At 75.3% G+C, this 57140-nt stretch carries 48 protein-coding genes, 8 pseudogenes and 1 riboswitch (2 of these 57 cut by a window edge); of the genes and pseudogenes, 37 read left to right on the forward strand and 19 right to left on the reverse strand.

Annotation, left to right across the window (positions count from 1 at the left end; all coding sequences use genetic code 11):
- Window positions 1–700, reverse strand: a pseudogene (locus tag ACQPYN_RS08630) (glycosyltransferase) (its annotated part extends 191 nt beyond the left edge of the window); the annotation flags it as partial.
- A gap of 351 nt (window positions 701–1051) precedes the next feature.
- Here ACQPYN_RS08630 and ACQPYN_RS08635 point away from each other — a divergent pair.
- Both ACQPYN_RS08635 and ACQPYN_RS08640 read left to right on the forward strand, forming a co-directional pair.
- On the forward strand, window positions 1052–2209 hold the full coding sequence (locus ACQPYN_RS08635) for an acyl-CoA dehydrogenase (protein ID WP_433035896.1): 1158 nt from the start codon (window positions 1052–1054) through the stop codon (window positions 2207–2209).
- 107 nt (window positions 2210–2316) lie between these two features.
- The gene (locus ACQPYN_RS08640) at window positions 2317–2796 is read left to right on the forward strand and encodes a DUF805 domain-containing protein (RefSeq protein WP_433035899.1); all 480 of its coding nucleotides are present in this window, start codon (window positions 2317–2319) and stop codon (window positions 2794–2796) included.
- 87 nt (window positions 2797–2883) lie between these two features.
- Here ACQPYN_RS08640 and ACQPYN_RS08645 read toward each other — a convergent pair.
- From ACQPYN_RS08645 to ACQPYN_RS08660, 4 genes and pseudogenes are all read right to left on the reverse strand, one after another.
- Window positions 2884–3995, reverse strand: a pseudogene (locus ACQPYN_RS08645) (GDSL-type esterase/lipase family protein).
- Between the two features lie 25 nt (window positions 3996–4020).
- Entirely contained in the window at window positions 4021–4161 is a 141-nt protein-coding gene (locus ACQPYN_RS08650; protein ID WP_433039187.1) for a hypothetical protein, read from the reverse strand.
- Window positions 4162–4322: 161 nt separating this feature from the next.
- A pseudogene (locus ACQPYN_RS08655) lies at window positions 4323–4739 on the reverse strand (TIGR03089 family protein); the annotation flags it as partial.
- A 39-nt stretch (window positions 4740–4778) separates the two neighbouring features.
- Complete coding sequence (locus ACQPYN_RS08660) at window positions 4779–6221, reverse strand: LCP family protein (protein ID WP_433035902.1); 1443 nt, start codon at window positions 6219–6221, stop codon at window positions 4779–4781.
- Window positions 6222–7122: 901 nt separating this feature from the next.
- On the opposite strand from ACQPYN_RS08660, the gene rfbD reads away from it, so the two are divergent.
- From rfbD to ACQPYN_RS08680, 4 genes are all read left to right on the forward strand, one after another.
- Window positions 7123–8025 (forward strand): dTDP-4-dehydrorhamnose reductase, encoded by a 903-nt coding sequence (gene rfbD, locus ACQPYN_RS08665; RefSeq protein ID WP_433035905.1) that lies wholly within the window; start codon window positions 7123–7125, stop codon window positions 8023–8025.
- 70 nt (window positions 8026–8095) lie between these two features.
- Window positions 8096–8356 carry a hypothetical protein gene (locus ACQPYN_RS08670; RefSeq protein WP_274189633.1) on the forward strand — a complete coding sequence of 87 codons (261 nt, stop codon included), beginning with the start codon at window positions 8096–8098 and terminating at the stop codon, window positions 8354–8356.
- Window positions 8357–8396: 40 nt separating this feature from the next.
- Window positions 8397–9308 (forward strand): tetratricopeptide repeat protein, encoded by a 912-nt coding sequence (locus ACQPYN_RS08675; protein ID WP_433035909.1) that lies wholly within the window; start codon window positions 8397–8399, stop codon window positions 9306–9308.
- A gap of 19 nt (window positions 9309–9327) precedes the next feature.
- Window positions 9328–10221: a glycosyltransferase family 2 protein gene (locus ACQPYN_RS08680; RefSeq protein WP_433035912.1), complete on the forward strand. Its 894-nt coding sequence runs from the start codon at window positions 9328–9330 to the stop codon at window positions 10219–10221.
- Here ACQPYN_RS08680 and ACQPYN_RS08685 read toward each other — a convergent pair whose 3' ends face one another.
- Window positions 10222–10791: a TetR/AcrR family transcriptional regulator gene (locus ACQPYN_RS08685; protein WP_433035915.1), complete on the reverse strand. Its 570-nt coding sequence runs from the start codon at window positions 10789–10791 to the stop codon at window positions 10222–10224. It abuts the gene before it with no gap.
- Between the two features lie 66 nt (window positions 10792–10857).
- Here ACQPYN_RS08685 and ACQPYN_RS08690 point away from each other — a divergent pair, with 66 nt between their 5' ends.
- Window positions 10858–11712, forward strand: a complete 855-nt coding sequence (locus tag ACQPYN_RS08690) for an alpha/beta fold hydrolase (RefSeq protein WP_433035918.1) — start codon at window positions 10858–10860, stop codon at window positions 11710–11712.
- 13 nt (window positions 11713–11725) lie between these two features.
- Here ACQPYN_RS08690 and ACQPYN_RS08695 read toward each other — a convergent pair whose 3' ends face one another.
- Window positions 11726–12163 carry a hypothetical protein gene (locus tag ACQPYN_RS08695; protein WP_433035921.1) on the reverse strand — a complete coding sequence of 146 codons (438 nt, stop codon included), beginning with the start codon at window positions 12161–12163 and terminating at the stop codon, window positions 11726–11728.
- 174 nt (window positions 12164–12337) lie between these two features.
- Between ACQPYN_RS08695 and ACQPYN_RS08700 the strand changes: the two genes are divergently transcribed.
- Window positions 12338–13429: a sugar phosphate nucleotidyltransferase gene (locus ACQPYN_RS08700; RefSeq protein WP_433038792.1), complete on the forward strand. Its 1092-nt coding sequence runs from the start codon at window positions 12338–12340 to the stop codon at window positions 13427–13429.
- On the forward strand, window positions 13422–14366 hold the full coding sequence (locus ACQPYN_RS08705) for a DNA-3-methyladenine glycosylase family protein (protein ID WP_433035924.1): 945 nt from the start codon (window positions 13422–13424) through the stop codon (window positions 14364–14366). The genes ACQPYN_RS08700 and ACQPYN_RS08705 overlap by 8 nt, the downstream gene beginning before the upstream one ends.
- A gap of 134 nt (window positions 14367–14500) precedes the next feature.
- Here ACQPYN_RS08705 and ACQPYN_RS08710 read toward each other — a convergent pair whose 3' ends face one another.
- From ACQPYN_RS08710 to ACQPYN_RS08725, 4 genes are read right to left on the reverse strand one after another with little or no spacing between them, the layout of a single operon-like run.
- The gene (locus tag ACQPYN_RS08710) at window positions 14501–15097 is read right to left on the reverse strand and encodes an NUDIX hydrolase (RefSeq protein ID WP_433035927.1); all 597 of its coding nucleotides are present in this window, start codon (window positions 15095–15097) and stop codon (window positions 14501–14503) included.
- Entirely contained in the window at window positions 15094–16443 is a 1350-nt protein-coding gene (locus tag ACQPYN_RS08715; RefSeq protein WP_433035930.1) for a coenzyme F420-0:L-glutamate ligase, read from the reverse strand. Before ACQPYN_RS08715 ends, ACQPYN_RS08710 begins: the two co-directional genes overlap by 4 nt.
- Entirely contained in the window at window positions 16433–17422 is a 990-nt protein-coding gene (cofD, locus tag ACQPYN_RS08720) for a 2-phospho-L-lactate transferase (RefSeq protein ID WP_433035933.1), read from the reverse strand. Before cofD ends, ACQPYN_RS08715 begins: the two co-directional genes overlap by 11 nt.
- 26 nt (window positions 17423–17448) lie before the next feature.
- The gene (locus ACQPYN_RS08725) at window positions 17449–18213 is read right to left on the reverse strand and encodes a site-2 protease family protein (RefSeq protein WP_433035936.1); all 765 of its coding nucleotides are present in this window, start codon (window positions 18211–18213) and stop codon (window positions 17449–17451) included.
- Window positions 18214–18564: 351 nt separating this feature from the next.
- Here ACQPYN_RS08725 and ACQPYN_RS08730 point away from each other — a divergent pair, with 351 nt between their 5' ends.
- The 4 genes from ACQPYN_RS08730 (at window position 18565) to ACQPYN_RS08745 (ending at window position 22963) form a co-directional block, all read left to right on the forward strand.
- Window positions 18565–18825 (forward strand): WhiB family transcriptional regulator, encoded by a 261-nt coding sequence (locus ACQPYN_RS08730; protein WP_433035939.1) that lies wholly within the window; start codon window positions 18565–18567, stop codon window positions 18823–18825.
- A gap of 133 nt (window positions 18826–18958) precedes the next feature.
- Entirely contained in the window at window positions 18959–20653 is a 1695-nt protein-coding gene (locus ACQPYN_RS08735) for a glycosyltransferase (RefSeq protein ID WP_433035942.1), read from the forward strand.
- Window positions 20654–20759: 106 nt separating this feature from the next.
- Window positions 20760–22529, forward strand: a complete 1770-nt coding sequence (locus tag ACQPYN_RS08740) for a hypothetical protein (RefSeq protein ID WP_433035945.1) — start codon at window positions 20760–20762, stop codon at window positions 22527–22529.
- Window positions 22530–22576: 47 nt separating this feature from the next.
- Entirely contained in the window at window positions 22577–22963 is a 387-nt protein-coding gene (locus tag ACQPYN_RS08745) for a VOC family protein (protein WP_433035948.1), read from the forward strand.
- Between the two features lie 4 nt (window positions 22964–22967).
- Here the strand turns inward: ACQPYN_RS08745 and ACQPYN_RS08750 are convergent, their stop codons facing one another.
- Window positions 22968–23375: a metallopeptidase family protein gene (locus tag ACQPYN_RS08750; protein ID WP_274193662.1), complete on the reverse strand. Its 408-nt coding sequence runs from the start codon at window positions 23373–23375 to the stop codon at window positions 22968–22970.
- Window positions 23376–23555: 180 nt separating this feature from the next.
- Here ACQPYN_RS08750 and ACQPYN_RS08755 point away from each other — a divergent pair.
- From ACQPYN_RS08755 to ACQPYN_RS08790, 8 genes and pseudogenes are all read left to right on the forward strand, one after another.
- Window positions 23556–23879: pseudogene (locus tag ACQPYN_RS08755) on the forward strand (DUF3499 domain-containing protein); the annotation flags it as partial.
- A gap of 250 nt (window positions 23880–24129) precedes the next feature.
- Entirely contained in the window at window positions 24130–25563 is a 1434-nt protein-coding gene (locus ACQPYN_RS08760) for a phosphomannomutase/phosphoglucomutase (RefSeq protein ID WP_433035951.1), read from the forward strand.
- A 23-nt stretch (window positions 25564–25586) separates the two neighbouring features.
- The gene (locus ACQPYN_RS08765) at window positions 25587–25796 is read left to right on the forward strand and encodes a Trm112 family protein (RefSeq protein WP_433035954.1); all 210 of its coding nucleotides are present in this window, start codon (window positions 25587–25589) and stop codon (window positions 25794–25796) included.
- A 516-nt stretch (window positions 25797–26312) separates the two neighbouring features.
- Complete coding sequence (locus tag ACQPYN_RS08770; protein WP_433035957.1) at window positions 26313–26924, forward strand: SIS domain-containing protein; 612 nt, start codon at window positions 26313–26315, stop codon at window positions 26922–26924.
- A gap of 40 nt (window positions 26925–26964) precedes the next feature.
- Window positions 26965–28190, forward strand: a pseudogene (manA, locus tag ACQPYN_RS08775) (mannose-6-phosphate isomerase, class I).
- Window positions 28191–28239: 49 nt separating this feature from the next.
- Window positions 28240–29202, forward strand: coding sequence for a cation diffusion facilitator family transporter (locus ACQPYN_RS08780; RefSeq protein WP_433035960.1), 963 nt, complete (start codon window positions 28240–28242; stop codon window positions 29200–29202).
- A gap of 142 nt (window positions 29203–29344) precedes the next feature.
- Complete coding sequence (locus ACQPYN_RS08785) at window positions 29345–30907, forward strand: amino acid permease (RefSeq protein WP_433035963.1); 1563 nt, start codon at window positions 29345–29347, stop codon at window positions 30905–30907.
- Between the two features lie 194 nt (window positions 30908–31101).
- Window positions 31102–32106: an ANTAR domain-containing response regulator gene (locus ACQPYN_RS08790; RefSeq protein ID WP_433035966.1), complete on the forward strand. Its 1005-nt coding sequence runs from the start codon at window positions 31102–31104 to the stop codon at window positions 32104–32106.
- Window positions 32107–32109: 3 nt separating this feature from the next.
- On the opposite strand, the gene ACQPYN_RS08795 is transcribed toward ACQPYN_RS08790, so the two are convergent.
- Entirely contained in the window at window positions 32110–32469 is a 360-nt protein-coding gene (locus ACQPYN_RS08795) for a hypothetical protein (RefSeq protein ID WP_433035969.1), read from the reverse strand.
- Window positions 32470–32613: 144 nt separating this feature from the next.
- Between ACQPYN_RS08795 and ACQPYN_RS08800 the strand changes: the two genes are divergently transcribed.
- Entirely contained in the window at window positions 32614–33291 is a 678-nt protein-coding gene (locus tag ACQPYN_RS08800; protein ID WP_433035972.1) for a chemotaxis protein CheB, read from the forward strand.
- On the forward strand, window positions 33288–35189 hold the full coding sequence (locus ACQPYN_RS08805) for a CheR family methyltransferase (protein WP_433035975.1): 1902 nt from the start codon (window positions 33288–33290) through the stop codon (window positions 35187–35189). The genes ACQPYN_RS08800 and ACQPYN_RS08805 overlap by 4 nt, the downstream gene beginning before the upstream one ends.
- A gap of 452 nt (window positions 35190–35641) precedes the next feature.
- Here the strand turns inward: ACQPYN_RS08805 and ACQPYN_RS08810 are convergent, their stop codons facing one another.
- Window positions 35642–37276, reverse strand: a complete 1635-nt coding sequence (locus ACQPYN_RS08810) for a long-chain fatty acid--CoA ligase (RefSeq protein WP_433035978.1) — start codon at window positions 37274–37276, stop codon at window positions 35642–35644.
- A 289-nt stretch (window positions 37277–37565) separates the two neighbouring features.
- Window positions 37566–37651: riboswitch (S-adenosyl-L-homocysteine riboswitch) on the forward strand.
- A gap of 140 nt (window positions 37652–37791) precedes the next feature.
- Here ACQPYN_RS08810 and ahcY point away from each other — a divergent pair.
- The 10 genes and pseudogenes from ahcY to ACQPYN_RS08860 form a co-directional block, all read left to right on the forward strand.
- Window positions 37792–39276, forward strand: coding sequence for an adenosylhomocysteinase (gene ahcY / locus ACQPYN_RS08815; protein WP_433035981.1), 1485 nt, complete (start codon window positions 37792–37794; stop codon window positions 39274–39276).
- A gap of 477 nt (window positions 39277–39753) precedes the next feature.
- Window positions 39754–40338, forward strand: coding sequence for a dTMP kinase (locus tag ACQPYN_RS08820; protein ID WP_433035984.1), 585 nt, complete (start codon window positions 39754–39756; stop codon window positions 40336–40338).
- Window positions 40335–41012 (forward strand): MtrAB system response regulator MtrA, encoded by a 678-nt coding sequence (gene mtrA, locus ACQPYN_RS08825; RefSeq protein ID WP_433035987.1) that lies wholly within the window; start codon window positions 40335–40337, stop codon window positions 41010–41012. Before ACQPYN_RS08820 ends, mtrA begins: the two co-directional genes overlap by 4 nt.
- Before the next feature lie 22 nt (window positions 41013–41034).
- Complete coding sequence (gene mtrB / locus ACQPYN_RS08830) at window positions 41035–42888, forward strand: MtrAB system histidine kinase MtrB (RefSeq protein WP_433035990.1); 1854 nt, start codon at window positions 41035–41037, stop codon at window positions 42886–42888.
- Between the two features lie 515 nt (window positions 42889–43403).
- Window positions 43404–43730: pseudogene (locus ACQPYN_RS08835) on the forward strand (GerMN domain-containing protein); the annotation flags it as partial.
- Between the two features lie 299 nt (window positions 43731–44029).
- The gene (locus ACQPYN_RS08840) at window positions 44030–44704 is read left to right on the forward strand and encodes an LpqB family beta-propeller domain-containing protein (protein ID WP_433035993.1); all 675 of its coding nucleotides are present in this window, start codon (window positions 44030–44032) and stop codon (window positions 44702–44704) included.
- A 93-nt stretch (window positions 44705–44797) separates the two neighbouring features.
- Window positions 44798–45535 (forward strand): ComF family protein, encoded by a 738-nt coding sequence (locus tag ACQPYN_RS08845; protein ID WP_433035996.1) that lies wholly within the window; start codon window positions 44798–44800, stop codon window positions 45533–45535.
- 231 nt (window positions 45536–45766) lie between these two features.
- Window positions 45767–46480, forward strand: a complete 714-nt coding sequence (gene hpf / locus ACQPYN_RS08850) for a ribosome hibernation-promoting factor, HPF/YfiA family (protein ID WP_433035999.1) — start codon at window positions 45767–45769, stop codon at window positions 46478–46480.
- 119 nt (window positions 46481–46599) lie between these two features.
- Window positions 46600–49470, forward strand: a pseudogene (gene secA / locus ACQPYN_RS08855) (preprotein translocase subunit SecA); the annotation flags it as partial.
- Between the two features lie 227 nt (window positions 49471–49697).
- A pseudogene (locus ACQPYN_RS08860) lies at window positions 49698–49751 on the forward strand (SEC-C metal-binding domain-containing protein); the annotation flags it as partial.
- Between the two features lie 9 nt (window positions 49752–49760).
- On the opposite strand, the gene ACQPYN_RS08865 reads toward ACQPYN_RS08860, so the two are convergent.
- Both ACQPYN_RS08865 and ACQPYN_RS08870 read right to left on the reverse strand, forming a co-directional pair.
- On the reverse strand, window positions 49761–50381 hold the full coding sequence (locus ACQPYN_RS08865; RefSeq protein WP_433038794.1) for an Rv3235 family protein: 621 nt from the start codon (window positions 50379–50381) through the stop codon (window positions 49761–49763).
- Window positions 50382–50408: 27 nt separating this feature from the next.
- Window positions 50409–51194, reverse strand: a complete 786-nt coding sequence (locus ACQPYN_RS08870; RefSeq protein ID WP_433038796.1) for a TrmH family RNA methyltransferase — start codon at window positions 51192–51194, stop codon at window positions 50409–50411.
- A 66-nt stretch (window positions 51195–51260) separates the two neighbouring features.
- Here ACQPYN_RS08870 and ACQPYN_RS08875 point away from each other — a divergent pair, with 66 nt between their 5' ends.
- The 3 genes from ACQPYN_RS08875 to ACQPYN_RS08885 are packed head-to-tail and all read left to right on the forward strand — an operon-like array spanning window position 51261 to window position 54149.
- Window positions 51261–52676 (forward strand): WS/DGAT/MGAT family O-acyltransferase, encoded by a 1416-nt coding sequence (locus tag ACQPYN_RS08875; RefSeq protein ID WP_274193072.1) that lies wholly within the window; start codon window positions 51261–51263, stop codon window positions 52674–52676.
- Window positions 52677–52683: 7 nt separating this feature from the next.
- Entirely contained in the window at window positions 52684–53649 is a 966-nt protein-coding gene (locus ACQPYN_RS08880) for a patatin-like phospholipase family protein (protein WP_433036003.1), read from the forward strand.
- Window positions 53646–54149, forward strand: a complete 504-nt coding sequence (locus ACQPYN_RS08885) for a DUF6912 family protein (RefSeq protein ID WP_433036006.1) — start codon at window positions 53646–53648, stop codon at window positions 54147–54149. Before ACQPYN_RS08880 ends, ACQPYN_RS08885 begins: the two co-directional genes overlap by 4 nt.
- A gap of 28 nt (window positions 54150–54177) precedes the next feature.
- Here the strand turns inward: ACQPYN_RS08885 and ACQPYN_RS08890 are convergent, their stop codons facing one another.
- Together ACQPYN_RS08890 and ACQPYN_RS08895 are read right to left on the reverse strand one after the other, a co-directional pair.
- Entirely contained in the window at window positions 54178–54972 is a 795-nt protein-coding gene (locus ACQPYN_RS08890; RefSeq protein ID WP_433036009.1) for a DUF5710 domain-containing protein, read from the reverse strand.
- A 54-nt stretch (window positions 54973–55026) separates the two neighbouring features.
- Window positions 55027–56289: an FAD-binding domain-containing protein gene (locus ACQPYN_RS08895; RefSeq protein WP_433036012.1), complete on the reverse strand. Its 1263-nt coding sequence runs from the start codon at window positions 56287–56289 to the stop codon at window positions 55027–55029.
- An 8-nt stretch (window positions 56290–56297) separates the two neighbouring features.
- On the opposite strand from ACQPYN_RS08895, the gene ACQPYN_RS08900 reads away from it, so the two are divergent.
- A complete protein-coding gene (locus ACQPYN_RS08900) occupies window positions 56298–56903 on the forward strand; it encodes a nucleoside/nucleotide kinase family protein (RefSeq protein ID WP_433036015.1) in 606 nt (201 codons plus the stop codon).
- 3 nt (window positions 56904–56906) lie between these two features.
- Here the strand turns inward: ACQPYN_RS08900 and rsgA are convergent, their stop codons facing one another.
- Window positions 56907–57140 carry the final stretch of a ribosome small subunit-dependent GTPase A gene (rsgA, locus tag ACQPYN_RS08905; RefSeq protein ID WP_433036018.1) on the reverse strand. It continues 810 nt past the right edge of the window, so 234 of the gene's 1044 nt are visible here — the last part of the coding sequence; its start codon lies off the right edge, out of view; its stop codon occupies window positions 56907–56909.

Raw genomic sequence — 57140 nt, forward strand, 5'->3', positions numbered from 1 at the left:
GCAGCACGGAGGCGTGGTCGACGGACCCGCGCACGAGCACGTCCGGGCCGGCGAGGTCGTCGGGCACCTCGAGCCCGCCCCACCCCGTGACCAGCAGGACCCGCGCACCGCGGGCGCGCAGGACGTCGACGATGGTGCGCGCCCGGGCACGGGGTCGCCGCGCGCCATCGAGCCGAAGCCCGCGTAGTGGACGTCGCCGGCGGCGAGGAAGGCGTCGAGCTCGGGGTCGGGCGGGGCGGCGGCGCCGTCGGGCGGGTCCACCCACCGGCCGGTGACGACGGTCGTGGCGGGCCAGTCGTCCGGCCGGGGGACCAGGACGGGGCTGACGGGCACGACGGTGCGGGTCGGGGCGGCGCCGGGCGGCAGCGGTCCGATGTCGCGCTCGACGCGCCGCCGGGCCGCGCGCTCGCCGAGCCGGGCCCCGGCGGCGAGCGCGCGGAAGGTCAGGGGGTTCAGGGCCGGGACGTCGGGGACCGGGAGGCCCGCGGCGGGGAAGGCGCGGGTGGGCGTCAGCGTCGGCACGATCTCCGCGCGCACCCACGGCCGTCCCCGGCGGGCCGCGATCGCGCCGGCCGTGAGGATCTTGGGGTGGGTGAGCAGCACGTCGGGCGCGGCCGCGAGTGCCGCGGCGACCGCGGAGCGCTCGATGGCCGCGAGCATCGGCCCCATCGTCGTCCGGTAGGTCCGCAGCGCCGTCCACGGCGAGGTGCCCTGGGACGCGATGAGCGCGGCGAAGTCACCGTCGAGCCCGTGCACGACGGCGCCCGTGCGGTCGGCGTCGTCGCGGGCCTCGCGGGTGACCGCGAGGTGCACCTCGTCGCCCCGGGCGACCCCGTGGCGCGCCAGCGCGAGGAACGGCGCCACGTCTCCCCGCGACCCCGCGGTGACCAGCAGTGCCCGCATCGCAGGACTCCCTCGCCTCGGGGTTGTGGACGTGGCGACGGGGGCGGAGCGTAGCCGGGACCACACCCCTTCGGGATCGTGCGAGGGCCACGATGGTCGGACGTCCGAGTATCGTGTGGCGGAACGCAGCCGTGTATGGAGGATCGCCGTGGACCCCGATTTCGACCTGTACAGCCTCGGCGAGGAGCGCGACGCGCTGCGTGAGTCGGTCCGGGCGCTCGCCGAGAAGGAGATCGCGCCCCACGCCTTCGAGGTGGACCAGACGCCCCGGTTCCCCGAGGAGGCCCGCAAGGCCCTCGTGCAGGCGGGGTTCCACGCGATCCACATCCCCGAGGCCTACGGGGGTGAGGGCGGCGACTCGATCGTGGCCTGCATGGTCATCGAGGAGATCGCGCGCGTCGACGCGTCGGCGTCCCTGATCCCGGCGGTGAACAAGCTGGGCTCGATGCCGATCATCCTGAGCGGCTCCGAGGAGCTCAAGCAGCAGGTGCTGCCGACGATCGCCTCGGGCGAGTCGATGATCAGCTATGCGCTCTCCGAGCGCGAGGCCGGCTCGGACACCGTCTCCATGCGCACCCGCGCGCAGCAGGACGGGGACGACTGGGTGCTCAACGGCACCAAGTGCTGGATCACCAACGGCGGCATCTCCGACTGGTACACGGTCATGGCCAAGACCGACCCGGACAAGGGCGCCAACGGCATCTCGGCGTTCGTGGTGCACAAGGACGACCCCGGCTTCTCCGTGGGCCCGAAGGAGCACAAGCTCGGCATCAAGGGCTCGCCCACCACCGAGATCTACTTCGAGAACTGCCGCATCCCGGGCGACCGCATCATCGGCGAGCCCGGCACCGGGCTCAAGACGGCCTTCGCCACCCTCGACCACACCCGGCCCACCATCGGCGCGCAGGCGGTCGGCATCGCGCAGGGCGCGCTCGACGCCTCGGTCGACTACGTGCGCGAGCGCCGGCAGTTCGGCAAGGCCGTCGCCGAGTTCCAGGGCGTCCAGTTCATGCTCGCCGACATGGCGATGAACACCGAGGCCGCGCGGCACCTCGTGTACGCCGCCGCCGCCCGCGCCGAGCGCGGTGTGAAGAACATGGGCCTGATCGCGTCGGCGTCGAAGTGCTTCGCCTCGGACACCGCCATGTCGGTGACCACCGACGCGGTGCAGCTCTTCGGCGGCGCCGGCTACACGGTCGACTTCCCGGTCGAGCGGATGATGCGCGACGCCAAGATCACGCAGATCTACGAGGGCACCAACCAGATCCAGCGCATGGTCATGGCCAGGAGCCTCCTCAAGAAGTAACCCGTTCGGGGTACTCCTCACGGAGCGTAAGAGTAGCTAGTCTGGCCGGGCGAAAGGGACCGCCAGAACGGAGCGGCCCCGCCCACGCTCCGTGAGAGGTCTCCCCAATGCAGTGGTACCTGAAGGTGCTCAAGCAGTACGCCGACTTCAGCGGGCGTGCGCGTCGCACCGAATTCTGGATGTTCACGCTGTTCAGCGCGATCGCCTCGATCGTCCTGGGCCTGATCGACACGCTGATCGGGACGTCGACGATGATCGCGACCGGGTCCAGCTACTTCTACTCGCCCGGCCTGCTCCAGGGCATCTACGCCCTCGGGGTCCTGATCCCGACGCTGGCCGTCACCGTCCGTCGCCTCCACGACACCGACCGCACCGGCTGGTGGCTCCTGATCGCGCTGATCCCGTTCGTGGGCGGCATCGTTCTGCTGGTGTTCATGTGCCTCGAGGGCACCCGCGGCCCCAACCAGTACGGCATGGACCCGAAGCAGCAGGACGCCATGGGCGGCGGCTACCCGCAGCAGCAGGCGCCGGGCTACCCCCAGCAGGGTGGCTACCCGCAGCAGCAGGGCTACCAGGGCCAGCCCTGATCTGACCCCGCACCACCCGCACGACACCGCACGACCCCGACACCGGATCCGGCGCCCGCCGGGTCCGGTGTCGTCGTGTCGGGAGGGTCAGGCGAACGGCCCGCCGGGCGCGAAGACGCGGGCGGCGAAGCGGTCGGCGATCCGGACGTGGGTGGCCGCGTCGGGGTGCAGACGGTCGGGCAGCGGCAGCTCGGCGGCGTCGGCCTCGCCGTAGAGCTCGGGACCGTCGAGACGGTGCAGGTGCGGGTCGTCGGGGATCCGCTGGGAGAGGACGCGCTCGATCTCCTCGCGGATCACCCGCAGCGTGAGGCGTCCGGCGGGGACCTCGGCCGGGTCGCCCGTCGCGCGGAACGACATCGCCCCGTGCTCGTCGACGTCGACGGCGCCCGGTCCGGGGGTGTCCTCGTGGATCGGGCACAGGATGGGGGACACGACGAGCAGCGGCGTCGTCGGGCGGCCCTCGCGGATCGTGTCGAGGAACCCGTGCAGCGCGGGCCCGAGGGCGCGCCGGCGCATCACGTCCGCGTTCACGAGGTTGATGCCCATCTTGATGCTGATCAGGTCGGCGGGGGTGTCGCGCAGTGCGCGGGCGGCGAACGGGTCGAGCATCGCGCTGCCGCCGAAGCCCAGGTTGACGAGCTCGACGCCGCCCGCCGCGGCCGCGAGGGCGGGCCAGGTCGTCGACGGGCTCGCGGCGTTCGAGCCGTGGCTGATCGAGCTGCCGTGGTGCAGCCACACCGGGCGCTCCAGGGGCGGCACGGTGATCGCCGCGTCGGTGCGCAGGGCGACGAGGTCGGTGATCTCGGTGTGGGGGAGCCAGACCACCACCTCCTTGTCGTGCTCGGGCAGTCCGTGGAAGCGGACCGTGCCCGCCGGCCCGGGCTCGGTCTCGGCGACCCCGGTGGCCGGGTCGAGACGCAGGACCCGCCCGCCCGAGGTCCCCGCGCGGGCGACGAGCCGGCCGTCGACCTGCAGGTCGTAGACGCCGTCGGGGCGCAGCGGCAGGCCGCGGTAGCCGACGCGGGTGCGCAGCGTGTCCAGCTCGACGACCGACGCCCGCGTGCGCAGGACCAGCCGCACCCCGACGGCTGCGCCTCCGCCATGAGCAGCTGGCCGTCGGCCTGCGCGCGCGCCCGGGCGGGCAGGCGGTGCGGCCGCAGGCCGTCGCCGGTGGGCTCGAGCTCGAGCGCCCCGCGCACGAGCTCGGGGTGATCTCGGTGGTGATCACGCGTCGAGGACCCGGGTGACCTTCTCGGTCCCCGCGCGCCGCTCCTGGTCGCCGGCGGGGTGGCGGACGTGCACCAGCGAGGCGCCCGCCGCGAGCACGGCCAGGAAGCCGTCGACGAGGCCGCCGGTGCTCGCCACCGGCCACGCGGCGGTACTGAGGACGCGGTCGTCCGCGCCGAGCCCGAGCTCGGCGGCGCGCGCCCGGGCGCCGGCGACGACGCCCGCGACGTGGGCACCGGGAAGCGCGGGGCGTCGTCGGGCACCGGGGTCAGCGGGTCGAAGTGGTCGCCCTGCAGGCGGACCTCGGTCGCGTAGTCGACGGCTCCGGACGGCAGCGTGTCCCCGAGGCCCCGCCCGAACGCGTCGAGGGAGAACCCGACGACCAGGCCGGCGCCCGCCGCGGCGCCGAGCGTGTCCTCGGCGGCGAGCGCGACGTCGGCGCCCGCGGGGTCGGCGACGGCCTCCGCGCCGCACCACCAGATCGCGCACAGGGCGGCGGCGGTCTGCCAGTGCGCCGGCAGCAGGACGGCGACGGTCATGCCGGGCTCGACGTCGCACTCGTCGCGCAGCAGGTTGGCGGTCTTGGCGACCCAGTTGCCGAACGTCGCCCCCGAGAGCTCGATCCGCTCGCCGGTGGCGTCGTCGTAGAAGGTGATCAGAGGGCGCGCGGCGTCGGCCGCGAGCACGGGGTTCAGCAGGGCGTCGGTCACGGTCATCGGGGCGCGACGCTATCGGTGGTCCCTGGTCGACGCAGGCTAGTCCACGCAGGCCACGCCCTCGGCGGTGATCGCCGGCTGGGGCGGGGGCACCGGCGCGGGGGTCTCCGCGGAGCCCGAGAGCCCGTTCGAGGACTCGCCGCCGGAGCCGGTCAGGCCCGTGGCCTGCGGCGGCGCCGCGCCGGGGCCGTCGTAGTCGTTGCCGAGCACGACGCGCACCGAGTTCGGCGGCACCGCGGGGTCGAAGCGCGCCGGCAGGTCGCCGAGGCTGCGCGCCACGCGGGCGCCCGCCGCGTCGCCGGCGGGACCGAACAGCACCTCGGAGCGCGGGGCCGGCGCCTCGGCGTTGCCGGCGACCGTGCGCGCGTAGCCCTGCGCCGAGAGCACCGCGACGACGCGGGCCGCGGCGCCCTCCGCGCCCGAGGCGTTGCGCACGTCCACGGGGATGGTGCTCGGCGCGGGGCCGTCGTCCTCGGCGGCCGAGTTCTCGGGGCCGATGGCGTCGGCGACGAACCGCTGGACGGCGGTGGGGTCGACGGCCACCACATCTCCGCGGCCGTCGATGTTCTGCGTGCCCTGGGTGGGGATGGTGAGGAACGCGACGGCGCCGCCGCTGACGTCCTGCATCTGCTGGCCGAACCGCAGGAGGTCCCAGTCGCCGTCGAGGACCACGGACCCGCGGACGGCGTCGAGCAGCCGGGCCAGCGTGAGCGGGTCGCCGAGCGTGCCGCTGGAGAGGATCTTGCGGGACATCGACGCGAGGAACGCCTGCTGGCGCCGGATGCGGTCGAGGTCGCCGTTGGGCAGGCCGTGGCGCTGGCGGACGAAGGCGAGCGCGTCGTGCCCGGCGACCGTCCGCGGGCCCGCGGGGAAGCGGGCGCCGGAGAGCTCGTCGTCGACCGGGTTCTTGAGGCACACGTCCACGCCGCCGATGGCGTTGGTCAGCGTGTAGAAGCCCATGAGGTTGACCTCGGCGTAGTGGTCGACGGTCAGCCCCGTGAGGTCGCCGACCGCGCGCACCAGCTCCTGACGACCCGCCTCGGAGGACCGGACGTCGACCTCGCGCGGGTCGGTGACGCCGGACGCCACCAGCCGGTTGGCCTCCTCGGCCTTCGCGCCCGGGTAGGCCGAATTGATCTTGTCGCGGCGGAAGGCCCCGGGGATCGAGACGTAGCTGTCGCGCGGGATCGAGAAGGCCACCGCGCGGCTGCCGTCGTTGGGCACCCGGACCAGGATCATCGTGTCGGTGTTGACGACGCCGTCCGCGGCGCCGGCGCCGATCGCGCGCAGCGCGTCGTCGGGCAGCGCCTGGCCCTGCGCGTCGGTGCGGCTGTCGACCCCGACCAGCAGGATGTCGGTCGCGCCGTCCGCCGCGTCGCCCACGGGCCCGTCGCCGAGCGCCCCGGAGGAGCCCATCGAGCCCGAGAGCGCCGCCCACGCCGTGCCGGACAGAGCGAACACGAGCACCGAGAGCACGATCATCGCGACGCGCAGCGTGCGCCCGATCGACCGGCGGCCGCGCTCGGGTGGGACGTCGCCGCGGCTCGGGGCGGGCGGGCGCGGAGCCCGCGGCGGCGGGGATCCCGGACGGCGGTCGCGCTCCCGCTCGCGCAGCGCGCGCGTGTCGCGGGGGTCGCGGTCCCTGACGTCACGGTCCCGGGGGTCGCGGTCCCGGGGTCGCGGGGCGGGGGAGCCGGGCGGCGGGGGCGGTCGTCGTCGGGGCGCGACGGCCGGGCCTTGGTCGTCCCCCTGGTGGACGTCGACGACCCCCGGACCTCGACCGACGGGGTCGAGAGCTCGGCGAGGTCGCGGCGGCGCAGGCGGGCGCCGCCGCGCTCGGGCTCCCGGGGACCGGCTCGCGCTCGGGGACGGTGGGGTCGACGTCCACGTCGGGCGGCCCGCCCGCCCGACCGGGGCTGCGGCGGGCGGCCGTGGGGCCGTAGCGGCGGGCCGGATCGCGGCGGGACTGTTCGCGACGGGTCTGGCCGGGCTCGTCGTCGTCCATCGGCCCGGCCTCCCTCCACGTGCGGGCCCACGGGCCGCTCTCGATCTCGTCCGCCGTCGCCCTGGTGTCCGCAGCACCCCGGCAGCCGGATCGGTCCGGGGCACGCGATCCCTGGTCACCGGCGTCGCGCGGCCCGGGAGGACGTCTGGATCGCAGATTAGACGGCGCCCGAGCGGTTCGGGGCTTCTCACCCGTACGACGGCCCGTCGGCGCGTCGTGGACACGGCGGGTCAGATGTCGATCAGGAATCCGCTCCCGAGCAGGGCCTCTCGCGGCGGACGGGACGCCCGGGCGGTGACCCGCCGCGTCCGGTGCCCTCCGTGACCGGTGGGAGACTCCCTGTGAGTGATCGACGGGTGGGGGGTTCTCGTGCGGTGGATGGTGACGGGGGCGGGCGGAGCCCTGGGCAGGGAGCTCGTCGCACGGCTGACCCCGCCCGACGCCCCGCCGGCCGAGGACGTCGTCGCCGTGACGCACGCGGAGCTGGACGTCACCGACCCGGCGGCCGTGCGCGACGCGGTGCACGCCGGCCTGGGCGCGGGCGACGGACCGGCGGTGCTGCTCAACGCGTCCGCGTTCACCGCCGTGGACCGCGCCGAGACCGACCCCGAGGCCGCCGCCGACGCCTGGGCCGTGAACGCCGAGGCGCCCGGCCTGCTCGCGGCGGCGTGCGGCGAGGTCGGCGCGGCCCTGGTCCACGCCTCCACCGACTACGTCCTGGGGCCGTTGCCGGGCGGCGCGCGCCGGCCCCTGGAGCCGGGGGACCCCGTCGGCCCGGAGGGCGTCTACGCCCGCAGCAAGCTCGCGGGGGAGGAGCGGGTCCGCGCGACCCTGCCCGGCGCCCACCAGATCGTCCGGACCGCGTGGGTCTACGGCCCGACGGGGGCGAACTTCGTCCGCACGATCGCCCGGCTCGCCCGCGAGCGCGACACCCTGACCGTCGTCGACGACCAGCACGGCTCCCCGACCTGGGCCGGTGACCTCGCCGACGGCCTGCTCGCCCTCGCCCGCTCGGCCGCGCCCCCGGGGACGCGGCACGCGGCCGGCGGCGGGTCGACGACCTGGTGCGGCCTGGCCCGGGCCGTGCTCGAGGAGATGGGCGCCGACCCGTCACGGGTGCAGCCGTGCGACACGGCGTCGTTCCCGCGCCCCGCGCCGCGTCCGGCCTGGTCGGTCCTCTCGGACGCGTCGTGGCGGGCGGCCGGTCTCGCACCGCTACCACCCTGGCGGGACGCCCTGCACACCGCCGTCGTCCGCCATCCGGACCTTTTGCTGGGCTGAACGGCCCTGCTCGTTAATCCCATCGGTGTCATTTGCGTGTCCTCGGCGCACCGTCGCGCGTTGAGCGGTCATGGCTGTGGAGACGGTGCTCCTCGCGCTGCTCGGTCTCGTCGCCGTGTGGTTGGTGATCGACGCCGGGCGTGAGCGTCATCGGTTGCGTGCCCGCGTGGCCCGGGACGAGCGGTGGCAGGCCGAGCGGCGGCGCAGTGACCGCCGCGCGGCGCGCCTCGCGGGCCCGACGGCCTCGTCGGTCCCGACGCCGAACTCCTGGCGGTACTGGCCGATGACCCTGCCGTCCGCCGACGACACCTCGAGCGGTCCGCGGCTCTGAGTTCCTGGGTATGGACGCCCTCGCGTGACACCCTGAGGCGATGACGGAGCAGGCCGCGCCGGGGACGACCACCTCGTCGGGATCGGACTCCACGGACGAACCCCTCTGCGCCCAGGCGCGCGCGCTCGCCGCCTCGCCGGGCGACGACCCGGACGAGCACCACGAGGACCTCGTGACCCTGCTCCGGCGGGCCCACGCCAGCGGCGAGCACTCCGCGCCCGGCCTGCTCGCCGACGCCCACCTCGACCACGGCGAGCGGCGCGAGGCCGTCGAGGTCCTCACCCGGGCCGTGCACGGGCGGCAGCGCAGCGACCTCGCCGGCCTGCTGGGGGAGACGCTCGAGGCGCTCGGCGACCACGAGGGCGCGGAGGCGGCGTTCCTCGTCGGGATCGACGGCGGCCACCCCGACGCGATGAACGACTACGGCGTCTTCCTGCGCGCCCGCGGCCGCACCCAGGAGGCCGCCTACGTCCTGGACCGCGCCGCCCGGCTCGGCGACGACCTCGCCCCGCTGAACCTCGTGGCCCTGCACCTCGAGGAGCTCGACGACCCGTTCACGGCCACCGAGCTCGCCGAGGCGTACCGGGACGACGCCAAGCCCTCGACGCTCGTCGCGCTCGCCGACTGCCGGCTCGCGGAGGACCGCGTCGACGAGGCCGAGGAGCTCTACCGGAAGGCCGCGGAGGGCGGCGGGGCGTGCGCGCACATCTACTACGGCTGGTTCCTGCGCGACCGGCGCGCCGACCCCGAGGGTGCCGAGGAGCAGCTGCGCCGGGCCCACGAGGTGAAGGAGCCCGGCGCCGCCTTCCACCTCGCGCGCTTCCTCTACGACCAGGGGCGCACCGACGACGCCCACCCGTTCTTCGAGGAGGCGGCCTGGCGCGGCGACCCGGACGCCCTGGCGGTGCTCGAGGCCGAGTACCGCGGGCTGGTCGACGAGTGGGACGACTGAGTCGGCCACAATGCGGGGCGTGTCCGACCCTGACCTGCCCGAACCCGTGTCCGCCCCCTACGGCTCCGGGCTGGCCGTCGTCTCCGTGACCTACTCGCCGGGCGACTCCCTCGCGGAGTTCCTGACGTCCCTGGAGAAGGCCACGACGCGCCCGTACCGGGTGGTGCTCGCCGACAACGGGTCGGTCGACGGCGCCCCCGAGGCCGCGGCGGCCGCCGACGAGCGGGTCGAGCTGCTGCGCATCGGCGAGAACGTGGGCTACGGCGCGGCCGCCAACCGCGGCGTCGCGGGGCTGCCGGCCGAGGTGGGCTGGGTGCTCGTCGCCAACCCCGACATCGTCGTCGACCCCGGCGCGCTCGACACGCTGATCGAGGCCGGCGACCGCTGGCCGCGCGCCGGCGCGCTCGGGCCGCTCATCCGCACCGGGGGCGAGGTCTACCCGTCGGCGCGCCTGCAGCCGTCGCTGGGTCGCGGCGTCGGCCACGCGCTGTTCGCGGCGGTGTGGCCGGCGAACCCCTGGACGCGCTCCTACCGCCAGGAGGGCTCGGTCGCCGAGCGCACCGCGGGCTGGCTGTCGGGCTCGTGCGTCCTGCTGCGGCGCGAGGCCTGGGACTCCGTCGACGGCTTCGACCCGCGCTACTTCATGTACTTCGAGGACGTCGACCTCGGGGACCGGCTGGGCCGCGCGGGATGGCTGAACGTCTACGTCCCGGACGCCGAGGTCGTGCACACCGGCGGACACGCCACCGAGCGCGACGCCCCCACGTCGTCCCGGATGCTCGCCGAGCACCACCGCAGCGCCTACCGCTTCCTCGCCGACCGCTACCGCGGCGCGCGCTGGGCCCCGGTGCGGTTCGGCCTGCGCGTGGGGCTGGGGCTGCGCGCCCGCACCGGGGTGCGCGCGGCGCCCTGATCAGCCCAGCGCCGCCAGGTGGCGGTCGAGCACCGCGAGCGCCGAGTCGGGCGTGTGCCGCTCGACGAGCAGGGAATCGGCGAGGCCGCCGACGAGGGCGTGCAGGACCTCGGCCTCGGCGCGCGGGTCCCGCACGCCCGGCAGGGCCGCGAGGCCGTCGGCGAGCGCGGCGAGGATCTCCTCCTCGCCGGTGCGCAGCTGCGCACGCGCCGCCGGGTCCGCGATCGCGCGCACGAGGAACGCCGAGCCGACGAGCGCGTCGGCGCGGCCCTCCTCGTCGAGGGGGAGCAGGCCGGCGAGCAGCGCCCGCACGACGGCCCTCGGGTCCGTGCCGGCCGCCGCGACCCGCGCGCTCACCCGGGCCCCCAACCGCTCGCGCAGGGCGGACGCCGCGAACGCGAGGAGCTCGTCGCGGCTCGCGAAGTAGTGCTGGACACGGCCCTTGGAGACGCCGGCCTCCGCCGCCACCGACGCGAGGCTCGCGGCCTCGAGGCCCTCGCGGGCGGCGAGGCGCCAGAGCGCGCCGGTGATCTCGCGGCGGCGGGCGTCGTGGTCGACGACCTTGGGCATCGTTGGCGGTCCGATCGGCCTGCAAAGTTGTTACGATCCGATCGTATCGTGAACGGGGAGGGCGTCATGGCGGTCGGTGGGTTCGTCGACGACGGGGCCCGTGCGCTGTACGTCGCAGCCCTCGACGCCGCGATGGCGGCACTCCCGCCGCACGAGAGCCACGACGTCGTGACGGGCTGGGGGACGGTCCGGGTCCACCGGTTCGGGAGCGGCGCCGGCACCCCGGTGCTCCTGCTGCCCGGACGGACCGGGACGACGGCGATGTGGGCGCCGAACCTGCCGGTGCTCGCGGCCCGGCGCACGGTCTGGGCGCTCGACCTGCTCGGCGAGCCGGGCGCGAGCACCCAGACCGCGCCGATCACCGGCGACGCCGACCAGGCGTCCTGGCTCGCCGAGGTGGTGGACGCCCTCGGTGGGCCGCTGCACGTCGTCGGCGCGTCGCTGGGCGGGCGCTGGGGCACCGAGCTCGCCGTGCGGCACCCGCACCTCGTGCGCTCGCTGGCCCTGCTCGAGCCGGCGCACACGCTCTCCCGGCTGCGCCCGGGGTTCGTGCTCGCCTCGTTGGCGTCGGTCGTCGGGGCCCGGCGGTGCTTCCTGCGCTACGCCGGCGGGGAGCGCCCGCCCGCCGACGACCCGCTCGGCCCCGTGCTCGAGCTCGGGTCGGCGACCTACCGGATGGCGCTCGGCCCGCCCGGCTACCCGACGGACGCGGCGCTGCGCTCGCTCGCGATGCCCGTCCTGGCCCTGCTCGGTGGGCGCAGCACGGTCGGGGACGCGCAGCGGGGGGCGGCACGGGCCCGGCGGTGCCTCCCCGACGTCGAGATCGAGGTGTGGCCGGAGGCGACCCACGCGCTGCCGAGCGCCTGCGCGGACGCGGTCGACGCCCGACTGGAGGCGTTCCACGCGCGGGTGGACGGGTGAGCAGCCGGCGCGGTCAGCCGCCGAACAGACGGCGCCACCACGGGCGCCGGGGCTTCTCCTGCGGGCTCTCGGTGCGCGCGCCGTCGTCACCTGCGGGGAAAGGGCCGGAGGTGAAGGGGCTCGCGGGGAACGGCGAGGTGCCCGGGTGCGTCGGACCGGTGCCGAAGCGCACGGTGCGGGCGTCGCTGTCGTCGTCGACGTCCTCGTCGGGCCGCCGGTGGTGGCCGTTGGTGCGGCGGCCGCCGTTGTTCTGCGGCAGCCGCTGGGTGAGCTCCGGGTCGACCGGGGCGCCGCGACGGGCGGCCAGCCCGCCCGGGAGGACGGTGGTGGCGGAGGCGTCGAACGGCGACTCGGCGTTGTCCGGCGTGATCACATCTTCGTCACGCTCCGTGGCCCGCTGGGAGGCGTGCGCGATGGCGTCCTGGGCACGCTCCCATGCATTCGAGGCCACCACGACCCTCCTGCTCGTTCCCCCGACGGGCGGGTCCCTTCCGGGTCACTGCCGTCGGCGGCCCCGGGAGGGTCCACACTATCGCCCTCGGTCACGATTCGTCATCGACGAGGGGGGTCTCGAGTGGAGCACTCGGGGGACACGGCAGGGCGCACGGCGGGAGGCACCGCCGAGATCGACCCGGCGCGGACGGCCGCGGTCGTCCTCGTCGGCGGTCAGGGCAGCCGGCTGCGGCCGCTGACCCTGACCACGCCGAAACCGATGCTGCCGACGGCCGGGGTGCCCTTCCTGGCCCACCTGCTCTCGCGGATCGCGGCGGCCGGGATCCGTCGCGTCGTCCTCGGCACCGCCTACCGGGCGGAGGTCTTCGAGGCGTTCCTCGGCGAGCAGACCACCGGTGGGCTGGAGGGCCTCGAGCTCGAGTGCTGCCCCGAGCCGGAGCCGCTGGGCACCGGCGGCGGCATCCGGTTCGCCGCGGACGCGCTGGAGCCCGGATACGACGAGGTCGTCGTGTTCAACGGCGACATCCTCTCGGGCGTCGACGTGCGCGCGGTCGTCGGCGAGCACCGGGCCGCGGGCGCCGACGCGACCCTGCACCTCGTGCGGGTCCCCGACCCCACCGCCTTCGGCTGCGTGCCCACCGACGACGACGGGCGGGTCCTGGCGTTCCTGGAGAAGACGCTCACGCCGCCGACCGACCAGGTCAACGCCGGGTGCTACGTCTTCCGCCGCGACGTGCTCGACGCGATCCCCGCCGGGCGCCCGGTGTCGGTCGAGCGGGAGACGTTCCCCGGGCTGCTCGAGAGCGGCCGCCGACTGCAGGCCCACGTCGAGTCGTCGTACTGGCTCGACCTCGGCACCCCCGCGTCCTTCGTCCGCGGCAGCGCCGACCTCGTGCAGGGGGCGGCGCCCACCTCCGCCCTGCCCGGCCCCGTGGGCACCGCGCTGCTGCTGGCCGGGGCGAAGGTGGCGCCGTCGGCGTCGCTCACGGACGGCACGACCGTGGGTGCCGACGTGCAGATCGGCGACGGCAGCCGCGTCTCGGGGTCGGTGCTCATGGACGGCGCCCGGATCGGCGACGGCGCCCTCATCGAGCGCTCGGTGATCGGTCCCGGCGCGTCGATCGGCGACGACACCGTGGTGCGCGACGCGGTCGTCGGCGACGGCGCCTCGATCGGGGCGTCCTGCGAGCTGCTGGCCGGGCTGCGCGTCTGGCCCGGACTCGTGGTCCCGGACGGCGGTCTGCGATTCTCGGGTGGTGCCTGAGGTCGTCGCTGCCGCCGCAGAACGGGTGTGGCGGCCGGAGTTCGTCCTCGACGTGCGGGCGCTGCTCGCGCCGCTGCGCCGCGGTCGGGGCGACCCGACCTTCCACATGGAGCTGGAGGGGGCCGGCAACGGAACCGCGGGCGAGATCTGGCGCTCGACGCCGACCCCCGACGGCCCCGCCACGCTCGCGATCTCGCGACGCGACGGGGAGGTCCGGGCCCGCGCCTGGGGTCCGGGCGCGCAGTGGGCCGTCGACGGGGTGCCGATGCTGCTGGGCGCCGAGGACGACGACTCCGGGTTCGTCGGCCACCACCCGCTCGTCGCCGAGACCCGCCGCCGCATGCCGGGCCTGCGCCTCGGCGGCACCCGCACCGTGTGGGACCTGCTGGTGCCCTCGATCCTCGAGCAGAAGGTCACCGGCACCGAGGCCCGGCGGTCGTGGCGCGAGCTGTGCTGGCGCTTCGGCGAGGACGCCCCAGGCCCCTGCCCGCGCCGGATGAAGCTCCCGCCGACGCCCCGGCGGCTGCGCGAGATCCCCGACTGGGAGTGGCACCGCGCCGGCGTCGACCAGTCGCGGCGCCGGGCGATCCTCGCGGCGGCGACGGTCGCCCACCGCCTGGAGAAGGCCGCCGAGCTGCGCGGCGAGGCCGGGCGCGCGCTGCTGATGAAGATCCCGGGCATCGGCGTGTGGACCGCCGCCGAGGTCGCCCAGCGCTCCTGGGGTGACCCGGACGCCGTGAGCGTCGGCGACTTCCACATCCCCTCGACCGTCGGCTGGGCCCTGGTGGGCCGCAAGCTCGACGACGCCGGGATGCTCGAGGTCCTGGCCTGCTACGCCCCCCAGCGCCAGCGGGCGGTGCGCTACATCGAGGCCTCCGGGTTCCGCCGCCCCCGCTTCGGGCCGCGCTTCTCGCCGAAGGACTACCGGACCTACTGACCCCGGGTCGTCGTCGGTGGTGGCGACGCTTCGGAAACCGAAGCGTTGTCAGCGGGGGTTCCCGACCCGAGGGCCCGCGGCTCCGCGAAGCGGCCGTGACCGGTGGTGGCGACGCTTCGGAAACCGAAGCGTCGTCAGCGGGAGTTCCGACGCGACGCGGCCCGGGCCAGCGACCGGCCGAACGCGACCTCGTCGGGGAGCTCCGTCAACGGCCACCAGCGCAGGTCCAGCGACTCGTCGCTGATCGCCTCGACGGCGCCGGGCGGCGCGTGGGCGACGAAGCGGACGTCGAGGTGGCGGGTGGGGACACCGAGCGAGCAGGTCAGAGCGTGGATCTCGACGTGGAAGGGCTCGGGGTCGAGGGTCAGGCCCTCGATCCCCGACTCCTCCTCCGCCTCGCGCAGCGCGGCGCCGGCGAGGGTCGAGTCCTGCGGCTCGATGTGCCCGCCGAGCTGGATCCACGCGCCCACCCGGGGGTGCAGGGTCAGCAGCGCCCGCTCGCCCGCGGCGTCGAGGACGAGCGCCGAGGCCGTGAGGTGGCCGGGCGCGCAGGAGCGCGAGCACGCGTCGGGGCGGGCGTCCAGGTAGGACACCAGCCCCAGGCGCACGGACTCCAGCTCGCGCGTCCCGGCCCGCCACCGACCCAGGACCTCGCGGGCGTCGGCGTGCACGGCGGCCGTCGAGACGGCCGCGCGCGTGGTGGACGCCAGCGTCCGTTCCGTGTCCGTCATCTCTCCACCCACCGGTCGTCGACGGCGAGCCCGCCCCGCGGCGGCGGCTCGGAGGCCGGGTGCCCGATCGCGACGGCGCCCAGGGGCTCCCAGTCGGCGGGCAGGTCGAGCACCTCGCGCACGATCTCCGGCGCGAAGATCGTCGACGACACCCAGCACGACCCGAGCCCCTCGGCGGCCAGGGCGACGAGCAGGCTCCCGACGGCCGCGCCCCCGGCGACCGTGAACATCGTGTGCTCGGCCGCGGCCCGGCGGGCGTCGGGGTAGGCGTGCGCACCCTCGAGGACGAGGAACGGCAGCACGACCTCGGGGGCGGCGCGCAGCAGGTCGCCGCGGGCGACACGGCGCTCGATCGCGTCGGCGGAGAACCCGTCGCCGTGCAGGTCGGCGCGCCACGCCTCGGCCATGGCGTCGAGCAGCTCGGTGCGCAGGTCCGGCGACGCCAGGCGCACGAAGCGCACCGGGCGGGTGTGGTGCGGGGCGGGCGCGGTGAGGCCCGCGGCGCCGGCCCGGCGCAGCGCCTCGGGGTCGACGGGGGTGTCGGCGAACGCCCGCACCGAGCGCCGCGCCGGCACCGCCTCGCGCCGCCCCCGCGCGAGCGCCTCGTCCGTGCCCAGCCAGAACAGGTCCTCGTCGACCGACCGCACGAGGTCGTGACCCCGCGCCGTCTCCGACCGCAGCGAGGCGGGCAGGCCGCGCACCACGGCGACGGGCACGCCGCCGAGCTTGCCCTTGACGAGGTCGGCGGCCGCGGCGACCTCGTCGGCGACGGCGACCTCGGTGACCACGAGCTCGTTGCCCTGGCTGTCGACGGCGCCGCCGTAGCCGTGCACGACCTCCAGCCCGGCGGCGCCGATCGCGGCGTCGGTCTGCCCGACGCGCCAGGTGCGTCCCATGGTGTCGGTGACGACCACGGCGACGTCGACCCCGAGCCGCTCGCGCAGCGCGGCGCGCAGGGCGGCGGCCGAGGCGTCCGGGTCCTCGGGGAGCAGCGCGACCTCGTCGCCGGCGACGTTCGAGGCGTCGATCCCCGCGGCGGCCTGCACGATCCCCAGGGGGTTGGCGACGATCTTGGTGCGGCCCTTGGTGGCGAGCAGGCGCACGGTCTCGCGGTCGACCAGCGCGCGGCGGGCGGTGTCCCGCTCGTCGGGGTCGGTGGGCACCGGCACGAGGCGGCCCTCGACCTTCGAGAGCACCTTCGACGTCACGACCACCACGTCGCCGTCGGCCAGGGAGCCGGCGAGGGCATCGGCCAGCGTCGCCGCGAGGTCGTCGCCGGGCCGGAACTCCGGCAGGCCGGGGACACCCCAGAGGGTCAGCCCGTCGGAGGCGTGATCAGCTGCCATCGACGGTCCGGCTCCGCTCCGCTCCGCGGACGCCAGCGAGATCGTAGGCCGCACGCACCATCGCCGCCGTGGCGTCCGGGTCGGTCATCATCAGCGGCACCTCGCGGACCTCGACCCCCGGCACCTCGGCCCCGTCACCCGGGGCGACGAGCCACCCGTCGAGCAGGCCGCCCGTGGTGCGCGCGCCGTACCAGCGCCCGACGCCCTCGGCGCTGACCGGCACGTCCACCGCCGCCAGGCACGCCTCGGCCATCCCGCGCACGGCGTGCCCGTCGACGATCGGCGAGACCCCGACGACCCGGCCGGGCGCGGCGGAGAGCGCGGGCCGCATCGCGGGGACGTCGACGATCGTGTGGATGCTCACCACCGGGTTCGACGGGGCCACGAGCACGACGTCGGCGTCGGCGATCGCGGCGAGCGCGGCGGGGCACGCCGTGGCCTGCTCGCGCCCGACCGAGGCGAACGAGTGCGCCGGCAGGGCCGCGCGGTGGCGCACCCACCACTCCTGGAAGTGGATGGCCCGGCGTTGGCCGTCGGACGGGTCGTCGACGACGACGTGGGTCTCGATGCGGTCGTCGCTGGCCGGGATGAGCTCGACGCCGGGGGACCAGCGGTCGCAGAGCGCGGCGGTGACCTGCGAGAGCGGATAACCCGCCCGCAGCATCCGGGTGCGCACGAGGTGGGTGGCGACGTCGCGGTCGCCGAGCCCGAACCACGTCGGGTCGGCGCCGTAGGCCTCGAGCTCCTCGCGGACCGACCAGGTCTCCTTGGCCCGGCCCCAGCCGCGCTCGGTGTCGATGCCCGCGCCGAGGGTGTACATGCAGGTGTCGAGGTCCGGGCAGACCCGCAGGCCGTGCAGCCAGATGTCGTCGCCGACGTTAACCACCGCGCGGATGGCGTCGCCCGGTGCGGCGGCGGCCAGGACGCCCTGCAGGAACCGGGCGCCACCGACGCCCCCGACGAGAACGGTGACCTTCACACCGTCCATCGTCCCCCCGGTCGCGCTCAGCCGAGCAGCCGGGCGAACTGCACGTTGCCCAGCCGCGCGAGCGTGCCGTCGCCGCCGACGAGGGCGAAGACCCACTCGGCCGCCGCGAACAGCAGCGCCGAGGCGCCCGGGATCAGGAACAGCAGCAGGATGATCGCGAAGGGGGCGAACGGTGCGATGCGCGCCGCGCCCGCCCGCGTCCCGTAGGGCAGGTAGGGGTCGATGACGCCCCAGCCGTCGAGCCCCGGGATCGGCAGCAGGTTCAGCACGAACGTCAGGACCTGGATGATCCCCAGGAACGACAGGGCCGCGGCCAGCGGCAGCGGCGGGGCCGTGAGCGCCACCCCGATCGCGATCGCGGCGGCGAGCACGAGGTTCGCCATCGGCCCGGCCAGCGAGACCGCGCTGATCGCCGGCCGTGAGCGCAGCGCGCCCCGCTGGATCCAGACGGCGCCGCCGGGCAGCGGGATCCCGCCGATGACCAGGAACAGCAACGGCAGGACGAGCGTGAGCCCGATGTTGGCGTAGCGGCGGATGTCCAGGGTCAGGTAGCCGAGAGCGCGCACCGAGTGGTCGCCGCAGCGGTCCGCGGTCAGCGCGTGGGAGAACTCGTGCAGGCACAGTGAGACCGCCCACCCGGCCAGGACCAGCAGGACCGTGCCGCCGATCACGGTGCCCCGGGCGGGCACGAGCGTCAGGGCGCCCCCCGCGACGGTGAGCGCGACCAGCACCAGGAAGATGGGGCTGACCGGCGAGCGCAGGCGCGAGACGCGGGATGTCACGCACCCAGTCTCCCCGATCACCGGCCGGCGCCTCGAAGGCGTGGTGACAGCTCATTGCTACGGACAGCGCAGTGACGCTCACCGCATGTGACGACCGCCCGCCGCGACATGCGGCCGGACGTGTCCCCCGGCTTGACCCAGATGGAACGACACCGGTGTAATTCCTACGCGATGACACGTCGGTGCGGGGCCGGCGCCTCGTCCACTCAGTGGGGGCCGGGGGGAGTCGAGGCGAGGGAGGTGTCCGTGAACGGTGCGGAGAGCGGGTCGGTGGTGCTGGGTAGCGATGCAGTGAGGGCCTTCGGTCCGGTGGGGCAGGCTCCTCTGAGGGATGTCCTCTCGGAGCTGGCGATGGTCACCGAGGACGAGCAGGAGTGGCAGGAGCGCGCCCTGTGCGCGCAGACGGACCCGGAGGCGTTCTTCCCCGAGAAGGGCGGGAGCACCCGGGAGGCCAAGCAGATCTGCAACAGCTGCGACGTCCGCTCGGAGTGCCTCGAGTACGCGCTCGGGCACGACGAGCGCTTCGGGATCTGGGGCGGCCTGTCCGAGCGTGAGCGCCGGCGCCTGAAGCGCCGGGCGTTCGACACCCTGGACGCGGTCGACGCCGTCTGACGCCCCTGGCCTTCTCCCGGGCACGGGCACGGACCCGGCACCGGACAGTCCGTCAGGGGGCCCTACTCTCGGCGGCCGGACCGGTGCAGGGGCGCCCCGCGGGGAGGTCGCCCGAGGGAAGGGCGGCTCGTCGGTGGCTGGAACCTCGCCCGTCCTCGCGGTGCTGGTGTGCCACGACGGCGAGTTCTGGCTGCCCACCGCCCTGGACTCCCTGGCGCGCCTGACCCGCCGGCCGCGCTGGGTGATCGCCGTCGACACGGGCTCCGTCGACGGCACGTCCGGGCTGCTCGCGGCGAGCAACCAGGTGGACGTCGTGCTGCGCATGCCGCGCGACACCGGGTTCGCCGAGGCCGTCCACACCGCGGTCGACGACGCCGACCGCCGTTGGGGTCGCAACGCCGACAGGGGCTCCGGCGACTGGCTCTGGGTCCTGCACGACGACGCCGCCCCGGCCCCGGACTGCCTCGAGGTCCTGCTCTCCGTCGCCGACGCCTCGCCGTCGGCCGCCGTGCTCGGCCCCCTGTGCCTCGACTGGGACGAGCCCCGGCTCGTGGTCGAGGCGGGCGTGTCCATCGACGCGTCCGGGTCGCGGCAGACCGGCATCGGCGCCGACGAGCTCGACATGGGCCAGTTCGCGACGAACTCCGAGGTCCTCGCCGTCGGGTCCGCGGGCTCGCTGATGCGCCGCCGCGAGTGGGACGGGCTCGGCGGCTACGACACGGCCCTGGGCCTGCTGCGCGAGGACGTCGACTACGGCTGGCGGGTCAACCGCGCCGGCGGTCTCGTGCTCTGCGCCCCCTCGGCCCGGCTGCGCCACGCCCGCGCGCTCTCCAGCCGCACCCGCCCGCTCGACACCGCCGGGGTCGACCACCGCTACCGCGCCACCGACCGCGCCCACGGCCTCCGGACCTTCCTGGCCAACTGCTCGTCGCCCGCTTTCGTGCTCGGTCTCGCGCGCCTGCCCGTGCTCGCCGTGCTCCGGGCCCTGGGCCTGCTGCTCGTGCGCCGGGCGCGGGCCGCGGGCGCCGAGCTCGCCGGCCTGTCGCGGGTGCTCGGCTCCGGGCCGGGCATCGCCGACCTCGCCGACGCCCGCCGCCGGCGCAGCACCGGGGCGACGGCCCTGCCCCGCGAACTGCGGGGACTGCTGACGAGCCGCACCACGCGGCTGCGCAACGCCGTGCGCGGCGGGCTGACCTCGCTCGTGCGCGGCCGCCTCGCCGACGAGCTCGCGCTCGGGCGACTGCCCGAGTGGGCGGAGCGGGAGTCGCGCGAGGACGGCTCTACCGGGGGCCCCGCCGCCGACGGCGGTGACGCCGCCCGGCGCCCGGCCGTGGGACCGGGCGCCCTGGCCGTCGGCGCCGCCCTGCCGCGCAGCACCCGCAGGACCGCGGGCCTGCGCCGCCCCGGCGAGTCCCTGGCGGTCGCGCTGCCGGGACCGCGCGCCCCGGCCGACGCGGCGCAGGCCACGCCGGCCCCGACCCCCACCCCGCGCGCCGAGGGCCGTGCCGGCGCGCCTGCCCAGGCCTGGGAGGACCCCCCGACCGCCCCCGGCGAGCGGGTGGTCGTCGTCCCCGTCACCGCGGGACGGGTCGCGCGCGAGCTCCTCCTGGCCCCGCCGCTGCTGCTCGTCGTCGGCCTCACCGTGATCGCCCTGATCACGCAGTGGTCGCGGCTGGGCCTCACGCTCGCGGGCGGGCGGATCGCCGAGGTCCCGGGGCTGCGCGAGCTGTGGTCCTCCTACCTCGCGGTCTGGCACCCCGCCGCCGGCGGGACCGGCGCGCCGGCGCCCGCCGCGCTGGCCGTCGTCGGGGTGCTCGGGGCCCGCTGACGCCGCTGGGCGGGCCGCCGGCGGCGGTGTCGCTCCTGCTGCTCGCGGCGCTGCCCTCGCCGGCCTCTCGGCGTACCTCGCCACCCGCGAGCTGCGGGTCGGCCGGGTGCTGCGCGCGCTCGCCGGCGCCGTCTACGCGCTGCTCGGGGTCACGGGCGGCGCGGTGGCCCAGGGCCGTCTCGACGGCGTCGTCACCGTGGTGCTGCTGCCGCTCGTGCTCGCCGGCGTCCTCGCCGTGCTGCGCGGGGTGCGCGTCTCCGGGCGTCGCGGCTCGTGGTGGAGCACCGCGGCGGGCACCGCGCTGGCCCTGGCCGTCGTCGGCGCCTTCGCCCCGCTCGTGTACGCGCTCGTGCTCGTCGTCGTGGTGGTCGGCTTCGTGCTCGTGCCGTCCCCGCCGCGCGCGGCCGGGCGCCGGGCGATGGCCCTGGCCGTGATCGTCGTCCTGCCGGTGCTGCTGCTCCTGCCGTGGCCGACGGTGCTGCTCACCGCCCCCGAGATCCTCCTGCACGGCACCGGCGCCCCGGTGGCCGAGCGGTTCGCGGGCGCCCTCGACATCCTGTCGCTCGACCCCGGCGGCCCGGGGACGGTCCCGTGGGCGGGCCTGCTGCTCGTCCTCGTCGCGGTCGGTGGCGCGCTGCTGGCGCCCCGCCGGGCCGCGGTGCCGGGGCTCGCGCTCCTGCTGCTCGGGGTCGGCGCCGCGGCGCTGGTCGGCTCCTTCGCGCTGCCGCCGCTCTCGGGCGGTGACCCGCGTCCGGGCTGGACCGGTCCCGCGCTCGCACTGGCGGCGTGCGGGGCGCTGTGGAGCCTGCTCGCCCAGGTCGCCGCGGCACGGGCCGAGCCGCTCGGCCAGCTTCTCGGGCGGCGCGAGCGCAGCGGCCGCGCGCCGGACCGCCGCGGCGAGTCCGAGCTGGATCTCGGCGGTGCGGGGTTCGGTGGTCGCCTCTCGGACGCCGCGGAGCGGGTCGGCGCGAGCGCGACGGGCCTCGCGAGCCGGTTCCGGTCGCGCGACCGCGGGGACGAGCGCAGCGAGCGGGTCCGGGGCGTCGCGGTGCCGGTGCTCGCGCTCGCCGTGGTGGCGCTGGCCGTGGTGACCGTCGTCGGCGGCGGGGCCGGGCCGCTCGCCGCCACGCGCCCGGCCACCCTCGCCGCACCGCTCGCCGACGAGCTCGCGCGCAGCGGGGCCGGCGTCGTCGTCCTCACCCGCGACGCCGACACCACCCGGCGGTCGGGTCCGGCGCTGCCCCGCTACGGCGACGACGACTTCGCCCTGGTCGGCGCCGCGCCCGCCCGGCTGCAGCGCGACGTGCGGGCGCTGCTCTCCGGCGACCCGGCCACCGTGCAGGCCGGCGTGGCCGAGCTCGCCACGGCCGGGGCCGGGGCCGTGGTGCTGCCCGACCAGCAGACCGCCGGCTCGGTGCGCACCTCGGCCGGGCCCCTGCTCGTCGACGCCCCGCCGGCCTCCGACGGGCGGCCCGTCGCCCGGGTCGCGCTCCCGGTCGGCGGCGCGGTGCTGCTCGAGCCCCCGGTCTCGGACGACGCCACCGAGGCCCGCGCGGCCCCGCGGCGTCCCGCCGGCCTCACGCCGGTGCCGTCGGACCTGCCGACCGTCGGCGTGCGCGTCTCGCCGGGCGCCGACCGTCGGCTGCTCGTGGTGGCCGCCGAGCTGGAGTCGGGGTGGACCGCGACGGTCGGCGGCGCGCCCGTGGCCGTCGTCCCCGCCTGGGGCCACCTCGTCGGCGTACCCGTCGGGGACGCCGGCGGCCCTGTGGTCGTCGGGCGCGACGACACCGCCCGGCTGCTGCTCCTGCTCCTGCAGCTGGCGCTCGTGCTGTTCACGGCGCTCTCGGCCCTGCCGTCGCGGACCCGTCTCGACTAGCAGCGTCTGGATGAGCCGTGTCGGGGGTCACCCCTAGGGTCACGACCGTGTTCGACCACCTCGGTTTCCCCAGCGGCGACGTCGAGACCTCCGTCGCCTTCTACACCGCCGCCTTCGCCCCGCTCGGCATGGCGGTGGCCGTCCGGATCCCCACCGGCCCGCCCGGTGCGCCGGAGGTGGTCGGCCTGTCCACGGGCGGCGGCCACGCCGGCTTCTGGCTCGCCCCGGGCGGCGCCGTCGAGCAGGAGCTGCACGTCGCGTTCGCGGCCCCGGACCGCGCGGCGGTGGATGCGGTGCACGAGGCGGCCGTGGCGCACGGCGCCGAGGTGCTCCACGCGCCGCGGATCTTCCCCGAGTACCACCCGGGCTACTACGCCGTCTTCCTGCGCGACCCCGACGGCCACAACGTAGAGGCCGTCCACCGCAGCTTCTAGCCGGCTACTCCTCGCCGGCGATGGTGTCGGGCTCGACGCCCAGGTAGCCCGCCACCTGCTCGACGAGCACGTCGTGCAGCAGGTCGGCGAGGTCTTCGCCGTCGAGCGCGCGCGCCTCGAGCGGGCGGCGGTAGAGCACGATGCGGGCGCGGGTCACCGCGCCGCGGCGGTCCATGCCTGCGGGGACGAGGCGCGCGAGCGGCACCTCGCCGTCGCCGAGCACCGCGTCGTCCTCCACCGGCGAGCGCTCGGACCCCGACGGCACCTCGGGGACGTCGTCCACGGCCACGTCGAGATCCGCGAGCTCGGCGCTCCAGCGCTCCTCGATCGGCTCGAGGGCCTCGAGCACCAGGGCGTCGAACCGCTCGGCCCGTGTGCGGGCGGCGGGGGAGCCGGACGGGTAGAGCGGCATCCGCAGGCCGCGTCCCCGCCGGTCACGGCGCCGCCGACGCGCTCCGGGCGCCGGGGTGGGGCCCCGACGGCTCGCGCTCCTCGTCACGTGCCGGAGCCTACGCGGGCCTCACCCCCACGGGGCCGACGCGCCCCGCGCGCCTGCACGATCAACGCGGGCGACCGGGCTATCGTTCGGTCCGTGCGAGGAGTACGGAAGTGCTCACGGACCGGGTGTGGTCACGCGGCCGTGGCCACCCTGACCTATGTCTACTCGGACTCGACTGCCGTGGTCGGGCCGTTGGCGACGAGCGCCGAACCGCACTCCTACGACCTCTGCGAGCGACACGCCGTGCGTCTGACCGCCCCCCGCGGATGGGAGGTCGTCCGCTACGAGGGCGAGTTCCCGGCCGAGCCCTCCGCCGACGACCTCACCGCCCTCGCCGAGGCGGTGCGCGAGGCCGGGCGGGCCGACCGCCCGCTGGGGGAGAGCCGCGACGGACGCACGCGGATCACCGCGGGCCGCGGCGCGGCCGCCGCCTCGGGATCGGGCGCGGCCGTGTCCCCGGGGCCCCTGGGACCCCCGCCGCCATGCCGCCGGGCCTCGCGGCGGGCATGCCCGCCGGCTCTACCGGCCGTCGCGGCCACCTCCGGGTCCTGCCCGACCCCGCCGGTTCCTGAGGACCTCTCCTGCGCGTCGCGTATCGGCGCATCGTTCGACGGACGTGCCCGCCCGGCGGGCGCAGCCCCCCGGCCCCGGCCGATAGGCTCAGGGTGTGGCCACTGCAGCGGACACGACCCCGGACCGCGCCCAGGTGATCGACCAGGTCGTCAAGGCCTACGACATCCGCGGTCTCGTGGGCTCCCAGCTCGACGAGACCTTCGTCCGTGACGTGGGCTCGGCCTTCGCGCGCATCCTGCTCGACGAGCAGGCGAACGGCACCGGCTCGGGCCTCGGCCGCGGCGGGGCGGTCGTCGTCGCGCACGACATGCGCGAGTCCTCCCCGGGGCTGGCGGAGGCGTTCGCCGAGGGGGTCACGTCGCTCGGGGTCGACGTCGTCCACATCGGCCTGGCCAGCACCGACATGATGTATTACGCGTCCGGCGCGCTCGAGATGCCCGGCGCGATGTTCACCGCGAGCCACAACCCGGCGACCTACAACGGCATCAAGCTCTGCCGGGCCGGGGCGTCGCCCGTCGGGCAGGACACCGGGCTCGACGAGATCGCCGCGCTGCTCGACCGCGGCGCCGGCGCGGTGACCGGAGACGCCGACGCGCCCGGCACGGTCGGTCACCGCGACATGCTCGCCGACTACGCGGCCTTCCTGCGCTCGCTGGTCGACCTCTCCGGCATCCGCTCGATGTCGCTCGTCGTCGATGCCGGCAACGGCATGGCCGGGTACACCGTGCCCGCGGTGATGGACCCGCTGCCGCTCGAGATCGAGCCGCTGTACTTCGAGCTCGACGGCTCGTTCCCCAACCACGAGGCGAACCCGCTGGACCCGGACAACCTCGTCGACCTGCAGCGCAAGGTGGTCACCCTCGGCCGCGTCGACGCGGGGCTCGCCTTCGACGGCGACGCCGACCGCGTCTTCCTGGTCGACGAGAAGGGCGATGCGGTGAGCCCCAGCGCGATCACCGCGCTCGTGGCGACGCGGGAGCTCGCGAAGCACCCGGGCTCGACCGTCATCCACAACCTCATCACCTCGCGCGCGGTCCCCGAGATCATCAGCGAGGCCGGCGGCACGCCCGAACGCAGCCGCGTGGGCCACTCGTTCATCAAGGCGACGATGGCCGACACCGGCGCGGTCTTCGGCGGGGAGCACTCGGCGCACTACTACTTCCGCGATTTCTGGAACGCCGACTCGGGGATGCTCGCCGCCCTGCACGTGCTGGCCGCGCTGGGGGAGCAGGACGAACCGCTGTCCGAGCTGATGGCGCAGTACGACCGCTACGCCGCCTCCGGCGAGATCAATTCGAAGGTCGCCGACACCGCCGCCGTGATGGCGGAGGTGGAGCAGGACTTCGGGGCGCGCGACGGCGTCACCACCGACGACCTCGACGGTCTCACCGTCGTGCTGCCCGACCAGAGCTGGTTCAACCTGCGCCCCTCGAACACCGAGCCGCTCCTGCGGCTCAACGTCGAGGCCGCCGACGACGACGCCGTCGCCGCGCTGCGCGACGAGGTCCTCGCGCTCGTGCGCGGCTGACCCGGACTTCAGAGGAGACCCCGATGCCGCTCGGCCTGGACCCCGACCTGCTCGACATCCTGGCGTGCCCCGCGCCCGACCACGGCACGCTGCGCCCCGGGACGCCCGACGACCCCGAGGCCTCGGCCCTGACCTGCACGTCGTGCGACCGGCGCTACCCGGTCACCGACGGCATCCCTGTCCTGCTGTTGTCCGAGGCGACCGGGGGACCGGCCACCGCAGTGCAGGGGTGAGCGCGTGCTCGACGACGCCCTCCTCTCCGACGAGCCGCGCCTGCTCGCCGCCGACCACGACGGGGTGCTGCGCGCGGTGGCGACCGCGGGCGCACAGGCGCGCGCGACGTGGGCGGCCGCCCGCGACGTCGGGGTGCCCGACGAGCTCGCCGGCCTGCGCCCCCGCGCGCTGATCCTGCTGACCCGCCCGGGCACCACCGAGTCCGCGTGCCGCCTGCTCGCCGCGCTCCTGACGCCGACGGCCCCTCTCCCGGTGATCGTCACCGGGGTGGCGCCGCCGTGGCTGGGGCCGCTCGACGTCGTGGTGGCGACCCACCGCGGTCGCGAGGGCGACCCGGTCGAGGCGGACGTGGCCGAGTCCGTGCACCGTGCCGTGCGCCGCGGGGCCCACGTCGTGCTCGCCGGCCCGGGCGAGGGGCCCGCGGCCGCCGCGGGCGCGGGCCGGGCCCTCGCCGTCGTGCCCCGGATGACGGTCGGCGTGCCGGGGAGGACCTCGACGGCCTCGACACCGCGACGGTGCTGGCCACGGGCCTCGCCGTCGCCCGGTCCCTGGGTCTGCTCGACCTCGACCTCGACGTGCTCGCCGACCGGCTCGACGCCGAGGCGGAGCGCGACGGCCCGCGCGGCGAGGCGTTCGTCAACCCGGCGAAGAGCCTCGCGCTGCGCCTGGCCGAGCGCACGCCGCTGCTGTGGGGCGCCGACCCCGTCGCCGCCCTGCTCGCCGGGTACGGCGCGACGGTGCTGGCCACCCACGCCGGGGTCGTCGCCCAGGCCACCTCGGTGGCGGCCGCGACCACCCAGCCGGCCCTGCGGGCCCGGCTGCAGGAGACCTCCGGGGAGGCGTCGATCTTCGCCGACCCCTTCGACGACCCGTCGCCGGCGGCGCCGCCGCCGCGGCTGGTGCTCCTCGCCGCCCGCGAGAACCTCGCGGTGCGGCGGCTGGTCGCCGACGTCGGTGCCCGTCATCCGGGGGCCGACGTGCTGGAGATCGACGACGTCGACCTGGCCGGTGAGGGCCCCGTCGCGGACGCGATGCGCGCGGCCGTGCTGGCCACCCGGCTCGACTTCACCGCGGTGTACCTCGGCCTCGCGCTCGGCGCGCGGGTGCCGGGCGTCCACACCGGCTGAGTCGCGTCACGTCCCCCGTCCCGACCAGAGAGGCACGTCCGTGGAGACCCTCAGGGGCAGCGTGCGCACGTACGCGTGGGGTTCCCGCACGCACCTGGCCGAGCTGCTCGGCGAGGAGGTCCCCTCGCCCCATCCGCAGGCCGAGCTGTGGCTCGGCGCGCACCGCGACGAGCCGTCGCAGCTGACCGGCCGCGGGACGAACCTGGCCGACGCGCTGGCCGACGACCCCGCGGGCGGGCTGGGTCCGGGGCGTCGCGAGCGGTGGTCCGACCGGCTGCCCTACCTGCTCAAGGTGCTCGCCGCCGAGGAGCCGCTGAGCCTGCAGGCCCACCCTCGGCCGAGCAGGCGGCCGCCGGCTGGGCCCGCGAGGAGGCCGCCGGCGTGCCGCGCACGGCCGCCGAGCGCAACTACCCCGACCCGCTGCCCAAGCCCGAGCTGCTCTGCGCGCTCACCGAGTTCCACGCCCTCGCCGGGTTCCGGGAGGCTGCCACGACCGTGCGGCTGCTGCGGGCGCTCGACGTGCGCGCGCTCGAGCACCACTCCGGCCTGCTCGCCGCCCAGCCCGACGCCGACGGCCTGCGCGCGGTGTTCACCACATGGATCACGCTGCCCCAGCGGGCGGTCGACGAGCTGGTGCCCGCGCTGCTCGACGGCTGCGTCGCCCACGTCCGCGCCCGCGGCGAGTTCACCGGGGAGGCGCGGACCCTGCTCGACCTCGGCGAGCGCTACCCCGGCGACGCCGGGGTGCTCGCGGCGCTGCTGCTCAACCGGGTGACGCTCGCGCCGGGGGAGTGCCTCTACCAGCCGGCGGGCTCGCCGCACTCGTACCTGTCGGGCGCGGGCGTCGAGCTGATGGCCAACTCCGACAACGTCCTGCGCTGCGGGCTGACCCCCAAGCACGTCGACGTGCCCGAGCTGCTGCGGGTCCTCGACTTCGCGCCGGGCCTGCCGACGCTGCTGCGCGGCGAGGGCAAGGGCCCCGTCACCCGCTACGCGCCCTCGGAGTTCTTCACCCTCGCCCGGTGTGCCTTCGACGAGGGGCAGCTCGACGAGGGGCCCGCCGACCTCGGCCTGGAGGGCCCGCGGATCGTCGTCACCGTGCGCGGCACGGTCCGGCTGCGCACCGCGGCCGGGCGCTGCCACGAGGTGACCCAGGGGGCCGCGGCCTGGATCCCGGCGTGCGACGGCCCGGTGACGATCACCCCGGTCGACGGCCCGGCGCTGGCGTTCGCGGCGGCGGACGGGCTCGAGACCCCCGGGGGTTAGCCTTCACGGCGACCCCACACCCGCCCGGTCCATCCCCTGGAGGCACCCCGTGTCCGCATCCGGAGGCGGCAAGGCGATCGTCGCCGCGCTCGCGGCCAACGCCGGCATCGCCGTCGCCAAGTTCATCGGCTTCGCGATCACGGGCTCGTCCTCGATGCTCGCCGAGGGCGTGCACTCGGTGGCCGACACGAGCAACCAGGGGCTCCTGCTGCTCGGCCGCAAGCGCGCGCGGCGCGAGGCCGACCGGGAGCACCCCTTCGGCTACGGGCGCGACCGCTTCTTCTACTCGTTCATCGTGGCGCTGCTGATCTTCAGCCTCGGCTCGGTGTTCGCCCTCTACGAGGGCATCCACAAGCTCACGGCGGGCTCCGAGGACCTCACCAGCCCGTTCGTCGCCGTGGCCATCCTCGTGGTCGCGATCGCCCTGGAGACCTACAGCTTCCGCACCGCCATCAAGGAGTCGCGGGAGCTCAAGGGCGACCAGTCGTGGTGGGGCTTCATCCGCACCTCGGTCAACCCCGAGCTGCCCGTCGTCCTCCTCGAGGACTTCGGGGCCCTCGTCGGCCTGGCCCTGGCCCTCGCGGGCGTCGGGCTGTCCGTCCTGACCGGCAACGTCGTCTTCGACGCGCTCGGGACGATCTGTATCGGCGTCCTGCTGGGCGTCATCGCGGTCATCCTCATCATCGAGACGAAGAGCCTGCTCATCGGCGAGGGCGCGTCGCCGCCGCTGGTCCGCACGATCACCGATGCGCTGGTCGGCGGGCCCGTCGAGCGGGTGATCCACCTGCGCACCCAGTACCTCGGTCCCGAGGAGCTGCTAGTCGCCGCCAAGATCGCCGTGTCGTCGTCGCTGCCGACCGAGACGGTCGCCGAGGCGATCGACCACGCCGAGGCGCGCCTGCGCCACGCGGTGCCCGAGGCCCGGCTGGTCTACCTCGAGCCCGACCTCGATCGCTCCGACGGTTCCCCGGTCGGCGAGGCACTCGACCCGACGCCGGACCGCGCGGGCTGACCGGCCGAGCCGCTGCGTCCTGTCGGCGCAGCGAGGTGAACTCGCCGTCACGGATCTGGTCGTCTCCGTCGTCATTCCGGGGGTCGGCGGGCGTAGGGTGCCGCCGACCACGGACGGACCGGTCGGACCTTCAGGAGTGCCCATGACGTCGACCCAGCCGCAAGGCGGGCTCTTCCGGACCAAGTCGGTGGAACAGTCCATCGCCGACACCGACGAGCCGGGCAGCAAGCTCCGCCGCGAGCTCGGCGCCTTCGACCTCACCGTCTTCGGCGTCGCGGTGCTCATCGGCGCCGGCATCTTCACCATCACCGCGCGCGTCGCCGGGGACATCACCGGCCCGGCCATCGCGATCTCGTTCGTCATCGCCGCGATCGCCTGCGGGTTCGCGGGCCTCTGCTACGCCGAGTTCGCCTCGACGGTGCCGGTGGCCGGCAGTGCCTACACGTTCTCCTACGCCACGTTCGGCGAGTTCATCGCCTGGATCATCGGCTGGGACCTCATCCTCGAGTACGCCCTCGGCGCGGCCGTCGTGTCGAAGAGCTGGGCGCAGTACCTCGGCGAGCTGTTCGGCGGCAGCAGCACGTCCGCGTCCCTCGAGCTGGGCCCGGTGACGTTCGACTGGGGCGCCGTGCTGGTCATCGGCGCCCTCACGGTGGTCCTCGTGCTCGGCATCAAGCTCTCGAGCCGGGTCTCGACGATCATCACCTCGATCAAGGTGCTCGTCGTGCTCCTCGTCATCGTGGTCGGGCTCTTCTACGTGCAGGCCGCGAACTACACCCCGTTCATCCCGCCGCCCGGCGGCCCGCAGGAGAGCGGTGGCGGTGCCGACGCGTCGCTGCTGTCGCTGATCGCCGGCAGCGAGGGGTCGACCTTCGGCATCTACGGCCTGCTGGCCGGGGCGTCCCTGGTCTTCTTCGCCTTCATCGGCTTCGACGCGGTCTCCACCACCGCGGAGGAGACCAAGAACCCGCAGAAGGACCTGCCCCGCGGGATCCTCGGCTCGCTCGGTGTCGTCACCGTCCTCTACGTCGCCGTCTCGCTGGTGCTCGTGGGCATGGTCAACTACACCCAGCTGGCGACGCCGCCCGGCAGCGACGAGAGCGCCACGCTGGCGACGGCGTTCACGCTCGTCGGCGCGAACTGGGCGTCCACGATCATCTCCGTCGGTGCCCTGGCCGGCCTGACCACCGTGGTCATGGTGCTCATGCTCGGCCAGAGCCGGGTGTTCTACGCGATGAGCCGCGACGGGCTGCTCCCGCGCAACCTCGCCCAGACGGGCTCCCGGGGCACACCGGTGAAGATCACGATCATCATCGGTGGGCTCTGCGCCGTCCTGGCCGGCTTCTTCCCGATCGACGAGCTCGAGTCGATGGTCAACATCGGCACGCTGTTCGCGTTCATCCTGGTCTCGGTCGGCACGGTCTACCTGCGGCGCAACCGGGCCGACCTGCACCGGACCTTCACGGTCAAGGCCCTGCCGCTGGTGGCCACGCTCGCGGTGCTCAGCTGCCTCTGGCTGATGCTGAACCTGACCGTCGAGACCTGGATCCGGTTCATCGTCTGGATGGTGCTCGGCGTCGTGATCTACTTCGCCTACTCCCGCCGGAACTCCGTGCTCGGCAAGCGGGAGCGCGGCGAGGAGTCCTCGGTCACCAACCCGGGCGGCCCGGCCGGGCCGTCCTCGCGGCCCACCGAGCCCGGCTGACCGGGACGGCCCCGCCGGTGGTCGCCACGACCGGCGGGGCCGTCCTCGTCCGTCCGGCGGCGGTGGCCCCGGCACCCGGTGATGCGCTGCAATGGAGGGGCGCGGGAACGGGTCGGGCCGGCGCCCTCGGGGCCAGCCAGCCCCTTCCGTGTCGGCCGGGCCGGACCGCGCCGTCGGACGAGGAAGGTGACGACGTGGACGTCGGACACGAGCTCGACGAGCTGATCGACCTGATCGACCGCCTCCGGCGCGACGTCGACGAGGCCGGGGATGCCGTCGGACCCCGTCCCGACCCCGGCGTCGCCGGACCGGGCGCCGGGGCCGCCGAGAACCGCTCGATCGCGAGCGCGCGCGCCACGCTGGCCCGCGAGCAGGCGCACCGCGTCCGGGAAGGGCTCGCCGAGGTCCGCGAGCGGACGCGGACCCTGGCCGAGGTGAACCGCGTCGGGCAGGCCCGACGGGCCGTGCGGGACCGCGCGGCGGCGCCCGGGTCGAACGTGGCAGCGGACCCGGCGGCGCCCGCCGTCGCGGCCGCCCCCATGGACGCGTTGCGCGCGGCCGCCCGCAACCTGGGGAACGTCACCGACGCCCAGGGGCTGGCCGAGCGCATGGTCGCGGGTGCCCTGACGTCCGTTCCCGTGGCGGAGCGCGCCGCCCTCCACGCCGCGGCGCGCGCCGGCGCGACGTCCGTGCGCGCGGCGAGCGACCCCGTCGCCGAGGAGCTGGAGGCGGCGCAGACGGCTGCCGGGGAGGGGCCCCGGATCGAGGTCCTCGAGCGCGGCGGGCGCGTCCACGTGCCGGACACCGCCGTCGAGGCCCGCTGGCCGGGCGTCGTGGCGCGGGCCCGCGAGGCCGGGGTGGGGGCCGTGCTCGCCCTCGACGTCTCGTGCGCCGCCGTGCGCGGCGCCCTGGTGCTCTACGCCGCGCGGCCGGAGGCCTTCGGCTCCACGAGCCGGGCGACGGCGGCGCTCTTCGCCGACTACGTCGCGGTGGCGCTGGCCGCGCAGGCCCGCATCGACGCCATGACGAGCGCCCTGGCCCAGCGGGACGTCATCGGGCAGGCCAAGGGCATCCTCATGGCACGCGAGGGGCTCGACGCGGACGGGGCCTTCGCCCACCTCGCCCAGGCGTCGCAACAGCGCAACGTCAAGCTCGTCCAGGTCGCCCGCGAGCTGGTCGGGAACGCGCTCGGCGGCTGACGCTCAGGGCCCGCCCGGCCCGTCCGGCCCGTCCGGCCCGCCGGCCCCGCCGCGGTCCTCCGGGTCGTCGGACTCCCCGGACCCGAGGAGCCGGCGGCTCTGCTCGCGCTCCCGCACGGCGAAGTCACGCGCGTCCTGGGCGGCGCCCCGCAACCGGTCCGCGGCGTGCGGGCGCAGGCGCGCGGAGTCCTCGTAGGTGCGGGCCACCCGCTCCTCGGAGTCGGCGATGTCGCCCGCCAGACGCCCGATCCGCGTGGTGAGCTCGGAGGCGCGCCCGCGCACGCGGTCGAGGGTGTCGGCACTGTCGTCCGCACTCTCGTCCAGGGGCCCGGAGCGCTCCGCGGGGGTGTCCTTCTCGGCCATGGACTCCTCCTCGTGACCCCGGATCCGGGCGCGGGTCGTGACGCCGCCGCTACGATCCCACGACCGACCCGTGGACCGCCCGGCCTGCAGGTCGCCGCACCCCGCCGTCGGCGACGACGGGGTGCCGCAGCCGGGAGGTGGGCCGTGGCGGACGAGGGGCTGGTCGGGCTCCTGGTCGGGGTGGGGGCCTCGGCCGGCGGCCTCGAGGCGCTGCTCGCGCTGGTCGCCGGTCTCGACGAGGACCTGCCGGCCGCCCTGTTCGTGGTGCTCCACCAGGCGCCGACCGCCCCGACGGTGCTCCCGGGGCTCCTGGCGAGGCGGTGCCGGCTCCCGGTCGAGGGCGTGCGCGACGGCGCCCCGGTGCGGCCCGGCCGCGTGGTCGTGGCGCGGCCGGACCACCACCTGCTGGTCCGGGACGCGCACGTCGTCCTGGGGCGCGGACCCCGCGAGGACGGGCACCGCCCGGGCGTCGACTCCCTGTTCCGCTCGCTCGCCCAGGAGGCCGGGCCCCGGGCCGTCGGGGTCGTGCTGAGCGGGATGCTCGACGACGGGGCCGCGGGGATGCTGGAGATCGTCCGCCACGGCGGGAGCGCGGTCGTGCAGGAGCCCACGGAGGCGGGCCGCGACTCGATGCCCCGCGCGGCGCTCGCCCGGGTCCCGGGGGCGATCGTGACGCCCGCGCACGCCGTCGGCGCCGTCCTCCGCGAGCTCGTCGCGTCCGCCCCCTCCGCGGGCGCCGCGCCCGCCCATGACCTGCGTAGCCTGCTCGCCGGGGACGCCCGCCGCTGCGGGCCCGAGGAGAGCGGGAGCGGACGGCCGTGAGCGAGGACGACGACGCGGGCCTCGGTGCCCTGCTCGACTTCATCAAGGAGAGCCGCGGGTTCGACTTCACCGGCTACAAGCGGTCCAGCCTGCAGCGCCGCGTCGAACGGCGGATGCAGGAGGTCGGGGTGGCGACCTTCGGCGAATACCTGGACCGGCTGCAGGTCGACCAGGACGAGTTCACCCAGCTGTTCAACACCATCTTGATCAACGTCACCGGGTTCTTCCGGGATCCCGAGGCGTGGCGCGAGCTCCAGAACGAGATCCTGCCCAAGCTCCTGGCGCCGAAGACGCGGGGCGAACCCATCCGGGTCTGGTCGGCCGGCTGCGCCAGTGGCGAGGAGGCCTACGGGCTGGCGATCCTGCTCGCCGAGGCCGTCGGCCCGGAGGAGTTCCGCCGGCGCGTCAAGGTCTACGCCACCGACGTCGACGAGGACGCCCTGGCCACGGCGCGCCAGGCCACCTACACCGACAAGGAGCTGCAGGCCGTCCCCGAGGAGTGGCGCGAGCGCTACTTCGAGCGCCACGGGTCGCGCGCGACGTTCCGCGGGGACCTGCGCCACAGCCTCATCTTCGGGCGCAACGACCTGGTGCAGGACGCGCCGATCGGCCGGCTCGACCTGCTGGTCTGCCGCAACACGCTGATGTACCTCAACGCCGAGACGCAGGCGCAGGTCCTGCGCCGGTTCCACTTCGCCCTCGGGCCCACCGGGGCGCTCTTCCTCGGCAAGGCCGAGATGCTGCTCAGCCACAGCCGGCTGTTCCTGCCCGTCGACCTCAAGCGGCGGTTCTTCCGCAAGGCCGACCAGGCGGACCCCGCGAGCCGGTTCGCCCACGCCGACGGCCGGCGGGACGGTCCCGGCTCCGCGGGGGACGACCGCCTCGAGGACGAGACGCTGCTGGTCAGCCCGCTGGCCACCATCGTCGTCAACGCCGACGAGGTCGTCGAGAAGGCCAACCAGCGGGCCGAGGCCCAGCTCGGGGTGTCCACCCGCGAGATCGGCCGGCGGTTCACCGATCTCGACCTCTGCCAGCGCATCACCGGGTTGCGGGCGTCGTTCGAGGACGTCCGGCGTCACCGCACGTCGCTGTGGCAGCACGACGCCGAGTTCTCCCGCTCGGCCACCGAGACGCTGTACTTCGACATCCAGGTCGCCCCCCTCGAACCGGACGAGAGCGGCCGGGTCGCCGTGGCGATCTTCTTCTCCGACGTCACCCGCTACCGGCGGATGACCGGTGAGCTCCAGGCGGCGCACCGGCAGGTCGAGACCGCCTACGAGGAGCTCCAGTCGACGGTCGAGGAGCTGGAGACGACCAACGAGGAGCTCCAGTCGACGGTCGAGGAGCTGGAGACGACCAACGAGGAGCTCCAGTCGACGGTCGAGGAGCTGGAGACGACCAACGAGGAGCTCCAGTCCACGAACGACGAGCTGCAGTCGATGAACGACGAGCTCCGTCAGCGCGGAACGCAGCTCGACGAGGCGAACGACTTCCTCGAGTCGGTCATGGGCAGCCTGCGCACCGCCGTCGTCGTGGTCGACACCGAGCTGATCGTCCGGGCCTGGAACGGGCGCGCCGACGACCTCTGGGGCCTGCGGTCGGAGGAGACCGTGGGGCAGCACCTGCTCAACCTCGACATCGGCCTGCCCACCGAGCGCCTGCGCCCCCTGGTCCGCCAGGCCCTCGGCGGTGACGGCCCGCCGGAGCAGCCCCTGCGCGTCGAGGCGATCAACCGGCGCGGTCGTCACGTGCAGCTCTCGGTCTCCGCCTCGCCGCTGACCCTGCGCCACCGCGGGCCGACCGGGGCGATCGTCCTCATGGACCAGGTCGACGGGCACGGGAACGGACGGGCCGGGACGCCCGGTTCCGACACCGACGGCCGGGAGCCGCCGCCATGAGTGGCGAGCGCCCCGACGGGGACCGTCAGGAGGAGCTCGCCGAGGAGCGGGACGCCCGCGCGACGGACCGCGACGCCGCCGCCGACCGCCGGGAGGTCGCGGCGGACGCCCGCGAGCGCACCGCCGACGCGCGCGAGGGCACCGCCGACACCCGCGAGCGCGCGGCCGACGAGCGCGAGGGCCGGCTCGACGACCTGACCCGCGCCTTCCGCTTCGACACCCCGGGCTCCTGGAGCGCGCGGGCGAGGCCGTCGAGCGCACGGCCGAGACCACCGAGCGGTCCCGCGAGCGGGTCGAGCGCTCCCGGGCCGCGCTGGAGCGCTCGCGGGAGCTGGTCGACCGCGAGCAGCGCGAGATCGACGGCGAGGGCGCCGACTCCGAACGTCGGTTGCTGGACGACCCGGGGACGCCGGAGCCCTGAGGGCGTCCGGCTCCCCGGGTCGGGCCGCCTGTCAGGCCTTCGCCGGCGCCTGGTGGCCCGCGAACTTCTCCCGCAGCGTCTTCTTCGAGAACTTGCCGGTGGAGGTCTTGGGCACCTCGTCGATGAACACCACGTCGTCGGGCACCTGCCACTTGGCGACGCGCGACGCGATGTGCTCGAGCACGGCCTCACGGGTGAGCTCGACGCCCTGCTTCGGGACGACGCAGGCCAGCGGGCGCTCCGACCACTTCTCGTCCGGGATCGCGATGACCGCGGCCTCGGCGACGCCCTCGAGGGACATGATCTCGTTCTCGAGGTCGACCGACGAGATCCACTCGCCGCCGGACTTCACGAGGTCCTTGGTGCGGTCGACGAGCTTGACGTAGCCGTAGCGGTCGATCACCGCGACGTCCCCGGTCTTGAGCCAGCCGTCCTCGGTGTACTGCTTCCCGCCGTCCTCGTTGCGGTAGTAGGACGCCGCGATCCAGGGTCCGGCGGCCTGCAGCTCGCCGGAGGTCTCGCCGTCCCAGGGCAGCACCTCGCCGGAGTCCGGGTCGCAGATGCGCAGGTCGACCAACGGCGCGGGCGTGCCCGCCATCGCGCGCACGTCGGCGAGCTCGTCGTCGGACAGACCGTCGTGGACCGTCTTGAGGACGCCGGTGGTGGCGATCGGGCTGGTCTCGGTCATGCCCCAGGCCTGGGTGATCGGCAGGCCGATCTTCTTGCGCCACGCCTCGGACAGCGACTTCGGCACCGCGGACCCGCCGCAGAGCAGCAGCCGCAGGTCGGGAAGGTCGCCCTCGGAGAGCTCGGGCAGCACGCCCATCCAGATCGTCGGGACGCCCGCGGTGACCGTGACGTGGTGGTCGCGCAGGATGCCGGCGATGGCCTTGGGGGTCATGTTCGGGCCGGGCATGACCAGCGACGAGCCGGCGAACACCGCCGCGTAGGGCGTGCCCCAGGCGTTGGCGTGGAACATCGGCACGATCGGCAGCAGGACGTCGCGCTCGACGAGGCCGGCGACGTCGGCCATGAGCACGGCGATCGAGTGCAGCACCGTCGAGCGGTGCGAGTAGACGACACCCTTGGGGTTGCCGGTGGTGCCGGACGTGTAGCACATGGCCGCGGCCTGGTTCTCGTCCGCGATCTCGAAGCGGCCCTCGTGGGGCTCGACGGACTCGAGCAGGGCGTCGTAGTCGGAGATGCGCTCGTCGTCGGGGATGGCGACGTCGGCGCCGTCGTCGATGACGATGACCTTGCGCACGGTGGTCATCTCGTCGATGTGCGGCCAGAACTGCGGGAACAGCGACCGGTCGACGAAGACGACCTCGTCCTCGGCGTGGTTCGCGATGTAGATCAGCTGCTCGGTGAACAGACGGATGTTGAGGGTGTGCAGCACGCGCCCGCTGCACGGCACCGCGAAGTAGAGCTCGAGGTGGGCCGGGCTGTTCCAGCAGAAGGTGCCGACGCGGCCCTCGGGGGAGACACCGAGGGCGTCGATCGCGGCGGCGGCGCGGCGGACCCGGACGGCCCAGGACGCGTAGTCGCTGCGGTGCACCGTGCCGCCCGCACCCACGCCGGTGATCGGCTTGTGGCCGAAGATCTGCTCCGCGCGGTGGAAGACGTGGGGCAGGGCGAGGGGGTAGTCCTGCATCTGACCGAGCACTGGCGGGGCCTCCCTGAACGGTGTTACTGCGGTCACTCATCCTACGGCGATCGCGCCCGGGACCGCCCGGTCGTCGGGATCGGCCGACGGCTGATCACCATGCGTGCCGAAACGTGTGACCCGGGTGACCCGGCGGGCGGGAGGGACGCCGCGACCTGCGGGAACGCCGGTCACCGTACGGACGGTCGGCGCCGGACCGGACCGGCCCCGGCCCGTCGCGGTTGACCGGGTATGGGGCCTGTGCTGGACTTGGTGCACGGCATCGATCGCACACCTCGTGCGAACGGGAGCTGCCGAGTGGCGCTGCAACGGACGGTTCTTTCTGTCCGCCACGCTCGGTAGTGGTCCGTACCTTCGCAAGGGCGCCTGCGGATGGTGATGAAGCGTGTTCTGAGTCCTCGTGCCCCGGCGTGCCGTCCTCCCGCCCGCGCGACAGCGAGCGACGGCGACACACCGGACGTTCACGGACTCGGCACCGTTTCGCACGGTCCAACGATCACCGACCAGAGGGAGTCATGACGAACGCAGTAGGCACCGTCGACCAGAAGCACGACACGCGCAACGGCATCGATTTCGCCGTCGCCGATCTCGGCGAGGCCGACTTCGGGCGCCGCGAGATCCGCCTCGCCGAGCACGAGATGCCGGGCCTCATGGCCCTGCGCCGCGAGTACTCCGAGGCCAAGCCGCTGCACGGCGCCCGGATCTCCGGCTCGCTGCACATGACGGTGCAGACCGCCGTCCTGATCGAGACCCTCGTCGAGCTGGGCGCGGAGGTCCGCTGGGCCTCCTGCAACATCTTCTCCACGCAGGACCACGCCGCCGCCGCGGTCGTCGTCGGCCCGCACGGGACCGCCGAGAAGCCCCAGGGCATCTCCTGCTTCGCCTGGAAGGGCGAGTCGCTGGAGGAGTACTGGTGGTGCGCCGAGCAGATGCTCGCGTGGTCCGACGCCGACACCCGCGGCCCGAACATGATCCTGGACGACGGTGGCGACGCCACCATGCTCGTCCACAAGGGCGTCGAGTTCGAGAAGGCCGGCGTCGTGCCGACCACCGAGATGGACGACCCGGCCGAGTACCAGGTCGTGCTGGCGACGCTGCGCCGCAGCCTCGAGAACGACGGCCAGCACTGGACCAAGGTCGCGTCGGGCATCCGCGGCGTCACCGAGGAGACCACGACGGGCGTCCACCGCCTGTACGAGTTCTTCAACGAGGGCAAGCTGCTCTTCCCGGCGATCAACGTCAACGACTCGGTCACCAAGTCGAAGTTCGACAACAAGTACGGCTGCCGCCACTCGCTCATCGACGGCATCAACCGCGCCGTCGACGTGCTGATCTCCGGCAAGAAGGCCGTCATCTGCGGCTTCGGCGACGTCGGCAAGGGCTCCGCCGAGTCGCTGCGCGGCCAGGGCGCCCGCGTGACCGTCACCGAGTCCGACCCCATCTGCGCGCTCCAGGCGCTGATGGAGGGCTACGACGTCAACACCCTCGAGAACGTCATCGATGAGGCCGACATCGTCATCACGACGACCGGCAACAAGGACATCGTGACCCTCGAGCACATGAAGCGGATGAAGCACCAGTCGATCCTGGGCAACATCGGCCACTTCGACAACGAGATCCAGGTGGAGAAGCTCGAGAAGTCGGGCGCCAACCGGATCAACATCAAGCCGCAGGTCGACGAGTGGAAGTTCGAGGACGGCCACTCGATCATCCTGCTGTCCGAGGGGCGGCTGCTGAACCTCGGCAACGCCACCGGGCACCCGAGCTTCGTCATGTCGAACTCGTTCGCCAACCAGACGATCGCGCAGATCGAGATCTGGACCAAGCCGGACGAGTACCCGATCGGCGTCTACCGCCTGCCGAAGCACCTGGACGAGAAGGTCGCGAAGGTCCACGTCGAGGCGCTCGGCGCGGAGCTGACCAAGCTCACCAAGGAGCAGGCCGAGTACATCGGCGTCGACGTCGAGGGCCCGTACAAGCCGGATCACTACCGCTACTGAGGCGGCTACGTTCCGCAGCGAACGCGCTGTTCGCTGCTTCTAGGCGCACGAACTCCCCGTTGATCACTCGTTGACCTCGGGGCCGAAGGGCACCTTCGCTCGCTCTAGTCGAGTGGAGGTGCCCTTCGGTCGTTCCGGGCCGCGGACGGCCCGCCCGGGGAGATCAGGAGCGCAGGGAGCACCTCGGAGGGCCTGGCCGGGTGGTCGTCGCACTCCTGATCTCCGCCGCCGCCCGGATCCGCGACCTGACCACCGGCCGATCCCGCGGACGCGCCCACCGTCTGCCCCGCCGCGCGAGGAGGCCCCTTCTCTCGGAGCCCACGGGGTCGCCGCCTAAGGTTCCGTCGTGGGCGTGGTGGTGGCCGTGGAGGGCCTGGACGGGGCGGGCAAGGCGACGCTGGTCGCCGCGCTCGCCGATGCCGCCCGCGCCCGCGGCGCGACGGTCGGGGCGTTCGCGTTCCCCGCTACGACGCCGACGTGCACGCCGCGATCGCGGGCGAGGCGCTGCACGGCGGGCACGGCGACCTGCGCGGCTCGATCCACGCGATGGCCGTGCTCTTCGCCCTCGACCGGGCCGGCGCCGCGGTCCCGCTGCGCGCCGCGCGGGAGGAGCACGACCTCGTGCTCGTCGACCGCTACGTCGCCTCCAACGCCGCGTACGGCGCCGCCCGGTGCGGCGAGGACGCCGACGGGCCGTTCGTGGGCTGGGTGCACGCCCTCGAGATCGGCCGTCTCGGGGTGCCGGCCCCGGACGCGCACGTCCTCGTGCGCGTCCCCGGAGAGCTCGCCGCGCAGCGCGTCCGCGACCGCGCCGCGGCCGACCCGACACGCACCCCGGACGGCTACGAGGCGGACGCGGCGCTGCAGGCGCGGTGCGCCGCGGTGTACGACCAGCTCGTCGAACGCTCCTGGTTGGCGCCCTGGGAGGTGGTCGGCACCGATCGAGACCGCGTGGCGCTCACCCGAACGGCGGAGTCATGGGTGGCCGACTGGCTGGGAAACGGCTCGTCGGGCGACATCGGCCCCGGATCGTCGGTGAGAAGTGACACCATTGAGACATGACCTCTCGGATCCTCGTGGTGGACGACGACGCCTCGCTGGCGGAGATGTTGACGATCGTCCTGCAGGGCGAGGGATTCGAGACGACGGTGGTGGGCGACGGACCGGCGGCGCTGCCGGCGCTGCGGGAGAGCGCGCCGGATCTCGTGCTGCTGGATCTCATGCTCCCGGGGATGAACGGCATCGACGTGTGCCGGGCGATCCGCGCCGAGTCCGGGGTGCCGGTGGTGATGCTGACGGCGAAGACCGACACGGTGGACGTCGTCCTGGGCCTGGAGTCCGGCGCCGACGACTACGTGGTCAAGCCGTTCAAGCCCAAGGAGCTCGTGGCGCGGATTCGCGCGCGCCTGCGGGAGTTCCCGGCCGAGCCCGCCGAGCAGATGCAGATCGGGGACGTCACCATCGACGTCCCGGCCCACCAGGTGCGCCGCAACGGGCGCACGATCCCGCTGACGCCGCTGGAGTTCGACCTGCTGGTGGCCCTGGCGCGCAAGCCGCGCCAGGTGTTCACCCGCGAGGTGCTGCTCGAGCAGGTCTGGGGCTACCGGCACGCCGCCGACACGCGGCTGGTCAACGTCCACGTGCAGCGCCTGCGCTCCAAGGTCGAGATCGACCCGGAGCACCCCGAGGTCGTGCTGACGGTGCGCGGCGTCGGGTACAAGGCCGGGCCGCCCTGAGTCCGGGCCGCCGGGGGACACCGTGCTGACGGGCCTGCGTCTTCGTCTCGAGCGCTTCGCCGCCGAGCGGGTGGGTCAGGTCCGGGTGCTCTGGCGGCGCTCGATGCAGCTGCGCGTCGTGCTGTCGACGCTGGCCATGTCCGTCGTCGTCGTGGCCGTGCTCGGCCTCGTGCTGCAGACCCAGATCGCCGACCGGCTCGTGCAGGGCAAGGAGCAGGCCGCCCTGATCCAGGCGGACATCTCCCGCCAGGCCCTCGAGCGCGACCTCGCGCGCATCGACCCCGACCGCGACGGCGCCCAGGCCGTGCTCGACGACGTCCTCGACCGGCTCTCCACCAGCGGCCAGGGTGCCGACCAGGACGGCCTGGCCCGGGGCAGCGACCCGACGAGCGACGCCGGCGCGTTCGACGCCGTGCTCATCGCCGGCTCCGACACCGTGGGCGCCCTGCCGACGGTGCCGGGCGGCGCCACGGTGGAGGTCAGCGCCGGGCCCGCCGAGGTCATCCCGCCGCAGCTGCGGGCCCCGGTGCTGCAGGGCTTCCTCGCCACCAAGTACCTGACGGTCGCCTCATCGGACCAGGCCGCGCCCGTGCCCACCCTCGTCGTCGGCCAGCCGGTGCGCACCGCCGGCCGCAACCTGCAGCTCTACCTGCTCTTCCCGCTCTCGGCCGAGCAGCGCACGCTCGCGCTGGTCCAGAGCACGCTCGCGCTCGCCGCCGGGGTCCTGCTCGTGCTGCTCGCGGGCATCTCGTCGGTGGTCACCCGCCAGGTCGTGCGCCCGGTGCGCCAGGCGGCCGACGTCGCCGAACGGTTCGCCGACGGCCACCTCGACGAACGCATGCCGGTGCACGGCGACGACGAGGTGGCCCGGCTCGCGGAGTCGTACAACGAGATGGCGGCGAGCATCCAGTCGCAGATCCGCCAGCTCGAGGAGTTCGGGGCGCTGCAGCGCCGGTTCACCTCCGACGTCAGCCACGAGCTGCGCACGCCGCTGACCACGGTGCGCATGGCCGCCGAGGTCCTGCACGCCCAGGTCGACCCCACCGAGGTGACGTCGGCGCGCTCGGCGCAGCTGCTGGTCGACGAGCTCGACCGCTTCGAGACGCTGCTCGCCGACCTCCTGGAGATCAGCCGCCTCGACGCCGGCATGGCCGAGCTGGGCCTCGAGGAGGTCGACGTCGGCGCGATCGTGCGGCGCTCGGCCGAGACGGTGCGGCACCTCGTCGAGGCCACCGGCACCCCGCTGCTGCTCGACCTGGGTGACCAGGTCCTCGCCGAGGTCGACCCGCGCCGCGTCGAGCGCATCCTGCGCAACCTGCTGGCCAACGCCATCGACCACGGCGAGGGCCGGCCCATCGAGGTGCGCCTGGCCGCCGACGAGGGCGCGTTCGCGGTCGTGGTGCGCGACCACGGCGTCGGGCTGAAGCCGGGCGAGGCCGGGCTCGTGTTCAACCGCTTCTGGCGTGCCGACCCGTCCCGCCAGCGGCGCAGCGGCGGCACCGGGCTCGGGCTGGCGATCAGCCTGGAGGACGCCCGCCTGCACGGCGGCTGGCTGCAGGCCTGGGGCGAGGTCGACCAGGGTGCCGTCTTCCGGCTCACGCTCCCGCTGCGCCACGGCGAGCGCCTGCGCACGAGCCCGCTGCCCCTGCTGCCCGTCGCGGCCGCCCCGGCCGCCGCCGAGCCCGGCATCCACGACGCCGCGCCCACCACGGGCACCGCGCTGCCCCCGCCCGAGGCCGACACGGGCGACGGGGACACCACGAACGGCGGGGCCGACTTCCCCGAACCGAGCCTCCCCGAGGCCACCTTCCCCGAGCCGACCCTGCCCGATCCCGCACCGCCCTCGGGGCCGGGCTCGTCCTCGGTGATCCGGTGACGCGGGTGCACCGGGTGGTGCTGCTCCTCCTCGCGGTGCTGCTCGCGGCCGGCTGCGCGTCGGTGCCCGGCTCGTCCGAGGTCACCGTGCTGCGGCAGGTCGGCGACGCCGCCGAGCCGACCGCGCCGCCCGGCCCCGCGCGCGACGCCGGGCCGCTGGAGACCGTCCGGGGCTGGGTCCTCGCCTCCGGCGCCACCGCCGAGCGTCACCGTGCCGCGCGGGGGTTCCTCACCTCGGCGACGGCCGGGACCTGGGACGACGGGGCCAGCCCCGTGGTCGTCTCCGACCAGGTGGACACCGTGTTCGTCGACCGCCCCGTGCCCGTGGGCGAGGCACGGGTCCGCGTCCGGGCGACCGCGCTCGGGGTGCTCACGCCCGACGGGGTCTTCGACGCGGGCGTGCGCCCCGTGGAGGTCGAGGTCGGGCTGACCGAGCAGAACGGCCAATGGCGGATCTCCTCGCTGCCGACGGGCACGATCGTGCGGCGCTCGGACCTGCGCGCCAACACCCGCCCGGTGCGCACGTGGTTCCTCGACCCGCAGCGCGCGAGCCCCGTCTCCGACCCCCGCTACCTGGCCACCACCCCGGCGCGCTCGGTGCCGACGCGCACCCTGCAGTACCTGCTCGCCGGCCCCTCGGAGTCGCTCGCCGGCGCCGCGGTGAGCGCCCTGCCCGTCGGCACCGTGCTCCGCTCCGACGTCACGATCACCCCCGAGGGCACCGCGGTCGTCGACCTCACCCGCACCGGCCCCCTCGACGAGCGCCGTCGTCGCGAGGTCGCGCAGCAGGTGACGCTGACGCTGGCCGGCATCGGGGTGCCACGGGTCGAGCTGCTGGTCGACGGCGAACCCCTGCTGCCCGGCGTCCCCGAGGTCGACATCGCCGCCGCGCTCGCCGGCCTGCCGCCCGAGGTCGCCCGGCGTCCCGACCTGCCCGTCGACCCCGTCGTCGGCGGCCCGGGCGAGTCCGACGTCCCCGTGCTCGTCGCCGACGACGGCCGTCTGCGCCTGCTCTCGGGGGAGCCCGCGGGTGGCCCGGCCGGGCGCGGCACCTATCGGGCGGCCTCAGCGTCGGCGAGTGCCGACGGCGACGTCGCGCTCGTGGCGCAGGACGGGGCGTCCGCCGACCCGGCGGCCCCCGGATGCGCCTGCTCACGGGCGCCGGCGGGTCGGAGCTCGCCGCGAGCAGGATCGAGGCCCGGTCGCTGGCCCGGCCGTCGTGGACCCCGGACTCGAGCGAGGTGTGGTCGGTCGCCGACGGCGCCACCGTCGTGCGGGCGACGCGGGCCGGGCCGCCCGGGGCCGTGCGCCCGCTGCCCGTCGACGCCTCCGGGCTGGTCGCGGCGGGGGTGACCGCGGCGCCGGGGGCGCTCGGGCCGCTGTCGGCCCTGCGCATCTCGCCGGACGGTGCGCGGATCGCGCTCGTCTCGGGGGGACGGGTGCTGGTGGCGGCGATCGCCCGCGACGGCGCGGGCAACGCCCGGCTGGGGTCGATCGCGGCCCTGCGGCCCGAGTCGCTGGACCAGGTCCTCGACGTCGGCTGGACCCGCACCGACCAGATCGTCGCCGTCGGCAACCGGGCCGACCGGCCGGTCACGCTGGTCTCGGTGGACGGCCTGGACCTCGAGTCCCTCTCGACCACCAACATCACGCCGCCGGTGACCGCGGTGGCGGCGCGGCCGGGGCGGCCGCTGGTCGTGGCCGACCAGGGCGGCACCTGGACCCTGCCCCTGGGCGGCGAGAGCGGGTCGGGCACCGACGTCTGGCAGGCCGTGCCGGGCTTCGGCGCCTCCACCGTGCCGGCCTATCCGGGCTGACGCAGCACTGACTGCATCCCCATCGCCCGGTTGCGTCCCCAGGGCAGGACACGACGCTGGCCGTCGGGGCACCAGCGGCGCGAGCCTGGCGGGGTGCCCCAGGCCGTAGGGACAGCGCAGCACGCGCTGCTCGCCCTCGCCGACCTGCTGCTGCCCGCCCCCTGCCCCGGCTGCGGGGCCGACGGCGAGCGCTGGTGCGCCGCGTGCCGGGACCGGTGGCGACGCCCGGCGCTGCTCGACCTGCCCGGCCTGCCCCCGGTGATCGCGCTCGCGCCCTACGGCGGCAGCGCGCGCGAGGCCCTGCTGGCCTACAAGGAGCGGGGTCGCCGCGAGCTCGCCCGGCCGCTCGCGGAGCACGTCGCCGGCGGCCTGCGCGCGCACGACGTCCCGCCCGCCGCGCTCGTGCCCGCCCCGTCGCGTCCGGCCGCGGCGCGGGCCCGCGGCGGCGACCACGTGCTGCGCCTCGCCCGGGCGGTGGTCCGGGGCGCGGCACGCAGCGAGCCCGGGGTGCCCTGCGTCGCCCGGGCGCTCGCGCTGGGCCGGAGGGCCGTCGACGCGGTGGGCCTCGACGCCGCCGCCCGCGCCGAGAACCTCGCCCGTCACCTGCGCCTGCGTCCGCGGGGCCTGCCGCCGCCGGGGTGCGCGGTGGTGCTGCTCGACGACGTCCTCACCACCGGGGCCACCGCCCGGGCGGCGACACGCCTGCTCGCCGCGGCGGGCCGGCCGGTGGACGCGATCGTGGTGCTCACCGTGGCCGACCCCCGCGCCCCGCGCTCACTCGTCCGGGTGGGTACCGACCGACCGCCCGTCTCACCCGGCCGGTGTCCGTGACCAGGCGTGAACCGTCCGGTCGAGTGCCCGCCGGGTGGCCGTACCCGGGCACATCGGACCTTCCGCCGGAGCGGCAGGAGTCACTACGGTGACGCACCACACCCGCCGAGGTGAACGACAGGAGGCGCGAACGTCGCAGTTCGACGCGGTCGCGGGCCCCGAGGACGGTGTGCCCCGAGCTCCCTCCGGGAGGCGGCCGCGCATCGTATTCCCCCAGATCGGGAGGTCGTCTTGGAGACCGTTCTCTGTGGACGCAACGTCGAGGTTCCCCAACACTTCCGCGAGCACGTGGCCGACAAGCTGTCGCGTCTCGAGCGCTATGACCACAAGATCGTGCGGATGGAGGTCCAGCTCTCCCACGAGCCGAACCCCCGCCAGGCGAAGAGCTGCCAGCGCGTGGAGATCACCGGCCGCGGTCGCGGTCCCGTGGTGCGCGGCGAGGGCTGCTCCGCCGACTTCTACTGTGCGCTCGACCAGGCCGTGGCACGTCTCGAGGCCCGGCTGCGCCGCGCCCACGACCGGCGCCGCGTGAGCCACGGCCGTCGCGTGCCGGTGTCGGTGGCCCGGGCGACCGGCACGATCACGGTCACCGAGGAGCTCGAGGTCACCGCGGGGGCGATGACCGACCTGCTCGAGCCCGCGGAGCCGGCCACCAACGGCCACTCGCACGGTCGCGACTGGGGCGTCGACGTCCCGGCGGCCCGGGAGCCCGGGGACGACGTCGCACCGGAGGACGAGGACGGGGAGGACGCGGGGGAGCGCCGTCCCGGCCAGGTGGTGCGGACCAAGGAGCACCACGCGGTCCCGATGAGCGTGGACGACGCCCTGTCGCAGATGGAGCTCGTCGGCCACGACTTCTTCCTGTTCGCCGACGCCGCCACGGGTCGGCCGAGCGTGGTCTACCGCCGCCACGGCTACGACTACGGGGTGATCGCGCTCGCCTGACGGCACGGGCACACAGGGCCCGTCCCCGTTGCACCTACGATGGGGGCGGGCCCGTGCCGGTGCGCGCGCCGGGGCCGGCCCGCACCCGAGCGCCGACGAGCACGAGCGAGGTCACCACCGTGGTCCTGAACCGACTGCTGCGGGCGGGTGAGACTCGGACGGTCAAGCGCCTCGGCAAGATCGCGGACTACGTCGACACCTTCGCCGACGAGATCGCCGAGCTCACCGACGCCGAGCTGCGGGCGAAGACCGACGAGTTCCGCGAGCGGTACGCCGACGGCGAGTCCCTGGACGAACTGCTGCCCGAGGCCTTCGCCGTCGTCCGCGAGGCCGCGTCCCGCACGCTGGGCCAGTTCCACTACCCGGTGCAGCTCATGGGCGGCGCCGCGCTCCACGAGGGCAACGTCGCCGAGATGCGCACCGGCGAGGGCAAGACCCTGGTCTCGACGCTGCCCGCGTACCTCAACGCGATCGCCCAGGAGGGCGTGCACGTCGTCACGGTCAACGACTACCTCGCCCAGCGCGACTCGCAGTGGATGGGTCGTGTGCACCGCTTCCTCGGTCTCGAGGTCGGCGCCATCTTCGCGGGCATGCCGGCCGCCGACCGCCGCGCGGCCTACGAGGCCGACATCACCTACGGCACCAACAACGAGTTCGGCTTCGACTTCCTGCGCGACAACATGGCCTGGTCGAAGGCCGAGTGCGTGCAGCGCGGGCACGCCTTCGCGATCGTCGACGAGGTCGACTCGATCCTCATCGACGAGGCGCGCACCCCGCTGATCATCTCCGGGCCCGCGGAGCAGAGCGCCCGGTGGTACACGGAGTTCGCGCGGCTCGCCCCGAAGATGACCAAGGACGTCCACTACGAGGTGGACGAGCGCAAGAAGACCATCGGGGTCACCGAGGACGGCGTGTCCTTCATCGAGGACCAGCTGGGCATCGACAACCTCTACGAGGCCGCCAACACCCCGCTCGTCGGGTACCTGAACAACGCGATCAAGGTCAAGGAGCTCTTCCTCCGCGACAAGGACTACATCGTCCGCGACGGCGAGGTCCTGATCGTCGACGAGTTCACCGGCCGCGTGCTCGTGGGCCGGCGCTACAACGAGGGTCTGCACCAGGCGATCGAGGCCAAGGAAGGCGTCGAGATCAAGCCGGAGAACCAGACCCTGGCGACGATCACGCTGCAGAACTACTTCCGCCAGTACGAGAAGCTCTGCGGGATGACCGGTACCGCCCAGACCGAGGCGGCGGAGCTCTCGAAGACCTACAAGCTCGGCGTGGTCACGATCCCGACCAACAAGCCGCCCCGGCGCGTCGACCAGGCGGATCTCGTCTACAAGACCGAGCCCGCCAAGTTCGAGGCCGTGGCCGACGACGTCGCCGAGCACTTCGAGCGCGGCCAGCCGGTGCTCATCGGCACCACCAGCGTCGAGCGCTCCGAGTACCTGGCGAAGCTGCTGACCTCCCGCGGCGTGGAGCACTCCGTGCTCAACGCCAAGTTCCACGAGCAGGAGGCGCAGATCATCGCCGAGGCCGGGCGGCGCGGCTCGGTCACCGTCGCGACGAACATGGCCGGCCGCGGCACCGACATCGTGCTCGGCGGCAACCCCGACTTCATCGCCGACCAGCGGCTGCGCGCCAAGGGGCTCGACCCCGTCGACTCCCGCGAGGAGTACGAGGCGGCGTGGGACGAGACCCTCGCCGAGGTCAAGGACGAGGTGTCCCGCGAGGCCGTCGAGGTCAAGGAGGCCGGCGGGCTCTACGTCCTCGGCACCGAGCGCCACGAGTCGCGGCGCATCGACAACCAGCTCCGCGGCCGCTCGGGCCGTCAGGGCGACCCGGGGGAGTCGCGCTTCTACCTGTCCCTGGGCGACGAGCTCATGCGGCGGTTCAACGGCGCCATGGTCGAGTCGATCATGACCCGGTTCAACCTGCCCGAGGACATGCCGATCGAGGCCAAGATGGTCTCGCGGGCCATCCGCAGCGCGCAGACCCAGGTCGAGCAGCAGAACTTCGAGGCCCGCAAGGACATCCTCGAGTACGACGAGGTCATGAACCAGCAGCGCACGGTGATCTACGCCGAGCGCCACCGGGTCCTCGAGGGCGAGAACCTGTCCGAGCAGGTCCAGAACATGATCGTCGACACCGTGACGGCCTACGTCGACGGCGCCACGTCCGAGGGCTACAGCGAGGACTGGGACCTCGAGAAGCTCTGGACGGGCCTGGGCCAGCTCTACCCCGTCGGCGTCCGCTGGCAGGACCTCGTCGAGGAGCAGGAGGACATCGACCGCGACATGCTGGTCGAGCTCCTCACCGAGGATGCGCTGGAGGCCTACGCCAAGCGCGAGGACGAGATCGACGCCATCGCGCCCCAGGGCGGGATGCGCGAGCTCGAGCGGCAGGTCGTCCTGTCGGTGCTCGACCGCAAGTGGCGCGAGCACCTCTACGAGATGGACTACCTCAAGCAGGGCATCGGGCTGCGGGCGATGGCGCAGCGCGATCCCAAGATCGAGTACAAGCGCGAGGGCTTCGAGATGTTCACCTCCATGATGGAGGGCATCCGCGAGGAGTCCGTCGCGTTCCTGTTCAACCTGACCATCCAGGTCGAGGAGCAGGCGCCCGTCGACGCCGTGCCCGGCGCGAACCCGACGACGGACACCAGCGTCCAGGCGGCGATCACCCCGGACACCCCCGACCCGCGCACCAGCCAGACGCGGACCACGGCGGGTGCCGCCCCGCTGCCGATCGACCCGCGGGTGGCCGGCGCGCCGACCAGCGCGATCCCGGTGCCGCCGCGCGGCCCCGCCGCAGCCCAGCCTCCCGCCGCAGCCCAGCCTCCTGCCGCGGCCCAGCCCGCGGCGCGGGGCGGGCGAGGCCGTCCGGGCCGCGGGCCCGCGCCGGAGTCGCAGCGCCCCGGCGGCGGCCAGCGAGGCGGCCGGCGCTCGGGGGCGCACGCCGCGCCGGAGGCGGCCGGTCCGCCCACGGCCTCCGGTCCGGCGCTGTCCCAGCTGGGGCAGGAGTCGGTGCCCGACGCCTTCCGGGGCGCGGGGCTCGGCGGCCGCCGCCCGCAGCAGCTGGACTACATCGGGCCCGACGAGGATGGCCAGGCGTCGCGGCACGCGGCGGCGGACGCGGGCGGGGGCGCCCCCGCGCCAACCCGCAGCAGGCCCGTCGTGCCGACACCCCCTCGCGCAACGCGCCCTGCCCCTGCGGCTCGGGCCGCAAGTACAAGCAGTGCCACGGGGCGCCGCCCCGGACCCCGGGGTAGGAGCCCGCCTCACCCGGGCCACAGCGCCACCGCGCGCCAGTGGCCCGGGTCGGCCGGGCCGTCGCCCGCGCGCTCCAGGCGCGCGGCGAGGGCCCGCACGCGGTCGGGGCCGTGCACGACGGCGACCACCTCCACGGCCCGGGGTCCGACGGCGCACACGCGCAGGCCGCGCAGACCTGCCCGTGGCCCGCGGCGCGCGCTCTCGGTCCCGCGCCGCGCACCCGTGGCCGTCCGCGCGGCCCGGACCAGGGTCGCGAGCGCCTCGGGCCCCACGAGCGGGCCCAGGTCGCCGGGCGACCGCCGGCCCGCCAGCACGTCGGCCACCGCCGTCAGCAGGCGCAGCGCGACGGGCCGCAGCGCCGCCGCGAGCCGGTCGAGCTCGTCCTGGGCCCGGCGGGTGGGGCGCCGTCGTCCGGGTCGGCGGGCACCGTCGCCCGGGCCGGGGGCAGCACCTCGGCGAGCGGCCGGACCCGGGGCGTCGGCACCGCGCCGACCCGGCGGGCCCGGGCGGGGGCGGTGCAGGGGCGAGCGCGAGCGGCGTGACGGACACGGGTCCTCCCGGCGTGGCGGAGCGCTGTCGCGGTGCCGGGGGAGGACCGGGGTCGCGGGGTCGGCGGCCAGCCTAGGCACGCCCGCCCGGGGACGGTGGCGGTTCCGTCAGGTCCGTCGCCGCGCGAGCTCGAAGCAGGCCACCGTGGCCGCACAGGCGGCGTTGAGCGACTCGACGCCCTCGGCGAGGGGGATCGTCAGGGTCCCGTGCAGCTCGTCGCGGACGTCGCCGGTGAGCCCGTCGGTCTCGCCCCCGACGACCAGGGCGACCCGCTCGGGGAGCTCGGCCCCGAACAGGGACTCCCGGGCGGCGCCGTCCAGCCCGAACAGGACGAACCCCGCCTCGGCCAGGGCCGCGAGGCCGGTGGCCGCCGTCCGGGACCGCAGGACCGGGGCGTGGAAGGCGACCCCGGCCGAGGCCTTGATCACCAGGGGGTCGATGGCCGGCACGCCGCGGCGGGGCAGCAGCACGCCCTCGAGGCCCGCGCCGGTGGCCGAGCGCAGGATCATCCCGACGTTCGCCGGGTTCGTCAGGCCGTCGAGCACCAGCACCCGGGCGGGGGCGGCCGGGTCGAGGTCGGCGAGGAAGTGCTCCACCGGACGCATCCGCGGGGCGACGACGTCGGCGAGCACGCCCTGGTCCTGGCGCCCGTTGCCGGCGAGCACCTTCACCCGCTGGGCGGTGGCGCGCTGCAGCACCAGGCCGCGGGCCCGGGCGGCCTCGGTGAACGTGCGCACCGCCTCGCGGTCGGCCCCCTCGGCGAGGATGACCTTGTCGACCGCCAGCGCCGGGTCGCGCAGCGCCTCGAGCACCGGCTTGCGCCCGTAGACCGTGACGAAGGTGTCCTTGGGGGAGACCGGCGGCCCGGCGTCCGACACAGGTGAGGGGGTCATCACCTCCAGCCTGGCAGAGCGCCCGACCCACGGCCGCCGGTCCGGCCCTGTGCGACGATCGCGCCCATGCCGGACCGCTTGTCGGCGCTGGACGCCTCGTTCCTCTACATGGATCAACCGACCACGCCGATGCACGTCGGGAGCGTGTCCCTCTTCCGCAAACCGAAGTCCGGGTTCGACTACGACGGCCTCGTCGACCTCATCTCGAGCCGCATCGGCCTCGTCCCGCGCTACCGCCAGAAGATCCGCGAGGTGCCGGGCCGGATGGCGCGGCCGGTGTGGATCGACGACGTCGACTTCGACGTCACCTACCACGTCCGCCGCTCCGCGCTGCCGCCTCCGGGCACCGAGCGGGCGCTGTGCGACCTCGTCGCCCGGCTCATGTCGCGCCCGCTCGACCACACCCGCCCGCTGTGGGAGATGTACCTGGTCGACGGCCTGTCCGGGGGCCGGGTCGCGCTCGTGACCAAGACCCACCAGGCGATGGTCGACGGGGTCGCGTCGATCGACATCGGCCAGGTGGTGCTCGACGACACCGCCTCGGGACGCTCGACCCCCGAGGACGTCTGGGTGGCGCGCAGCGAGCCGTCGTCGTGGCGGCTGATGTACGACGCGTTCAGCGAGAACGTCTCCCGTCCCGGCAACGCCGTCGAGGCCGCCCGCGACGCGGTGCGCGACGCCGCCGACACCGTCACCAAGGTCGCGGGCGTCGCCGGGGGCCTGTTCTCCGCGGTGCGCACCGCGGTGCGGCCGGCCCCGGTCAGCCCGCTCAACGTCCCGATCTCCACCCAGCGCCGGTTCGCGATGACCCGCACCGATCTCGAGGACTACCGCGCCGTGCGCCGCGCCCACGGCGGCACGATCAACGACGTGGTGCTCGCGGTCGTCTCCGGCGCCCTGCGGAACTGGCTGCTCACGCGCGGTGCCTCGGTGACGCCGACGACGACGATGCGGGCGATGGTGCCGCTGTCGGTGCGCGGGGACGCCGAGACGACGGGCTCGATCGCGGGCGCGGGCCTGCTGGGCAACCAGATCGCCTCGTACCTCGTCGACCTGCCCGTCGGGGAGCCCAACGCGGTGCTGCGCATGCACCACGTCGCCCACGCGATGCGCGAGCACAAGGAGTCCGGGCAGTCGGTGGGGGCGAACGCGCTGGTGCGCGTAGGCGGCTTCGCGCCGCCCACCCTGCACGCGCTGGGCGCCCGGGCGGCCAACGGCTTCGCGCGCCGGCTGTTCAACCTCGTCGTCTCCAACGTCCCGGGCCCGCAGCACGCGCTGTACGCGGCGGGGGCACGGATGCTCGAGATGTACCCCGTGGTGCCGCTGGCGAAGGGCCAGTCCCTCGCGGTGGGCCTGACCTCCTACGACGGCGGGGTCTTCTACGGCTTCAACGCCGACCGCGACTCGATGGCCGACGTCGACGAGCTCGGCCCGCTGGTGACGGAGGCGCTCGCCGAGCTCGTCGCGACGGTCCCGCGGTGAGTCGGCCGTGAGCCTCGGCCTCGTCCTCGGCACCGGCGGGCAGCTGGGCTACGCGTGGATGGTCGCCGCGCTGACGACCTGGGAGCAGGCGACGGGGCGAGACGCCCGCGAGGCCGACGTGATGGTCGGGACGTCGGCGGGCTCGGTGGTCGCCGCGGCGCTGGCCAGCGGGGTCCCGGTGTCCGACATGCTCGGGCAGCTGCTCGACCCGCCCCCGCCGCGACCGCGCCCGAGGAGCGCCCCGCCGTCGACGGCGCGCCGCGGCCTGCCGCCGATGCCGAGGGTCGGGCCCGGCTCGCTGCGCCTGCTCGGCGAGATCGCCCGCCGCCCGCGGCGCTTCCCGCCGCTCGCCTTCGGGGCGGCGCTGCTGCCGACCGGCCGGGGCGACACCACGGGCCTGCACCGCTGGGCCACGAAGTGGTCGAGCGAGACGTGGCCGGAGCACCCGCAGGTGCGGATCGTGGCGATGGACTACGACAGCGGGGCGCGCGTGCCCTTCGGCCGGGCCGGCGCACCGCCGGCGTCGATGGCCGAGGCGGCGACGGCGTCGTGCGCGGTGCCGGGCTGGTTCTCGCCGGTGCGGATCGCGGGGCGCCGCTACGTCGACGGCGGGGTGTGCTCGGCGACGTCGGCGGACCTGCTGCTCGACGACGACCTGCCCCGCGTCGAGGAGGCCCTCGTGCTCGTGCCCCTGGCCCGGTCGGGGGCGACGACGCGGGTGTGGTCGGATCCCGTCGCGGCCACCGACGGATGGCTGCGGGGGCTGATCGGCGGCCGCTCGACGCGTGAGGTCGAGCGGCTCCGCGAGGCCGGCATCGCGGTGACCGAGCACGCCCCGGGCGCCGAGGACCGGGCCGTGACCGGCTGGAACGTCATGGACCCCCGCAAGCAGGCCGAGGTCGCGCAGGTGGCGCTGCGCACCACGGCGGCGCGGTGGACCGGGGCGGACGACGACAGGGCAGGAGAACGGTGAGGATCTACGTACCGGCCACGGTGGCCGGTCTCCGGCGGCTGCTCGACACCGAGGCGCTCCAGCCCCTCTCGGGCACCGCCTTCGCCCTGACCCCGCGGCTGCGGGAGTCCTACGCGGCGGGTGACGACGAGGAGCTCGAGTACGTCGCCATGTCCGAGGCCGCCCGGGCGTCGCTGCGCCTGCTCGCCGCCGAGCTCGCCGACGACCCGGACGCGTCGCCCCGGCGCGCCGTCGTGAGCGCCGACGTCGACGACGTGACCCTGCGTCCCGATCTCGACGACGCCGTCGTCCGCGTCGCAGGCCCGATCCCGATGGCGCGTCTCGCCGCCGTGCACCTCGACCTCGTCGAGGCCGCGGACGCCGTGCGCGCCGCGGCGGCCGTCGTCGACGCCGCGGACCTCGGCGACCCGGACGCCGAGTTCGTCCTCGGCGACGTCGAGGACCACGAGCTCGCCTGGTACGGGGTCCAGGAACTCCCGTTCGTGCTGGAGCTCCTGTAGGACCCCCTCGCCGGCACGTGCGGGCGGGTCAGAGATCGCGGGTCCAGGTGCCCAGGCGGCGCGCCACGGCGTAGAGCTCGTCGATCTCCCGGTCGTCGAGCGCGGCGGGCAGGGCGGTGACCAGCCGCGACAGGCTCGCGGGGGTCGCGACCAGCACGCCCGCCGGCAGCTCGCCTCCCGGCGCGGGCGTCACGGACGCGGCGTCGACGGCGAGCGCGGCGATGACGGGCGGCGGCGCCCCGGCGTCCTCACCCAGCGCGGCGGCCAGGAGTCGACCGGCCCGCTCGGCCCGGGCCCGCGCCCGCGGCACGTGCTCGACGTCCTCGCCGTCGACGGTGAACCGGTCGCCGTCGACGCGCACCGCCTGTCCGGGATGACGCTCGACGCTCACGGTCACCACCCCGGGCGGGCCGATCAGCACGTGGTCGAGGTCGCCGTGCCCGGCTCCGGCGGGCACGGCGTGCAGCACGCGCCAGGGCGGGCGGCGCCGGGTGAGCCGGGCGAGCACGTTCGGCTCGGTCAGCCACCGGAGGGCCTCGGCGAGCAGGGCCTCGGGCGGGACGTCGGGCGGGCTCGACGCGGCCGGTGCCGCCTCGCCAGACCCATCCTCGCCAGACCCATCCTCGGCAGAACCGGCCTCGGACGCTGGCACCTCGTCCCGATGGGCGGGGAGCCACCGGGCGAGCTCGGCCATCCCGGGCCGCGGGGCGTACCAGCGCTTGGCCCGCCAGTCCCACAGCGCACCGGCGGCCTTGGCGTCGTCCTTCTCGCCGAACGGCACGTCGAGCCACGGCTGCTGCTCGCGCACCATGACGACCCCCACCGTGACGACCCCTGTCCGGAGGATGGCAGGTCGCCCCGACTCCCGGGGCCGCGCTCAGCGGTCCGGCTGCGCGGGCATCCCTTTGCGCCACGCCGAGTAGGACTGGAGACGGCCGGCGCGCGGGCGGAAGAGCCAGGGCCACGGGTGCACCACGGCCGGCTCGAGCTCGGCGGCCCGGCGCTGGAACCCCGGCACCGGCGCGAAGGTCACCGCGAGACGACGCCCGGCGAGCTCGTCGGCGACCCGGCCCCGCCGGATCTCGACGGGACGCCGGGTGGCGAGGTCGGCCAGGGTCTCGACGAGGAACACCAGCCGCTTGCCCGAGAGCATCAGCCTGCTCAACAGCGGCTCGTCGAAGCAGAACACCGCCGGGACGTCGGGATGGGCCACCAGCGCCCGGTCGGCGTCCCCGAGCGACTCGCCGGTGAGCCACACGGCCTCGACCCCGGCGTCGCCGTCGGCGGACTCCGGGCCGGCGGTCACCGCCGGGTCCGGGTCGCCGCGCAGCAGATCCGAGACCGCGACCCGCGAGGTCCGCTGGTCGGCGGGCCACGACGCCACCGGGCACGCGTCGCGCAGGGCGCACTCCCGGCACAGGGCCGGCGCCCGCTTCTGCACCTGCCAGCGGGAGAACGCGTAGGCCTTGCCGTTGCCCGCGCCGACGGTCCACTGCCAGTTCAGGCGGTTCGCGGCGCGGGAGCCGTCCAGGAGGTGGGTGAAGAACTCCTCCTCGCCGTCGCGCCACCGCGCGCCGGCCCGCACGGTCCACTGGCTCGCCAGCCACATCCGCGTCTGGTTGACCAGCCACCCGTCGGCGTGCAGCTCGCCGACCGTCGCGTCCATGCACCGCATGTCCCGGGACCACGGCTCGTCCCACACCTCGGGTGCCTGCGGCGGCCGGGCGCGCAGCTCCTCGCGCAGCGCCGGCTGCCCGCCGCGCCCGAAGCGCGCGTAGAGGTGGCGGGTGAACTCCTGCCAGGCCAGCTCGTCGCGGTACTTGCGGCGGTCGTTCGACGGCGCGTCCGCGACGTGGTCCCACAGCGTGGGCAGGTCGACGAGGTTGTAGCGGACGTACGGCGACATCCGCGACGCGCCGCGGCGCTCCGGCGGCCACACCTGGTTCCGGCTCCCGGCGTAGCCGGTGACGTCGAGCGCGGCCAGGGCGGCGTCGGCCGCGGTCTGCCCACCCCGGATGGTCACCGAGGCCGCGGGGGTGTCGCACGTGAGGTCGGCGAGGTGCTCGCGGACGAACCGCACCGCGGCGTCGGGCCCGGGATCGGGAACGGGGAGCTGCACCGGCCGGGCGTACCCGCTCATCGGCGATAGTGCGCGCTGTGGAAGCCGATATCGCACACCTCCTCGACGCCGCCCGCACCGACGGCCGCCGCCGCGTCCTCGGCATCGTCGGCGGTCCCGGCGCGGGCAAGTCGACCCTCGCCGCGTCGCTCGCCGGTCCCGAGGTCGCCGTGGTGGGGATGGACGGCTGGCACCTGGCGAACTCGGTGCTCGACCGCCTCGGCCGCCGCGACCGCAAGGGCGCCCCGGACACCTTCGACGCCGCGGGCTACGTCGCGTTCCTCGACCGCCTGCGGTCCCGGGCGGCGACGGTCTGGGCGCCCGAGTTCCGGCGCGAGATCGAGGAGCCGATCGCCGGGGCCCTCGAGGTCCCGCCCGGGGCGCTGGTCGTCGTCACCGAGGGCAACTACCTGCTCGTCGACGAGCCCCCGTGGGACGGCGTCCGGCCGTTGCTGGACGAGGCCTGGTTCCTCGCACCCGACGAGGACGTCCGCCGCGCCCGGCTGATCGCCCGCCACGAGCGGCACGGCCGCAGCCACGCCGAGGCGGTGGCCCGCGCGGACGGCAGCGACGGCGCCAACGCCCGGGTGATCGCCGCGACGGCGCACCGCGCCGACGTCGTGCTCAGCGTCTGACGCTCACCCGCCGGTCTCCCACGCCGGGGTGCGCAGCGCGGTGAGCACGCGGCGCAGGGCGTCGAGGCGCCCGGGTCCGAGGCGACCCGCGGCGACCTCGGCGTCGAGCGCGCACTCCGGGTCCGAGGGCGGACCCAGGTGCGCGCAGCCGCGCGGGCACTCCTCGATCGCCGCCGCGAGGTCGCCGAACGCCGCGACCACGTCGTCGGGGGCGATGTGCGCGAGCCCGAAGGACCG

This window comes from Actinomycetospora sp. CA-053990 (assembly GCF_050948445.1).
GTDB lineage: Bacteria > Actinomycetota > Actinomycetes > Mycobacteriales > Pseudonocardiaceae > Actinomycetospora > Actinomycetospora callitridis.

Coding starts and splice junctions, on each gene's coding strand:
- ACQPYN_RS08840 (WP_433035993.1), top strand. CDS start 44,030: ATGCGCCTGCTCACGGGCGCCGGCGGGTCGGAGCTCGCCGCGAGCAGG.
- ACQPYN_RS08765 (WP_433035954.1), top strand. CDS start 25,587: ATGCCGCTCGGCCTGGACCCCGACCTGCTCGACATCCTGGCGTGCCCC.
- ACQPYN_RS08795 (WP_433035969.1), bottom strand. CDS start 32,469: ATGGCCGAGAAGGACACCCCCGCGGAGCGCTCCGGGCCCCTGGACGAG.
- ACQPYN_RS08870 (WP_433038796.1), bottom strand. CDS start 51,194: ATGACCCCCTCACCTGTGTCGGACGCCGGGCCGCCGGTCTCCCCCAAG.
- ahcY (WP_433035981.1), top strand. CDS start 37,792: ATGACGAACGCAGTAGGCACCGTCGACCAGAAGCACGACACGCGCAAC.
- ACQPYN_RS08715 (WP_433035930.1), bottom strand. CDS start 16,443: ATGGCAGCTGATCACGCCTCCGACGGGCTGACCCTCTGGGGTGTCCCC.
- ACQPYN_RS08675 (WP_433035909.1), top strand. CDS start 8,397: ATGACGGAGCAGGCCGCGCCGGGGACGACCACCTCGTCGGGATCGGAC.
- ACQPYN_RS08710 (WP_433035927.1), bottom strand. CDS start 15,097: ATGACGGACACGGAACGGACGCTGGCGTCCACCACGCGCGCGGCCGTC.
- ACQPYN_RS08640 (WP_433035899.1), top strand. CDS start 2,317: ATGCAGTGGTACCTGAAGGTGCTCAAGCAGTACGCCGACTTCAGCGGG.
- rfbD (WP_433035905.1), top strand. CDS start 7,123: ATGGTGACGGGGGCGGGCGGAGCCCTGGGCAGGGAGCTCGTCGCACGG.
- ACQPYN_RS08750 (WP_274193662.1), bottom strand. CDS start 23,375: ATGCCGCTCTACCCGTCCGGCTCCCCCGCCGCCCGCACACGGGCCGAG.
- ACQPYN_RS08685 (WP_433035915.1), bottom strand. CDS start 10,791: ATGCCCAAGGTCGTCGACCACGACGCCCGCCGCCGCGAGATCACCGGC.
- ACQPYN_RS08690 (WP_433035918.1), top strand. CDS start 10,858: ATGGCGGTCGGTGGGTTCGTCGACGACGGGGCCCGTGCGCTGTACGTC.
- ACQPYN_RS08660 (WP_433035902.1), bottom strand. CDS start 6,221: ATGATCGTGCTCTCGGTGCTCGTGTTCGCTCTGTCCGGCACGGCGTGG.
- ACQPYN_RS08895 (WP_433036012.1), bottom strand. CDS start 56,289: ATGAGCGGGTACGCCCGGCCGGTGCAGCTCCCCGTTCCCGATCCCGGG.
- ACQPYN_RS08785 (WP_433035963.1), top strand. CDS start 29,345: ATGACGTCGACCCAGCCGCAAGGCGGGCTCTTCCGGACCAAGTCGGTG.
- ACQPYN_RS08670 (WP_274189633.1), top strand. CDS start 8,096: ATGGCTGTGGAGACGGTGCTCCTCGCGCTGCTCGGTCTCGTCGCCGTG.
- ACQPYN_RS08875 (WP_274193072.1), top strand. CDS start 51,261: ATGCCGGACCGCTTGTCGGCGCTGGACGCCTCGTTCCTCTACATGGAT.
- mtrA (WP_433035987.1), top strand. CDS start 40,335: ATGACCTCTCGGATCCTCGTGGTGGACGACGACGCCTCGCTGGCGGAG.
- ACQPYN_RS08730 (WP_433035939.1), top strand. CDS start 18,565: ATGGTCACCGAGGACGAGCAGGAGTGGCAGGAGCGCGCCCTGTGCGCG.